The organism is Avibacterium endocarditidis (assembly GCF_965138825.1).
Taxonomy (GTDB): domain Bacteria; phylum Pseudomonadota; class Gammaproteobacteria; order Enterobacterales; family Pasteurellaceae; genus Avibacterium; species Avibacterium endocarditidis.
Genome location: NZ_CBCSDH010000002.1, coordinates 57,672 through 115,342, shown reverse-complemented (window position 1 = coordinate 115,342; position 57,671 = coordinate 57,672). Strand labels below are relative to the sequence as shown.

Sequence of the window (57,671 nt, the reverse complement as noted above, 5' to 3'; positions counted from 1 at the left end):
ACGTTCTTTCTCCTTCAGCATAAGAATTAAGGGCATAAGGTGGATAGACAAAATGAACGCCTTCTTGATCAAAATAAAACTCAGGTGAAATATAGAACAGATCGCGAGAGGTAAAAGGTTCTTCCCCTTTGGCGAGATCTTGAGTGTAAATTTTCCATAAGGCATCAAGTAGTGCGGCTTGGTTTTCTTGTGCAACTAATTTTTCAAGGGTAATCAGGCTCTTTTGCTGTACATCAACATTAAGATAATGGCTCATATTAAATCCGTGAGCACCACCGCCATAGTTATAGATACTCACTCTGAATCCAAGCCAGTTTTGGCGTTGTCCTAAATAGTAGGGCGAAATAGAAAAATCTTTTCCAATTGTACCCTCGGTTAAAATTTCCTCACGATATTCTTGATAAATTTGTTCAAGGGATTTTTTCAGTTGATCTTGAGTGATAGCGGTGAGCTTTGGTTCTTCATTCCCTTTTTCATATTGAATGTATCGCCCCCAATATTGGCGAAGCAATTCGTCAAGCCATTCAATATGGGTTTCAGGCATACTTACTGAAACCTTGACGGTTGCGGTGCTGTCAGTGTTTTTTAGGGTTAATGTTTCTTCTTTTTGGAAGAGCGGAGAAATTTCCACTTGCAATGCAGGGAATAAGGATTTCTGTGCATTCAGCTCATTTTGTAATTGGTTAATTTCTTGCTGTTGGCTCTGTTGCATTTTTTCAGCTTGTTGCAATTTTTGTTGTAATTCAGCCACTTGTTTATCATCACAAGCAGACAGTAAAAAAATCGCACTAAAACTTAAAGCTAAAACTGTTTTGTTCATTTTGATTTCCTCTTGGTTATTTGCTCGTCAGTATAAGTGAATTATGATTTCAGCGCGACAAAATGTTTATATTTTGTTTGCACAAATATTTCGCTATAATTGACCGCACTTTGATGCAAAACAAAAGATTATGAAGTTACAAGCCAATAATAAAACCCTTTCCCTAGCTCAACCCCAAATTATGGGGATTTTAAATTTCACGCCAGATTCTTTTTCTGATAGCGGTTTGTTTTTTGACCGTGATAAAGCCTTATTTCAAGTGGAAAAAATGCTTAACGAAGGGGCTGCCATTATCGATATTGGCGGTGAATCCACACGCCCAATGGCAGAAGAAGTTAGCCTTGAACAAGAATTAGATCGCGTTGTGCCAATGGTGGAAGCCGTGAGAAAACGCTTCGATTGTTGGATTTCCGTGGATACTTCTAAGGCGCAAGTAATGGCGGAAAGTGCCAAAGTTGGAATGGATTTCATTAATGATATTCGTGCTTTAACTGAACCCAATGCGCTACAAACCGCCGTGCAGTTAGCCTTGCCCACCTGCATAATGCATATGCAAGGGCAGCCGCGCACAATGCAACAAAATCCCCACTATGAAAATGTGGTGCAAGAGGTGCTAAATTTTCTCGAAAATCGCACCGCACTTTGTTTAGCAGCGGGAATGAAAAAGGAAAACATTATTTGGGATCTGGGCTTTGGCTTTGGCAAAACCGTGCAACATAATTATCAATTATTGCAACAACTAGCAAAATTTACCCAAGATTATCCTGTATTGGCAGGTATTTCGCGTAAATCAATGATTGGCGCGGTGTTAGATAAACCTGTTGATGAACGTATTGTGGGCAGTGTTGCCGCCGCATTAATTGCCGTGAACAATGGTGCGAAAATTGTGCGCGTACACGATGTTGCACCCACCGCAGACGCATTAAAAATTTGGCAAACCACGCAAATGGCATAATAACGTCAATCAACGTAATGATTTTTAACCATAAAACATAAAAAGGAATACAAATGGCAGAACGCAAATATTTCGGCACTGATGGTGTGCGTGGAAAAGTAGGAACTTCACCAATTACCCCTGATTTCGTCCTTAAACTTGGTTGGGCAGCAGGAAAAGTGCTAGCAACACAGGGTTATGGCACCGTATTAATTGGTAAAGATACCCGCATTTCGGGCTATATGTTGGAATCTGCCCTTGAAGCAGGTTTAGCCGCAGCAGGGCTTTCAGCCGCCTTTACTGGGCCAATGCCAACCCCTGCTATTGCCTATTTAACCCGCACTTTCCGTGCAGAAGCAGGCATTGTGATTTCCGCTTCCCATAACCCTTATTATGATAATGGGATCAAATTTTTCTCCACGCAAGGTACAAAATTGCCTGATGATGTGGAAGAAGCCATTGAGGCAATGTTAGAACAACCAATGGATTGTGTGGAATCCGCACAACTTGGGCGAGCTAGCCGTATTAACGATGCGGCAGGGCGTTACATTGAATTTTGTAAAAGCACCTTCCCAGCTCATTTAAGCCTAGAAAATTACAAAATTGTGGTGGACTGTGCGAACGGCGCAACCTACCATATTGCCCCGAATGTAATGCGTGAATTAGGCGCAGAAGTGATCGAAATTGGCACGCAGCCAAATGGAATGAATATCAATGAAAAATGCGGCGCGACCGACATTAAAGCCTTACAAGACAAAGTGTTAGAAACCAAAGCTGATATTGGTTTAGCTTATGACGGCGATGGCGACCGCTTAATCTTAGTGGATCACCTTGGTAATAAAGTGGACGGCGACCAAGCTTTATTTATCATCGCCCGTGAAGCCTTGCGTGCCGGCAAACTAAAAGGCGGCGTGGTTGGCACATTAATGAGTAATATGCGTCTTGAACTTGCCTTAAAAGAATTAGCGATCCCATTTGTGCGTGCCAATGTGGGCGATCGTTATGTGTTAGAGCAAATGCAAGAAAAAGGCTGGCAGCTTGGTGGTGAAAACTCAGGGCATATCATTATTGCCGATAAAAATACCACAGGGGACGGCATTATCGCTTCCCTTGCAGTGTTAGCGGCAATGGTAGAACATCGCTTATCCCTTAATGAATTAGCTAGTGCGGTGCAATTATTCCCACAAGTGTTAATTAATGTTCGTTTCGCAGGTGGCAGCAATCCATTAGAAAGCGAACAAGTGAAAGCCGTAGCCGCAGAAGTGGAAAAACGCTTAGCGGGCAAAGGGCGTATTTTGTTAAGAAAATCAGGCACCGAACCGTTAATTCGTGTAATGGTAGAATGCGAAGATGGCGCGCTTGCACAACAATGTGCAGAAGAAATCGCTGAAGCGGTGCGTGCAAACTAAATAAATTGAAAAGTGCGGTGTAAAAGAAGCGAGTTTTTCGCTTCTTTTCTTCTCATTAATTCGTTGCTTTTCATTAAAAATAGAGTAGTGATATGAAAATTTTTGTAATGCGACATGGCGAAGCGCAAACCATCGCCCCTTCAGACAGTGCAAGACCGCTCACCGAAAATGGTAAACAGCAATCCTATCAACAAGGGCAGTGGCTGCGTTCTATTAATGCCGATCTTGATAAAGTGCTGGTTAGCCCTTATCTGCGCGCACAACAAACCTTTGAGCAAGTCAATTTAGCGTTCCAAAATCAACTGCAAGCGAAGTTAGAAACTTGGGACGGCATCACGCCTTATGGCGATGCAGGTTTGGTGCGAGATTATTTGACGGTTTTGGCACAAGATGGGGTAGAAAGCTTGCTGATTATTTCCCATTTACCTTTAGTGGGCGATATTGTGCGCGAATTGTGCGGTCGAAATCCTGCGAATTTTTACCCTGCCACCCTTGTGGAAATAGAAATAAATTGCGCAGAAAAAATGGGCAAAGTAGAAAGAGTCAATTATCCTAAATAGCGGTATTATGTAGCAGTTGCATAAAGACCAATTAACTAAATTTGACTAAAATCCTTGTGGTTATTTTACATCATAAGGATTTTTTTATGGCAAGAATGAGTGGGGAAACCCTTATTCGGCAGAAAATCGCAGAACTTACGCAACAAATTTCGCACTTTGAGCAATGTATTGAAAAGGCGAAAGAGCATCAAGTAACTCTACAACAAGCATTAGTGGCATTACAGAGTGACCCGTTTTCTATCAAGCAGGAAAGAAGGCGGAAAGCTAAATCTATTGGTGATGGGAGTGCGATTTCAATATACGCTCATCACCCTAGCGATTATATTGCAAAAGTGTTTAAACATTACCCAAATCAATGGATGTCAGCGAAAGAGATAATGTTTAAAGCATTTGAAATTGAAGGGAAAAGAGAGCATAAATCTCAGTATCATTCAATTGTAACCGCCTTTTCACACGCATTAAGACGATTACAAGAGAAAGGCATTGTTGAGAGACAGGTTTTGCAAGAGAAATCTTCGGTTAAGGTAATTCAGTGGCGGTTAAAAGAGATTGCAACGTAGAAATAACAGTGATAACCATTATTTCTCGGTTTTTAATCGCCATAAAGCCACATTGTGAGCCTTGTCTGGCTGTCGTTCTACAATGCCTTTTTTGAGTAATCTATCCATTGCTGCATGAACATTCTTAATATAGGTGCGGTTCACTGGAGTATTGGGTTGATTATCTGCAATGAGAATTTCTTTTGTAATTTCTTCAACTCGCCAATAACGATGTGGCTCTGTTTTGAGTAAACGGATAATTAAGGTAGCTGAATTTGTGGTAAAACGGCGGCGGCGAGTACGATATTGGAATTGTGAGGTATCGTATTCGGTAACATCTTGATGTTCTTCCATTATCTGAATCGCTTTGCGTAAAATATAGATTTTATCATCAAGCAGAGAGAGATGTTCTCGTACTTGTTTACGCTCAAATTCAAGTTCTTTGAGTTTTTTATCAAGTGTATATGCCATTACATCACCAATCTTTCTACTTGTCTGTGATGACCTTGCCAATAGCCTTTCCAAGCGTTTTCTGATGATGTAGAAAGGCATTTATTGGTGATATCGTTGAAAATCGTTAAATTATCCAGTTTGCGAGTATCTTCCCGATACGCTATTTCGTTTGCGTAGTTATCAAGGTAGATATTACTCATTTTATGAACTTGTCCGTAATACATACGTTTAAAGCGACTAAAGTAACTTTCCGCAAGGTTATTGGTAATCCCTTCATCGCTACGATATTCTTTTTGATGGTTCACTCGTTGTAAGTCGTAATCCACGATTAATTCATCATAAGCATTGTTTTCATCGGTATGAATACGGCTATTTGGTTCAATATATGCAGCAGCCAATTTCTGTGTTTTCTGACAAAATAGGAAACGTGATGGTTCTCTTTGCACCAACTAACAGCGGATTGGAAGATGTTTCCTGTTCTGAATAACGCTCACGTATTACCAATACTGCACGTTTATTTGGATTGGCATTTTCTTTTAAGCGTCTATCTACTCGGTCTACTTTCTTATTCTTTGGACGTGGAGCGGAATGCACGTAAGTACCGTCAATATGGATTTCGCCTGAAAGTGGAAAAAGCTCACGCTGTACAATCAGGCTTTCACGGATTTTATGTGATAAGGTAAAAGCGGTTTTGTACTGCACGTTTAAATCACGAGAGAGATGACAGGCTGAAATCCCTTTTACTGCATTCACAAATAAAGCGATAGCGAATAAGTAAGTTTGAATGGGCAATTTATGGTTCGCAAAAATTGTACCTGATGTAATGCTAAACGTGTGTTTGCAATGCTTGCAACGCCATTGTTTGCGTGTAGAGATAAAGTAGGCTTTATGTTGCACACCGCATTTAGGGCAAACTTGTTCGTTTTCACTTCTCCAGCGTAGTTCATGCAATAAAGAAAATGCTTCCGCATCAGATAGGCGAGCTATCTTAAGTGGACTTAATTTTCTTGCAAAGCTAGATAACAAAAAACTTTGTGCCATATAAATGGTTTTACCTAAAAAGATGTTTCTGATAATATGTATTAAAATTACCCAAATGAATAATTTTACAAATCAAAATTTATCACAATGAGAAATAAAAGTCAATATGGAGTTACTCATTTGAACATTTCAGAACGATTAAATCAGCTTATTGAGCTTAATCAGCTTACAATCAAAGATTTTGCAGAACGCTGTGATATTCCTTATCGCTCAATGTACAACTATGTACGTAGTGAGCGAGAACCTAATTTAGAAGCCCTTTCTAAAATGAGCCAAACTTTTAATATCGATCTAAATTGGTTGATTTTGGGAGAAGGAGAAATACTGAAAGGTATATCAAAAGAATCATTTTCAGCCGAAGAAAATCAACTAATCACTCACTATCGCTTAATGCCTAATCTTGTACAAAAAACAATGAAAACAGCGTTTAAGGCGATTTCAACTGAAAAATTTTAGAGAATTTTTATTATGAGCCAAAATAAACTTCTATCTACTTTAAAAACTGCTCTGCATTCTTGCAACGGTATTTGGGCTAATGATGACAAAACAGAATTAGCATTTAATTTACTACTAGATAAATTGGAAAAGCACGATGTAGAGATAATGGCAGCACTGTTAAGTAACTCAGATTTAAAACGCCATTTTTTTACCGAGATCGCTGGGGCGTTAGTATTTAAGAAAGCTGATTTTCAATTTTTCTTGTCACAAAACAAAATCAGCCACTCATACACCCGATACAAGAACCGCATAGGTTTAACAGACGGCAGTCGTTTCTTAAAAGACAGTACTGATATAGTGTTGGATTTTCCGTTTAAAGATTGTGTGTTAAACGGTGGACAGAGTTCGGAAGAAGGGACGGAGATTTATTTTGAACGCAATAAGGACGCTCAGCTCAGCTCAGCTCAGCTCAGCTCAGCTCAGCTCAGCTCAGCTCAGCTCAATTATACCAAAAACAAAGTCGGAAACGTCAAGAAATTTTCTTTAATCAAGTGTTAGCATTCGATGAAATCGATCGTTTACTTGATCCTAAAGCCCTTTCTCATTTCTCTCGCTATACTCAAAACGGCAAACAGCCTGTCGGTACACTTAAACGCCATTCAGATGGCACACTTGCTGAAAATCTAATTATTAAAGGCAACAACCTTATCGCCCTACATTCCCTTGCTACGCAATTTAAAGGCAAAGTGAAGTTAATTTATATTGATCCGCCATATAATACGGGCAATGATGGCTTTAAATATAACGACAAATTTAACCGCTCTACTTGGCTGACGTTTATGAAAAATCGCCTTGAAATTGCCCAAAAATTATTAGCCGACGATGGAGCAATTTACGTTAATTTGGATTATAACGAAGTGCATTATTGCAAAGTGTTAATGGATCAAATTTTTGGCGAACATAATTTCCAACGAGAAATTATTTGGCGTATTGGTTGGGTATCTGGCTATAAAACCGCCATTAATAACTATGTAAGAAATCACGACACCATTTTATTTTATTCTAAAAATAGCGATGAATTAAAATTTAATAAAACCTATATTCAAAATAGTGAATTTAAAAATCTAATTAACAAAGATAAAGTTAAACCAATTTTTGCTGAATATGGTGTGAATAATGATATTGCAGAAAAAATCATTACAGATATCAATTATAAAAACCGCCCAGAACGATATGCTATTGAAGATGTTTGGAATGCCAATGAATATGATGATTTAAATAGTATTGCCATTGTCAGTTTCTCGGGTGAAAGTGTTTCAAAAATGCTTGGCACGTCCGAATTGAAAGGACAAAAATCTGAAAAATTATTGCAACGTATTATTGAAGCTCACACCAATGAAGGCGATATTGTTCTCGACTTTCATTTAGGTACGGGAACCACAGCTGCTGTTGCCCATAAAATGAACCGCCAATATATCGGCATTGAGCAAATGGATTATATTGAAGAGTTTGCGGTGGCTCGCTTAAATAAAGTGATTAGCGGTGAACAAAGTGGCATTTCCAAAACCGTAAACTGGCAAGGCGGTGGCGAGTTTGTTTATTTTGAACTGGCAGCGTTTAACGAGAAAGCCAAAGATTTAATCTTAGCTTGTGAAGATTTTGACTGCTTAAAAACTTTGTTTAACGAGCTTTGCAGTCGCTATTTTTTAAAATATACATTAAACATCAAAGAATTTGCCGATATTATGCAAGAAGTGGAGTTTCAAGCCTTATCGCTTGATGAACAAAAACAGATGATGTTAGAAATGTTGGATTTAAACCAACTTTATGTAAATGTTAGCGATATGGAAGATAGTCAATTTGATGACGTGTTATCTAACGAAGACAAGAATTTAACCATGCAGTTTTACGGAGAGCAATAATGGAAAAGACCTTATTTGATGCGATTGAAAACGAACGTAAAGCAGTTAAAAAATACAAACCTGAATTATTGGAAATACCTGAATTTGTGTCTAATAACTTAAAATTTAATTTTTTTGACTGGCAAAAAGCCGCTCTTGAAAACTTTTTGATTTTTGACCGCACTTCAGAGCTAGACGATTTCCCTGATTTAAAAAATAAGCCAACGCATTTGTTGTTTCATATGGCAACAGGTGCAGGTAAAACGATGATGATGGCAGCCTTAATGCTATATTACTATGAAAAAGGCTATCGTCATTTTCTATTTTTTGTGAATCAAAATAATATTGTAGATAAAACAGAAAACAATTTTGTGGACTCATCGCACCACAAATTTTTGTTTACACCAAAGATTTTGCAGGGCGACAAAGTCATTCCAATAAAAAAAGTGGAAACGTTTAGCGAATTTTCAGACGGTATTGAAATTAAATTTACCACCATTCAAAAATTGTATAACGACATTCATATAGAGCGTGAGAACCAAACCACGTTGGCAGATTTGCATAAGCTTAATATCGTAATGTTAGGTGATGAAGCACACCACTTAAATGCTCAAACCAAAAAAGGCAAACAAAATACGCTAGATTGGGAAGTGGAATTAAGTGGTAAAGCAAGTTCAGAAGAAATTGAACGTAAAGGTTGGGAACATATGGTATTGGAGTTGCTACTCAATAAAAACGGTAATACAAGCAAAAATGTGTTACTAGAATTTACTGCAACTTTACCTGAAAATGATGACGTAGCGAAAAAATATGCCGACAAAATCATCGCTAAATTTGCGTTAAAAGAATTTCTACAAGCTGGTTATACCAAACAGATTAACCTTGTTTCATCAAAATTGGCGAAAAAAGAAAGAGTATTGCACGCCTTATTATTTGCTTGGTATCGCCATCAAATTGCGATTCAATACGGTATTACTAATTTCAAACCTGTTATGCTATTTCGTAGTAAAACCATTGATGATTCTTGGGCGGATTATCAAACATTTTTGCAATGGACGGAAAGTGCAAATGGTCAAGATTTTGATTTTTTAACGACATTAACGCAAAATTTAAGTGATGGCGGTACAGAAAACGAACAAGGTAAAACTCGTACAGAGCAAGTCTTGCAGTTTATGCGTGAGCATAATTTGACGATGTCGCATTTAGCGAATTGGGTAAAGGAAAATTATCAACCGCATAATGTAATTATTACTAACTCACAAACCAACAAAAGCAAAAGTGAAAAAACCGATACGGATACAGAAAAACTCTTAAATAATTTAGAAGCGGCAGATAATCCGATTCGAGCAATTTTTACTGTTGAACGCTTAACCGAAGGTTGGGATGTACTAAATTTGTTTGACATTGTTCGATTATATGAAGGGCAAAATGGCGGTGGTTCAAATAAAAAGGTAGGTAAAACAGCAGCCGCAACAGTATCAGAAAAGCAACTAATCGGACGTGGTGTTCGGTATTTTCCTTTTGCTTTTGAAGACAAATTGCCAAATAAACGCAAGTTTGACGGCGTAGAACACGAACTAAAAGTCTTGGAAGAACTGTTTTATTATACCTTTGATGAGCAATCTCGCTATATTTCCGAACTGAAAACCGAACTGCGAAAAGATGGCTATATCCCTGAAAACACGGATAAAATTAAGGTGCGTTTTGCAATTAAGCCTGAACTGGCACAGAATGAAAGTTTTAAAAATCTATTAATTTGGTCGAATAAAAAAGTGCCGAATCCAAATGCCAAAGCCAATAATGCAGATAGTTTAAGGGCATTAAATCAACCGTTAAGCATTACGGTTCACAGTAATGGATTGTTACAAGAAACACAGTTTAATACTGATGAACTGAATCAATTAGGTATAGAAAACAATCACTCAAAAACCTTAACTATTGGCGAGATTGAACAACATATTTTTGATAAAGCTATTCATATTAAAGGTAAAAATAGCAATTCTTTGTTCCATTTTGACCGCTTGCAAGAAAAACTAGGCATTAAAAGTCGCCGAGAGTTGCAAACGGATTTGATGCAAGATTGGAAAGTGGAATTTTTAGGATTGGACAGCAATCTTACCATTTCGTCTGATGAAAAATTAAAGGCTTGTTTGATAGTGCTAGAAACCGCAGAACAGCATTTAAAACAAAGTGATACGCCATTTATAGGCACAAAAGAATTTACAGCAAAGACCTTGTGGGAAATTTTTGGACAACCTAAAGAAAAATGGGTCAGTAAAGATACAGTTAAAACTGAAGTAGCAAAACCTGAATGGTATGCTGTGGATAATTTTGCAGGCACGGATTTGGAAGCGAGCCTAGTTCAATTTGTGAAAGAAAGAATGGGAAATTGGGAGAGTAAATGCGATTTCCATCTATTACGAAATGAAGAAGTATTAAAATTAAGCAATTTTGATAATGGTGAGGGTTTTATGCCTGATTTTATTTTATTACTCAAAGATAAGACAAGAGCAACGCTAAAAAATATCAATGCTTGTTTGCATTATCAAATTTTCATTGAACCAAAAGGTGCACATTTAACAGAAAAAGACCAATGGAAAGAGAATTTTCTGCAAACTATCACGGCAGAGTATGGTAAGGATAAAATTATCCAAAAAGATACCCCTTACTATAGGCTAATTGGCTTACCATTTTACACAGAGAAGTCTTCTGATTTTATAGATAAATTTAATGGGATTTATGTGGAATAAATTATATTAATGCCATTAATCATTGATGAACATCTACAATTTGCCAATGAACCATTTATTTATATTTAGCCTAGTTTCTTTCAAAGAAGCATAGCGAACCATATAGGCGTAGAACCCTTTTATTAAGGCTCTATTTTGGGTTTGCTACTCATTTATTAAAGTCCACGTATTTCTTGTGGCAGTACGGTATTCAAGGCAAAACGCTTTGAGCCGACCTGAAAATTCAGGTGGGCGATTTTTTATGTCTAGCGTTTAGCTTTGAGTACCTTGTACACACAAGGAATACTTATGGCTCATTACTTACTTTCAAGCAAATCTAAAACATTATCCCTTACCGCAAGAGTAAATATCGCCTATCTACTTGTAATGGAAGATTTGTTGTGAATTAAAAAGCCTTTAGCTTTATTGAGCCAAAGGCTTTCTTTTTGAGATTAACTGTTTGATTTTTTGGCTTTGTGCAACTGCTACATAATACCGCTAAATAGCGTATTGAAGAAGAAAAAAGTGCGGTAGAAAAGACTGTACTTTTTTTGATCTTATTAGATCAAAACCGTATAAGATATAGCAAAATTTTTATTGAAAGAAATAAGAAAAAGCCAGTATTATTTGGAAACTTAGGAATTAAAAACAAAAGTAGGACAAAAATAATGTGGAGCTATATTGCGATTAATTTAGTCATATTTATTGCTTTATTAGTCGGTGTGAAATGGTACTTTAACCGAAATCATACGCTATCGCATAGCGTGTTTTTGGCGTTAATTTTAGGGGTATTATTTGGTGGCGCATTGCATTTTCTTTATGACAGCAATACCCCTGTGATAAAAGAAACCTTAAACTGGATTGGCATTGTCGGTAGTGGTTATGTGAGATTGCTGCAAATGATTGTAATGCCGCTGGTTTTTGTATCGATTCTCTCTGCAGTGGCACGCTTGCAAGGGGCAAGTTCGTTGGGCAAGATCAGTGTTAGCGTGCTTTCTGTTCTGCTCATTACAACAGCAATCGCAGCGGTGATAGGGATTACAATGGCAAATTTATTTGATCTTTCTGCCGAGGGGCTAGTGGCAGGCGATCGTGAGCTTGCCGCGCAAGATCGCGTGCTTGGTCGAGCAGAAAAAGTGGCTGGCTTGAATGTGCCGACAATGTTGCTTTCTTTTATTCCGAAAAATCCGTTTGCTGAACTCACTGGCGCAAACCCAACCTCTATTATCAGTGTGGTGATTTTTGCCGCGTTTTTAGGCGTGGCGATTTTGCGTATTCGTCAAGATAATGAAGAACTTGCCGATCGCTTATCGCAAGGGGGGGAAAGTTTGAATAAATTAGTGATGAGCCTTGTTCGCGTGGTGATTCGTCTTACCCCTTATGGCGTATTGGCGTTGATGACAAAAGTGGTTGCCACTTCAAATCTTGCGGACATTCTTAATTTGCTCGGCTTTATCGTGGCATCTTATTTAGCCATTTTCTTAATGTTTGTGGTACACGGTATTTTACTTTCTTTGGTGAAAGTGAATCCAATTCGTTATTATCAACAAGCCTTTCCGACCTTGCTGTTTGCATTCACCTCACGTTCAAGTGCAGCGACAATTCCAATGAATATTGAAACCCAAGTATCAAAATTGAACGTGCCTTCAGCCATTGCCAATTTTGCTGCGTCTTTCGGGGCGACAATCGGACAAAACGGCTGCGCAGGGATTTATCCTGCAATGCTCGCCGTAATGGTCGCGCCAACAGTGGGGATCGATCCAATGTCATTAGAGTTTTTGCTGACTCTCGTTTTAGTGGTAACTCTTTCTTCCTTTGGTATTGCCGGTGTTGGCGGCGGCGCAACCTTTGCTGCGATCATCGTACTTTCCACAATGGGCTTACCGCTAGCATTAGTCGGCTTACTTATTTCCATTGAACCGCTGATTGATATGGGACGCACCGCCCTAAACGTAAACGGTGCAATGACCGCCGGTGTGGTTTCAAGCAGAATTTTGCGCAAATCTTAATTCTACAAAAATATAAGTGCGGTGGTTTTTTTCTAATATATAAAAAGGGCTAACCTAAGTTAGCCCTTCCTTTTTATGCCTCTGTTTCTTCCTTATGCTCCGGCTTTAACCCCACATATCCTCTTGCTTGCAAGGTGGCTTCTTTGGATTTGCGTACCATTGTTTCAATGGTGGTGCCTTGGACGAGAATGGAGAACATTACCACGGCGTAGGTCATTACCAAAAGCAGATCACGTACGTTCATACCGATTTTGGGGATATACAGGCTACCTACGGGAATGGAAAGCGCCATTGCGAGTGAAAGCCCGCCACGCAAGCCACCCCAAGTGAGAATGCGTAAGGTGTATGGGTTATAGGTGGTCTTCATACTTAAGAATTTAAACGGTGTCCACACGCTGATGTAACGGCAGATTAGGCAAAGTGGAATGGCGAGTAGGCTTAAAATAATCCCTTGATAGGTGAAGTTTACCAGCAACATTGCCGCGCCGATGAGTAGGAATAACAAAGAGTTTAGGAAATGGTCGATCATCTCCCAAAAATGATCTAAATAATGCTGGCTTTGTTTGGAGAAGCCCGTGTGTCTTGTCCAGTTGCCGATGATAATGCCCGAAACCACCATTGCTAATGCGCCTGAAACTTCGAGTAGATTCGCTACCATAAAGCCTGCAGTTGGAATGGTGAGCGTGAGCAAAATTTCTAAACTTCCGTCATCGGTAGCGGAAATCAGGAAATGTGCCACTAAGCCGAGTATCAAACCAAACAGCAAACCGCCGCCTGCTTCCATTAGGAAAAGTTCGCTCACATCAGCCACGGTAGGCTGTTTGCCGCCGAATGCCACGGCAAAGATGGTGGTGAAAATCACTAATCCCACACCGTCATTAAATAAGGATTCCCCTTCCACTTTCATTGAAAGTTTTTTCGGTGCTTTGAGATTTTTGATGATGGCTAACACGGCGATTGGGTCGGTAGGGGAAATCAAGGCACCAAACAGCATACAATAAATAAAATCCACTTCCCAGCCAAGGGCTAAAGTTAAGAAATAAAAGGTTGTGCCGATAAGGAAAGTAGAAGCGAAGGTAGAAAATAAGGCGAGAATGGTGATTTCACATTTTTGGCTTTTCATTACTGGCAGTTTTATCCCCAATGCGCCGGCAAAAAGGAGGAAACCTAAAATCCCGTTGAGTAAGAAACTTTTAAAATCAATCTGTTCCATTACGCCCTTGGCGAGCAAGTCAACGTGTAATAAATTGAAATGCCCCATTACCAATAACACCAGTGAAGCAACCATTGAGGTGGCGGTAATGGCGATGGTGTATTGAATTTTGTCGTTAATTTTTTGCGTAACAAAGCCGATCAGAATGGAAATGGCTGAGAGAAAGCAAATATAGGTATAAACGTTCATTGAAATGCCTTAATCAAAATAATAAAGAATTTTGCTAAGAAACGTGGCTGATTTTGCTCCATTTGGTAAGTTAGAAGGGAGTGGAGAATAAGCCAAATTAATTGGCGTAGTATAAGTAAACTGCTATTATTTAGAAAGCACAAAATTTCAAAATACATCAAAATGAGTAAACTAAAATCCTTTTTTATCGCCTTGCTAGGATTTATTCTACTGAGCGTTGGCTATTTGTGGTATAGCCTAGAAATTTACCCTGAGCTGAAAATTCAATTTCGCACAGAAAATGCGTTACATTATGAGCATAAAGCCTTGGATAATACCGTAGCTTGTTTTTATGCAGAGCAGTCTGTAAAGCCCATTGAGCAGCAGGATTTTCGCCTGTTGGTGTGGAATATGCACAAAGGGCAAGATCAAGGTTGGCAACAGCAATTAACGAGCTTGTTGCAAGGGCAAGATTTTCTTTTGTTGCAAGAAGTGTCAAGTCAGCAAAAGTTGGTGGAGCAACATTCTTCCCATAATTTTTCCAAATTTTCCACCGCACTTTATACCAGCAGTTTTACCTATTTGGGCAACCAATCAGGCGTCGAACTGATGAGCCGTTTTGCACCACAATATTATTGCGCAGGATCTTCCATTGAGCCTTGGATTCGTATTCCTAAAGTGGGCAATGCAATGGCGTTTCCCTTGAGCAACGGGCAATCGCTATTGACAATTAATTTGCATTTGGTGAATTTTGAGCTGAATCCAAGCCATTATCAACAGCAGTTAGAAGCGATGTTTAAGCTGATTGAACAGCATCAGGGGCCAATTATTCTGGCGGGCGATTTCAATGCGTGGAATAAAGAGCGGATAAATTTAATCAAAAAACTCACCGCACTTTATGGTTTGGCAACCCTATCATTTCAGCCTGATGATAGGCTACGTTTTTTGGATAATCCGCTTGATTGGGTATTTGTGCGCGGTTTTAGCGTGAAATCTGCGCGTACGGTGCAGACCACCAGTTCTGATCATAATCCGTTACTGGTGGAATTAACTTTGGCTACACCGCAGCGGTAATTACGATCTCCACTTTCCACTCAGGCACGGCAAGTTTGGCCTCTACGGTCGCGCGGCTTGGCGGATTGTGGCGATCAACCAACTCGTCCCAAGCGCGGTTCATCTCTGCATAATCTTGCATATCGGCCAAGAAAATTTGTGCATTTAAGATTTTGCGTTTATCTGATCCCGCTTCAGACAGTAAGTTATCAATTAAACCAAGCACTTCCTTGGTTTGCTCATACGCATTGCCTTGTGTATTTTCTGGCACTTGTCCCGCCAAATAAGCCACACCATTATAAACGCACATTTCGGCAAGGCGTTCATTGGCGTGAAAACGTTGGATTGTTGTCATCGTTTTTCCTTTTATGAAATAAAATAATTCGCAAGGATTATAGCGATTATGCGCAAAAATAGCTAAAATTCTTGGCAATTTTTCACCGCACTTATTTGTTATTATGAAACTGCTTATTTCCAATCAACACGGTGCTATCGTAATGGCACTGATGCCGTTTTTATACGGAATGTTACTTTCCACACCGATCACGCTGCATTTATTTCTGTTATTGGCGTGGTTCGCCCTTTATTTGATGACCTATCCCTTTTTAAATTTATTCAAAGGCAGAAATCTTGAGCTTTATCGCAAATGGACGCTAATTTACGCCACTGCCAGCTTACTTTTTGCCTTGCCGGCCTTATGGCATAACTGGCATATTTTATATTTCCTGCTAGCAATGTTGCCGTTTGTCGCAGTGAATATTTACTATGTAAAACAAAAAGATGAGCGCAATTTGCTAAACGATTTTGCCGGCATTATCATTTTCGCCATCGCAGGAATGGCAGCGTATTATTTTGCCAATTCACAATTCGATCACAAAATCTACTGGGTTGCGCTCTACCCAAGCTTATTTTTTGTTGGCGTAACGTTATACGTTAAATCCGTAATGCGTGAACGCAAAAATCCACGCTATCTGTACGCGTCCATCGCATTCCATTTACTCTGCATTCTCGGTTTTGCCTTATGCCAGCAATATTTATTAGCTTTGGCTTTCGTCCCCCCATTTATCCGCGCAATCTTGCTTCCCAAATACAAACTTTCCGTTAAACAAGTCGGAATGGCAGAAATGGCAGTATCCTTGCTGTTTTTTGTGATGTTAGTGTGGGGGAGTTGGGCCTCTTAAGAAAGAGAAGAAATTAAAGAGCGGTGCTTTTTTATCAATTTTTTATTAATGGCATAGCAGGAATATTCCCGCTATGCCTTTATTTTTGACTGATTAACTCAATGCAGCACCACTGAGATCAATGAAGAATCCTGCGATAGTAGCGCTCATTAGGTTGGCGAGTGTGCCGGCGATGACGGCTTTTAAGCCTAGACGAGCGATGTCGGAGCGGCGGGTTGGTGCCATACTGCCAATTCCGCCAATGAGTACGGCAATCGCGCTGAAGTTAGCGAAGCCACATAAAGCAAAAGTGATAATGGCTTTGGTTTTATCGCTAAGTTGTACAGCCGCATCAGGTTGTAAATATTGGGCGAACTCTAAATAGCCCACAAATTCATTTACGGCTAATTTCATTCCGATCATTTGTCCTGCAATTTCAGCATCTTGCCAAGGAACGCCGATGATGAAAGCGATAGGTTGGAATAAATAGCCGAGTAGGCTTTGTAAGGTGAGATCGCCATAGCCAAACCAGCCACCGATTCCGCCGATTAAGCCATTTAATAAGGCGATAGAGGCGATAAAGGCGATCAACATACCGCCCACATTGATGGCAAGCGTTACCCCTGACGCCGCACCATTGGCGAGCGCTTCAACGATATTATTTGGTTTTTCAGTTTTGACATTTTCTTCTAAGGTGTCGCTGAATTTTTCTGTTTGTGGATACATCAATTTGGCGAACAATAAGCCTGCGGGCGCTGCCATAAATGACGCAGCGATTAAGTAGGTGAGTGGCACACCCATACCGGCATAGCCTGCTAATACAGAACCTGCGATGGAAGCCGTTCCACCTACCATTACGGTAAATAATTCAGATTCGGTCATTCGGCTAATAAAAGGCTTAACCACAAGTGGCGCTTCGGTTTGTCCAACAAAAATATTGGCAGCCGCCGACATTGATTCTGCCTTTGATGTACCTAGTGCTTTTTGCAAGCCTCCGCCGATAATTTTAATTACCCATTGCATTACGCCGATGTAATACAGCACGGAAATTAAGGCTGAGAAAAAGACGATAATTGGTAGGACTTTGAAAGCAAAAATAAAGCCTACATTGCTTGGATCGGCAAGGTTACCAAAAAGAAAGGCGATCCCTTCGTTACCATAATTTATCACTTTGCTTACGCCTTCAGCGGTGCTAAGCAGGGCATTTCTTCCCGCTGGCACATACAAAATCAGCGCAGCAAAGCCGATTTGAATGGCTAAGGCACCAAAAATAGTTCGGAAATTAATGGCTTTGCGGTTGTTGGAAAACAGCAAGCCAATGCCAAGCAGGACGAAAACCCCGACAATACTGATAATGAGATCCATAGTTACGCTCCTTGATGAATGAATTTAGGTAATTGTGGTAATTTTTTGTATTCCGCATTGTTTAGCAAATGCTGCCAGTGCCTGAGTTTCTTCCACTGTGGGAATAAAAGGGGTTAAACCAGTTTCATCTCTTGCCCCTTTGCTATGCACTCGAATAATTTTGAATAACACCTTGGGATAATCTCGTAGCAGTTGTGCCGCTTTTTCCACTAAGTGGTAGGCGTCAAAAAAATCTTTGATAAAAACCAACCGCACTTCTTCAATTTTATTGTGCGGTAATAATTTGGCGAGATTCTGCCAATTTCGGGTGAGGTTTTCTGTTTTGATATGCTGCGTTGTGGGGATAATTTGAGTTGGCACTTTGCCTTGCTGATTGCGGCGTTCAAAACAGAGTGTTTGTAAGCCTAAGCCATCACCTTTGAGATCAAAGAGAAATTTATCGGTTACGGCAATTAAGGATTGCGTGCTGTCATAATCAAAAAATCCGCTGCTATCAAGATAACAGGTTAGACCCTGCTGGCGAAGTGCGGTGAAAAGTGGGACTAATTTTTTATGATGAATGGTGGGTTCACCGCCGGAAACGGTAATGCCGCGAATAAACGGCACGGCGTTCATTACCTGATCATACAAATATTGCAAGCTGACTAATTTTGCTTCGCTGTTTTTTCTTGGAATAGTTTCTGGGTTATGGCAATAAAGGCAATTTAGCTTACAACCTTGCAGAAAAATGCTGGTGCGGTTGCCTTGTCCCTCTACATTGGAAAAGGGGATTATCCGATGTAGAGGAACATAGATCTCGGAGAGGGAAGCTGAGCTTTTCATTATAAATGAGCGGTTACATCTTCTTTATCGCGTAATTGGCGATCAAAAACCTTGGCGCAATCGTCTGTGCCAGAGCCATACCAAGTGGTATCGCGTAATACCGCTTCGCCTTTGCGATAACGCTCAACCTCGCTTTTCTTCACTAAATAGCCGGTTACGCGAATGAGATCGGTATTTTTTAGATAAGTTGTAATGTAGCGATAGCCTTGTGCGAAAGCGCCATCAATAATATCCACCACCGCATCTAAATGATCAGTATAGGTTTGATCGAAAGCAAAGAGATCCCCTGTACCAGAAGGGAAGTATTTATGGAATGGGGCCGATTGTTTTAGATGCGCTAATAATGTTGGTTCTTCACCCACGCGAATACGGTGTGCTGGCGTATTCATCTTATCTTCTTCGTGGTTGCTCGCCCCCACTTGCGCGTGTAGTAAATAACGATTATTGGTACGCTCCACATAAAGCCCTTTATGCGCGTTATTGACTTCTTCCAATTTATCCATAATGAGTGTGGCGATCTCATCACCACGTTGGCTTTGCCCGAAGGTTTCGTTAATGCCTTCTTGTTGTAAAAGATGATTGACCGCATCGGCTAATCCTACAATGGCGATCATACTGGTGAAGTTTTCACGCTTGATAAATTCTTCTTGCGCTAAGAAACTGCTTTCAAAGAAATTGCTTTCTTCGATCAAAAATTTATGCCGTTTATCCATTGTGGAAAGGGCAAGTTTTGCCACTTTAGGTAATAATTCATTCACCATTTCATCAACACTTGAGCAAGCACGTCCGATAGTACCTAATCTTAAGCGAGTCAGGGTATAAGCACCACCACATTCAGGCAGCGCATTGTAACAACTGGCGATACCATATTGTTCTCCCAGATCTTCAATATAATAAGGATCATTGGCAAAAGACGGTTTTGACACCAATAAACAGGCTTTAGCAGCAAGTTCTGCAAATTCACGCGAGGTTTTTTGTTTATCGTAGCGAATAGTCATATTTGGTGTGGTATTTTCTAGCTCAATGACCGCCTGTAAAATTAAACGCCCAGCTTTAGTATCATAAGGGCCAATATTGGCGTGGCAGAAAGAATCAGCAATAGTTTTATCAATATGGTTTAAGAAACGTTTAATTTTGATGTAATCTTGCTTCTCGTCAGTAATGAAAGGATCGAGTAATTCATCTAAGCGTCCAATATAAACGGGATAAGTCGTAATGGACGGAACATGGGAATAGAGAATGAGCAAGCCATCTAGCACTTCATCAAGATCTTTTGGTGGCGGTAAGTCAAGGAACTTACAGCCTTTTTGAATATAAACATTATAGTCAGGCAAAATATAACGCGGACGATAAATGGCATAGCCTTCACATAAATCACAAATCATATGATTTTGCAGATATTCCCATTCTTCTTCTGTGTAGCCTAATAAATCAATGGGATTAAATAGCCGCTCAGCAATATTGCCTAAGCTCATTAATTTTTGATGATAGGTTAGATTTTTTGCTTTAACCACATCGAGAATATCTTGTAGTGAGGCTTGCATGCTCTTCTCCTTAATACTAAAAAGATCGGTAAGACAAAAAATCTTACCGAAATTAAATCAATATTACTGTGATTTAGATCATATTTTGAGAAAATTGAGAACTAAACCGCAATTTTTGAGAAAATTGAGAACTAAACCGCAATATACTCCAACTTCACTTCCCCTAAATAGCCTAATAATTCTTCGGCCATTTGTTTGTAGGAGAGTTTTACTGGGTGTTCTACCATCACTACGCGGGTGATGTTTTCTACTTCGTTACCGCTTAGTAGAAGATAATTGATGGCCACTTGTAGGGCGGGGAGGCTTGGGTTGAAGGCGGCGTTTTCCGCGTAGCTGCCTTGGAAAACTTGTTTATCTTGTAATTCTACCGCAACCCCACAGAAACTTTGGGTGTAAGGTGCGTGGGATTGGTTTGCGGCTTCAAGTGCGGTGTGAATTAATGGATCTTTTGTGGTTAATTGTAAACCATTGGTTTTTTCGTCAAATAAACGATAAGGAATGGCTAAATCTGCAGGGCCAAAAGCATCAGGCAAATAGCTATGTAGTAGATTGTTTTGGCTATGCGGCAGATGAATATGCAAGCTGTCTGCACTATTTAATTCGTTCATAAATTGACGACAATGGCCGCACGGGGTGTAATTCACCGTGATGTCGGTGAGCTTTTTCTCTTTGCGCATCCAAGCATGAGAAATGGCACTTTGTTCTGCGTGAATAGTTTGTTGAATATTGGTGGCGCAGAATTCTTGATTTCCGCCAAAGTAGAAATTGCCACTTTCGCCAATTGCCACCGCACCCACGTTAAATTGTGAGATGGTTGGATTGGCATAGGTTGCGCTCACGGGTAACAACAATAAAGAAAGGGTTTTAGGATCTAATTGATGTTTTTGGCATAAATGCTGTACGGCAAAGTGCGGTAGAAATCCTTGAAAATGTTGTTCGGCAAAAATATGCCAAAGATCTTGTGCCAAATTTTGATTTTCTAATTGGGCTAAGGCGTGTTGTAAACGGTGAGAAATATGTTGTTCAATACGGCTCATTTTATCCTCTCTACTCTCTATAATACGGAGATCATTTTTTTCATCATAAAGCAGAAAAAATAAAAAAGCTTGCGTTAAAGTTAAAATTTGTGAGCAATATCAAAAATTTAGCGAGAGAAAAGAGAAAAAATAGGCGAACCTGATGATTCGCCTATAAGCATATTTAGGTTTTATTGATTTGGCTCAATCACTTCAATTTCTGCGCCACTATGCAAGCCCCTTGGCAGCTGGCTGCCTTTGCGTCCACGTTCAGCACGGAAGCGTTGTAAATCTTCCGCTTTAAGTGTGATTTTACGTTTGCCTGAATGGAATACCAAGTTTGCTTGTTCGGAAATTAACAATAAGCGTACTAATAATTCGCTGCGATCTTTTGCGTTAGCCGCAGGGATAGAAACGATTTTGTTGCCTTTTCCTTTGGATAATTCAGGCAGATCTTGCACTGGGAAAATCAACACTCTGCCTGCGGAAGTGAGTGCCACAAGCAAGTTTTTATTTTCTTGTAAACTTAATGGTGGCAAGACTTGAGCGTTTTCTGGCAAGGAAATCAAGGCCTTACCTGCTTTGTTACGCGCCACTAAATCGCTAAATTGGCAAATAAATCCATAGCCTGCGTCTGATGCCATTAATAATTTTTGCTCATCATTTTCCATTAACACTTGGGAAACCGTAGCCCCTGCTGGCAAGGAAAGTTTGCCCGTGAGTGGTTCGCCTTGTGAGCGTGCAGAAGGCAAGGATAGTGGTTCTACCGCATAGCTGCGTCCTGTGCTATCAAGGAATACCACAGGCTGATTGCTTTTTCCGCAGGCGTGCGCCAGATAACCATCGCCTGCTTTGTAGCTTAGCCCTTGCGGATCAATGTCGTGGCCTTTGGCACAACGCACCCAGCCCATTTGCGATAAAATCACGGTAACAGGTTCAGCGGGGATCATTTCGTTTTCAGCCATTGCTTTAGCTTCCGCACGCTCTACGATTGGTGAAAGGCGAGGGCTAGCAAAGGTTTTCGCATCTTGCTGAATTTCTTTTTTGATGAGCGTATTTAAACGGCGCTCTGATCCCAAAATTTGCTCTAAATTCAACCGCTCTTGCTCTAATTTATCTTGTTCCGCTTGCAGTTCGTGCTCTTCCAATTTGGCTAATTGGCGTAAGCGTAAGTTTAAAATGGCCTCGGCTTGCTCATCACTTAAATTAAAGCGCGTCATTAATTCCTGCTTTGGCTTGTCTTCGTTACGAATAATGGCGATCACTTCATCAATATTTAAAAAAGCAATCATCAAACCTTGCAAAATATGCAGTCGGTTCAGCACTTTATCTAAGCGATGTTGTAAACGTCTGGTTACAGTGGTACGGCGGAAAGTCAGCCATTCGGTGAGAATTTGCAGCAGATTTTTCACCGCAGGCTTGTTGTCCAAGCCAATCATATTCATATTCACACGATAGCTTTTTTCTAAATCCGTGGTAGCAAATAAATGCGCCATTAGGGCATCGGTATCCACGCGGTTGGAACGTGGCACTAGCACGATACGGATTGGGTTATTGTGATCCGCTTCGTCACGAATATCTTCTACCATCGGCAGTTTTTTCGCATTCATTTGTTCCGCGATTTGGCTGATGATTTTTGATGGCGAGGCTTGGTGGGGCAGTGCGCTAATGATGATTTCGCCATCTTCTTTTTTCCATACCGCACGCATTTTGATTGAGCCGCGTCCTTGCTCGTAAATTTTACGAATATCTTCTTTGCTCGAAATAATTTCTGCTTCCGTTGGATAATCAGGCCCTTGCAGCACGCTCATTACATCATCTAAATTGGCTTTTGGGTTATCCAACAGCATTACCGCCGCATCGGCTACTTCATTGAGATTGTGTGGGGGAATATCCGTTGCCATTCCCACGGCAATCCCCGTTGTGCCATTAAGTAAAATATGCGGTAGGCGTGCGGGGAGGTATTCGGGTTCTTCTAATGTGCCGTCAAAGTTAGGCTGAAATTCCACCGTGCCTTGCCCCAGTTCGCTGAGCAAAATTTCTGAAATTTTGGCTAAACGCGATTCGGTATAACGCATTGCCGCAAAGGATTTCGGATCATCAGGCGCCCCCCAGTTTCCTTGTCCATCAATAAGCGGATAACGATAAGAGAAAGGCTGCGCCATTAGCACCATAGCTTCGTAACAAGCGGTATCACCGTGCGGGTGGAATTTACCTAATACGTCCCCCACGGTACGCGCCGATTTTTTATATTTCGCCGTGGCATTGAGCCCTAATTCTGACATTGCATAGACGATACGGCGCTGCACGGGCTTTAATCCATCACCAATAAAGGGCAATGCGCGATCCATAATCACATACATTGAATAATTCAAATAGGCACTTTCGGTGAAGTTTTGCAGTGGCATTTGCTCAATGCCTTCGTAATTAATTTCTGCCATAAATTTGTTTTTCTCTTATATTCGTTAAAATTAAAGTGCGGTGGTTTTTTGCGCGATTTTTAATGTTGAAACCCTGTGGACACGTCCGCATCAGGATTGCGCTTGGTGTAAGGCTCATCTTTTAATTTTCCACTGAAAATTTGTGGATTTTCTTCCCCACTTACCATTAACACGCCTTTCGCGCCTTTTTCGGTACGGAAAATAGAATGATCCACAAAAGGATAAGGGCCGGGTACAGGAATGGTGGTTTCAGCCATCATCGCGCCGCCAGCAGGAATTAAGGTGGTTTGTACATTGTGATTTTGCAATGAACCACCTTCCACATACACCGTATCAAAAGGCTTGCCGATCAAATGGAAAGAGGACACCTTATTGGGCCCAGCGTTGCCGACATAAAAGCGTAACTTCTCGCCCACTTTGGCTTTTAACGCATTATCGCCGAGCATTGAGCCATAATGGCCGTTAAAGACCACATAGTCAGGCAGTTCATAGCTCGCTTTTTGCATACTAAAAACTTGCAAGCCTGCTTCGCCAAATTCCCCTTGGGTATAAAATTCGTTCTGTACAATATAAAATTCTTTATCCACTGGCGGTAAGCCTTCTTTTGGCTCAACCAACATTAAACCGAACATTCCCTTGCCGATGTGAGTCGGCGCACCAGGCATTGCGGCGCAGTGATAAAGATAAAGCCCAGGTGATAGCACTTTGAACTGATAAATACTGGTATGCCCCGGTGCGGTGTTGCTTGCCAGTGCCGTGCCTTCAGGGGCTGCGGAAGAGTGGAAATCAATGCTATGTGGCAGTTTGGAATTGATTGGGTTGGATAAATGCACTTCCACCGTATCCCCCTCGCGTACACGAATAAATGGCGCCGGGGTTGAACCGTTGTACGTCCAATATTTGAATTGCACTTTTGGCATAATTTCCATAATTTTTTCCAGCGCTTCCAGTTTTACCACCACACGAGCAGGATAATCGCGCGTAATAGGCGCTGGCACATTTGGCGCGGTGGTGAGTTCTGCTTCAATCACGGGAAGATCAGAAATTTTCACATTTTGCACCGCACTTTTGTTTTCAGACAAATTGGTATTTTCAGTTACATTAGTATTTTCCGCCGTATTCGTATTTTCAACCGCATTGGACTTGGTTGAATGTTGCTCTGTGGCGATAACATTGCCGCTTAAAAGTGCGGTGAAAATTAAGGCTAAAAAGGTCTTTTTCATTGGTGTTTCCTTGCTTATTTGGTGGTGAGCTTATACGCTCAAATCCACTTGGTCTCCTTTGGCTTGTAACCACATTTTGCGATCTTCAGAACGTTTTTTCGCCAATAGCATATCCATTAATTCAAAGGTTTCTGTTTCACTTTGTTCATTTTCTTGATCAAAGGTGAGCTGCACCAAACGGCGTGTATTGGGATCCATTGTGGTTTCACGCAACTGGCTTGGGTTCATTTCGCCTAGCCCTTTGAAGCGCTGCACATTGATTTTGCCTTTTTTATTTTTTAGGCGATCTAAAATGCCTTCTTTTTCCCCTTCATCAAGGGCGTAATAGACTTCATTGCCAATGTCGATACGATAAAGCGGTGGCATTGCCACATAAACGTGTCCTTCCGCTACCAATTTCGGGAAGTGGCGTAAGAATAGGGCACAGAGTAGGGTGGCAATATGTAAGCCATCAGAATCCGCATCAGCAAGAATACAAACTTTGCCGTAACGCAACTGGGAAAGATCGCTATTGTCAGGATCGATGCCCAATGCCACAGCAATGTCGTGGACTTCTTGCGAGCCAAGCACCTGATCGGCGGAGACTTCCCAAGTATTTAGAATTTTTCCGCGCAATGGCAAAATGGCTTGATATTCACGGTCGCGCGCTTGTTTGGCCGATCCCCCTGCGGAATCCCCTTCGACTAAGAATAATTCGGTCAATGCTAAATCTTGTGAGCTACAATCAGCGAGTTTCCCCGGCAGGGCAGGGCCACTCACTTGTTTTTTACGCACGATTTTTTTCGCTGCACGCAAACGGCGTTCAGCCGAGCTAATCGCCATTTTCGCCAGTTCTTCGGCTTCTTGTACGTTTTGGTTGAGCCATAAGCTAAAGGCATCTTTCACTACACCGCTAACGAACACCGCACTTTGACGAGAAGATAAACGCTCTTTGGTTTGCCCGGCAAATTGTGGATCTTGCATTTTGATCGAAAGCACATAAGCACAGCGATCCCAAATGTCATCAGCGGTGAGCTTAACCCCGCGTGGCAACAAATTGCGGAATTCGCAAAATTCCCGCATTGCATCGAGCAAGCCTTGGCGTAAGCCATTAACGTGTGTTCCCCCTTGGATAGTGGGAATTAAATTCACATAGCTTTCGCCGAGCAAATCGCCCCCTTCAGGCAACCAAATTAATGCCCAGCTGGCGGTTTCTTTTTCGGTTTCAAAATTGCCCACAAAAGGGGAGGCTGGCAAGGTGGTGTAGCCTTCCACGCTTTCTGTTAAGTAATCAGATAAGCCGTCTTGATAGAGCCAAACATCTTCTGTGCCGTTGATTTTATCAATAAAACGAATTTCTAAGCCTGAACACAGCACCGCTTTGGCGCGCAACAAATGGCGTAAACGGGTGATGGAAAAATTAGGGCTGTCGAAATATTTCGGGTTCGGTTTGAAATGCACGGTTGTGCCAGTAGTACGGCGACCGCAAGTGCCGATAACTTCCAATTCTTGCACTTTCGCCCCATTTTCAAAGGCGATTTTATACACTTGTCCGTTACGCTTAATTTGAATATCCACGCGTTCAGAGAGCGCATTCACCACAGAAATCCCCACGCCGTGCAAACCGCCAGCGAAGGTATAGTTTTTATTGGAGAATTTTCCCCCTGCGTGCAATTTGGTGAGGATCACTTCCACCCCTGAAATACCCTCGGTGGGGTGAATATCCACCGGCATTCCACGTCCGTTATCAATCACTTCAAGGGATTGATCTTTATGCAAAATCACTTCGATTTTTGTGGCGTGGCCGGCTAGCGCTTCGTCCACGCTGTTATCGATCACTTCTTGCCCGAGATGATTGGGGCGGGTGGTGTCGGTGTACATTCCAGGGCGAAGTTGAACGGGTTCAAGATCTTTTAAAACGGTAATTTCATTGGCGGAATAATTTGTTGTCATTGGTCTTCCCGTGATTAAAATTCAAAAAATTGGCAAAATTCTAACAAAAAAACCAACGCTTGCCTAAAAGTGCGGTTGGTTTTTTTGCGATTTTTTATTCGTTACCTAAAATGCCTAAATTCCAGTTTATGGCTTCTTTAGGGCGTTTTTCTTGCAACAAGAAACGCTGGTTGGCCTTCGCTTGCGGTTGCACCACAGAGCCAGACGGCGTTGAGAAGGCAATTCCGCCTTTTAACAGCTGCTGCATTGATCCCGTGTTAATGGATAAGCCCGTGAAGCCCAGCTCCATTCCATAACCTGATGAGATCCAGAATTCTGAATTTTGTCGCACTAAGGCTTTATGTTTATTGGCAATTACAATATGCACCAAAACACGATCGCCGATTGGGTTAAGCTCAAGGCTACGAATCGTTCCCACTTCCACGCCACGATACATTACAGGCGAGCCTGTGGTGATATTCATTGCGTCTTTGGTTTCTAAAATGAGCGGGAAACCATCGCCGTATTTATTGGTTGTTGGCACGGATTGAGCCAAACGGAATTGACTGCGTGCTTTGCCACTGCCAGCTTCCACATCAATATAAGGTTGTAAAAGGCTATCTAAATTCTCAATACCGCCCGCAGAGATTTGTGGGGAAATGAGGCGGAACTTACTATTTTCTTTCGCAATGATAGCCATATATTTCGGGTTAATTAACGCCGTGGCGAGAATTTTGTGATCGGCAGAAAGCTCAATGCTATCCACTTCACCAATATTTAAGCCCATATAACGCAACGGCATTCCTTTACTTAAATTGGTGGCATCTGCGGCGCTGAGCTTAATTACTTGCCCTGCGGATTTGGCACGCATTTCATTTGGGTAAAGAATTTTGTTACCTGAGCCACTGTTATCAAAACTAATTGCGCCTTTTAAGGAGCGAGCAATAGGTGCAGCTTGAATGCTAATGCCTTTCGGTGTGATGTCCACCTGTGCCGCACTTTCCACCCAGAACAGACTTTTGCTGGTGAGCAAATCACGATGTTTCGGATAGATAAATACGTCCACGTCAAAATGATCTTTTTTCGGGCGGATAGCCAGAATTTTACCCACTTCATATTGGCGATAAAGCACCAGAGAACCTTTATCAATGCTGGGTAGTTGTGAAGTGGTTAAGGTGATGGTTGGGGTGAGATTATTACTCACAATCCCCGCTTCAGCATTACTTAGATCGCTGTATAACGGGAAACTTTCAGGTAATGTACCCGCTTGATGACCCGCCACAATGCGAATGCCACCTTGTAGCCATTTTTCAGGTGTAGCCGCTTGCATCTTGATGCCATCAACGCCCACGCTCACTTCAAAATTTGATGCAGCAATAAAGAGCGTATCGGGGTGAATTAAATGACGATATTGCCCAGCAATCGCTACTTTAAAATGCACCGATTCTTGTTCGATGCGTTGATTTACAATTTCACCAATAGGGAAATTATTGTAGTAAATTTGCTGCCCTTCGCTGATGTTATAGGTTTCAGGTGCGGTTAAGGTTAAAACCAAGGTATCGGGCTGTTTGAGCAACAGTTCATTTTCTTTAATCACAGTAAATTGCGTTTGTTTTTCGCCTGTACCGCTGATCACATCAAAATATTCGCCACGCAATAATTTTTGCGTGTCGCTCAGCTCACTTAAATTAAATTTTGTGTTGCGTAGCACGATTTCAGTGTTGGTTTTAAACAGATTTTCAGCGCTTGGATCAATGAGTAATTTGCCTTGCAAAATTTCTTCATTATTTTCCACCGCACTTAATTCTGACAGTAAACCGATTTGTGTATCTTGTGAATACACCACCGTTTTACCTGCGCGTAATCCCGCAATATTCGGCACGGTAACATTGATTTCAATACCGCGTTTGGCGGCTTGTAAATTGGCATATAAACGATAGCGTTCGTTGTTTTCTGCTTTTGGACTATTTTGTGGCGAATCAAATGCTACAGCCCCCTGCACCACGGCATTTAGGCTATCCATTTGCACGTTAATACCAGAAAGCCCAACATTGGCGTTAATGCCACTAATGTTCCAGAAATGGCTGTCTTTTTTCACGAATTGGGTATAAGGCTTGTCGATCACCACATCAATTTCAATTTTCTTCTGATCTTTGGTGAAGCGGTAATCATAAATTTTCCCGACAGGCATTTTTTTGAAATAGACAGACGCACCGATTGAGATTGAGCCTAAATCATCGGCAAGTAAATGAATGAGCAAATCGCCTTCGTTAACTTGGGCGATCGGGCCTTCACTTTCTGCCACAAATTCATCTTCATATTCACCGTCCCCAGGTTGTAGGGTGATGTAGTTACCCGAAACCAGCGCATCAATGCCTGAAATCCCGGCTAGTGAAGCACTTGGACGAACGAGCCAAAACTTGGTGTTTTCACGCAATACGGTTTTGGCTTCAGGATAAATACTGGCTTCCACTTCCACTTTTTTCAGGTCGTCAGTGAAATTTACTTTTTTCACCACCCCAATTTGCAAGCCTTGGTAACGAATCTGCGTTTTCCCTGCCACTAAACCATCACCATTATCAAAGGTGATTTTGATGCTAATGCCTTGTTCTTGCACAATTTGAAAGAACAAAATCGCACCAATACATAAGGCGACAAAGGGTAACAACCAAAATGGTGAAATCCGTTTGTTTTTATGAATAGCGGCTTTTACCGCGTTGTAATTATCCTGAATGGATGGCGTTTTGTTGTTGTCTGTCATAAATTTTCCAAAGTAAACGACTGTCGAATTGCGAAGCTGAAATCATAGTTAAGAACACTGCAGCCCCAAAATAAAAGGCAGCAGGGCCTACGGAAAAATTGATGATTTGTCCGCGTGCAACCAAGGACATCATCAATGCGAGTACGAACAAATCTAACATCGACCAACGACCGACAAAATGCACAATATGGAATAGACGCATTTGCCATTTTATGGATTGGCGAAGGTTGAAATGTACACAAATTAATAAATAAAACAAAATAAAAATTTTGCTGATGGGGATAAAAATACTGGCGGTAAATACCACAAATGCCACGAAATAACTGCCCATTTCAACAAAGGTGATCACGCCAGACATCAGGGTATCGGCACTTGGCGCACCATTGACATAAACTACTGACATCGGTAGTAAATTAGCAGGGAACAGCATAATAATGCCGGCAATCAAGGTTGCCCAAGTGCGTTGCAATTTAATGTTTACTGGCACGTCTAATAGCGTTAAACAGCGTGGACAACGGGCTCGATGTTTGCTGTCTTGATAAGGCTCGGTAAACGTGTAATGGCACTCCAAGCAGACACAAGGCGGTTCATCAGGCATTTCAGTCAAAAGTCTATCTTGTGGATAAAAATCATTCCACAGCGCATTCAGATTGAGCTTAATGAATAGAAGCGTGGTTAAAAGTGCGGTGAAAACAAAGGCAATTAAATAAATATCAAGGCTAAGAGTGGCGTATTCTCGTACCTTAAACATCGTTACGCCCAGGGCGACCAAATACACATCAAACATTACCCAAGGTTTAATATACCCTAGCGCGAGCAAGATATTACGCGGTTTAATGCCAAGCAGTTGCGAAAGACGGAGCAAAATCACCAAAATTGCAAAGGAAATGGGCATAAATACGGCACAGAGAAAAATGAGAAATGCCGTATAAGGATAGCCTTCCGTTGCCATTTTCCACACCCCTTGCCAAACCGAAGCGTCCACCCGCGTACCCAGTAAGTCAATGCTTAATAAAGGATAATTCAAGGCAAAAGGCATTAAAATTAAAATAGATAGGGCAATCATCGCGCAGCGATGTAAACTCCAACGGCTGCCCGAACACAGCACCTCATCACAGCGAGGACATTCCGCATATTGGTTCGCCTCCAACGTTGGCACAGACACCGTGGCATCGCAATGGGTGCAACGGGCAATATGCTGTTTGGCGTAATGTGTCGTTTTTAACGGTGTTGTCATCGCTTAGGTTCTACTAATTTTTCTCTAAAAGAGACTCAAAAACGCTATTTTATATGGATTTGTACGCTTTTCAAAGTGCGGTGGTTTTTTACGGAAAATTTATCACAAAAAGCACCGCACTTTGTCTGATTGACAAAATTTGTGGTGGACATTAACCTGACAACATTGCTGTTACGATAAAACGCCTAAATACACTTTCACTTAGCGGAGCGATTTATCTCTTTTTAGTTGGTGGGCGTTTGTTTAGAGAAAAAGCAAAGGGAGAAAAATAATGGAAATGACATTTGGACTTGTTGTTTTTGCCTTAATTGGTTTGGTTGTCGCCTTAACTGCAACTTATTTAACAAAACACTAATTTAACAAAACACAAAGTTTTATTTTTAAAGCCTGCGATGCAGGCTTTTTCATTATAAGTTATTCTATCGAATGCTGATTTATACAGATTTTCACATATCTCAACAGTAACTCCCGTATAAACCCGATCAAAAAATTGCCATTTCTTGCCAATTTAAGCTAAAATGTGCAACGTTTTTCTATTTAAAATTAATGGTATGTGAGATTACACAATGACAGAAGTTCAGAAATTAACCAATAATAAAGAAATTATCGCTTATTTAGCGGAAAAGTTTCCGCGCTGTTTTTTCCTTGAAGGTGAGGCAAAACCGTTAAAAGTCGGGATTTTCCAAGATTTAGCAGAAGCCCTTGCAGATGATGAAAAAGTAAGTAAAACCCAATTGCGTCAGGCGTTGCGTTTATACACGGCAGGCTGGCGTTATTTATACGCTTGTAAAGAAGGGGCTGAGCGCGTTGATTTACAAGGCAACCCAGCAGGCGTATTGGAGAAAGAACACGCAGAGCACGCAGCACAGAAATTAGCCGAAAGCAAAGCGAAAGTGGCAGAAAAACGTGCAGCAGAGCGTGCGGCAAATCCGAAAGCGAATAAAAAACCTGCGCGTCCAAATACGAAGAAATTTGTAGCGAAAAAACCACAAAATAAACCTAATCTTGTTGCGGTAGATGTTACAACCTTAGCACAAGGTGATGTGGTGAAAGTAAAAGCTGGGAATAGCACAAAGCGTGCGGTAGTTTTGGAAGTGGTAAAAGACAATGTGCGTGTTGAGTTAGAAAATGGCTTAACAATGTCCGTTACCGCAGAGCGTTTATTTGCATAATTCTCATTATTTCGTTAAGTAAGAAGTCATCATCGTGATATTTACTTTGATTAGGACATTTGAATGAAGTTTAATAAAAGAAAAGGCTACTTAGCCAGTTTGGTGCTAAGTGCCTTATTTGTTAATGCGGATCTTGCCGTTGCTGTTGCACCTAAATTGAAGGCAACAGATATTGTCATTCCTGAGCCAACTGAAACGAACCAGTTGGTAACAAAGCGTGTTGCAACGCGTTTAACCCAATCTCATTATCGTAAATTTCAGTTAGATGATGATTTTTCGCAAAAGATTTTTGATCGCTACTTAAAAAATTTAGATTTTAACCGCAATACCTTTTTAGCTTCAGATGTCGCTGAAATGCGAGCTAAATATGGTGATAAGCTTGATGATCAGCTTAACCAAGGTAAGTTAGATATGGCGTTTGCGATCTACGATCTAATGATGAAACGCCGTTATGAACGCTATAAATATGCTTTATCGCTTTTAGACAAAGAGCCAAGTTTAACCACAGATGCACAAATTGAAATTGAACGCAAAGATGCTGCTTGGCCAAAAACGGAAGAAGAAGCCAATGAGCTTTGGGCGCAGCGTGTTAAAAATGACATCATCAATTTGAAGCTCAAAGGTAAGAATTGGCGTGAAATTAAGAAAACCTTAACGAAACGCTATGATTTGGCAATCCGCCGTTTAACGCAAACTAAAGCTGATGATATTGTACAAGTGTATTTGAATGCTTTTGCGCGTGAAATCGATCCACACACAAGTTATCTTGCGCCAAGAAGTGCAAAAAGTTTTAATGAAAGTATGAACCTTTCATTAGAAGGCATTGGGGCAACCTTGCAATCGGAAGATGGGGAAACCATTATCCGCTCACTAGTGGCTGGTGCGCCGGCTGATCGCAGTAAAAAAATTAAGCCGGGTGATAAAATTGTTGGTGTCGGTCAGGCAAAAGGTGAAATTGAAGATGTTGTTGGTTGGCGTTTAGATGACGTGATCGACAAGATCAAAGGGAAAAAAGGCACGAAAGTTCGTTTAGAAATTGAGCCAGAAAAAGGCGGAAAATCCCGCATTGTTACCCTTATTCGAGATAAAATTCGCTTGGAAGATCAGGCGGCGAAATTAACCGTGGAAAAGGTTGATGGCAAGCAAATTGCCGTGATTAAAATTCCAAGTTTTTATCTTGGTTTAGCGGAAGATGTGAAAAAACTGCTTGCAGAAATGAAGCAGAAAAATGCACAAGCCTTGATTATTGATTTGCGTGAGAATGGCGGTGGTTCGTTAAAAGAAGTGGTTGAATTAACTGGCTTATTTATTACCGATGGGCCAGTGGTTCAGGTGAGAGATGCTTATCAACGCATTCGTATTCACGAAGATCCGGATAACACTCAAGATTATGCAGGGCCACTCTTAGTGATGCTCAATCGCTTTAGTGCTTCTGCGTCTGAAATTTTTGCAGCAGCAATGCAAGATTATAACCGAGCGATTATTATTGGACAGAATACCTTTGGTAAAGGAACTGTTCAACAAAGCCGTCCATTGAATTTTGTGTTTGATTCAGAAGAAACCCCAATGGGGCTAATTCAATATACCATTCAAAAATTCTATCGTATTAATGGCGGAAGCACCCAGTTGAAAGGGGTTGCGCCAGATATTACGTTCCCATCATTGATTGACTTGAAAGAATATGGGGAAGAAAACGAAGATAATGCGTTGCCTTGGGATAAATTGCCACCAGCTCCTTATTCTGAGGCTGGGAAATCAAGAGAAGCAATTAATGCACTGGAAGCTCCGCATATTGCTCGAATGGCGAAAGATCCTGAATTTATTGCGCTTAATGAAGATCTTAAAGTGTTAGATGAGCGCCGTGAGCGTAAATATTTATCATTGAATTTTGCAAAACGCAAAGCAGAGAATGATAAAGATGACGCAAAACGCTTGAAAGATTTGAATGCGCGCTTTAAACGAGAAGGTAAAAAACCATTGAAGAAACTTGATGATTTACCGAAAGATTATGAAGCCCCTGATTTCTACTTAAAAGAGGCAGAAAAAATGGCGGTGGATCTCATTAATTTTGATGAAAAACATCATCTTTCGGGTGCAGAAGTAACACCGAAAAAATAACTAAATTTCTGACCGCACTTTAATAAGTGCGGTGCTTTTTATTGTGATTTTTATATTTAAGGACTCTAGAATGTTAAAAACGACTTCATTTAAGTTAGCTACACGCGCGGCTTTATTGACGTCTTGTGCTTATGTGGGAACAGCTATTGCGGCAAACACCGCACCAGTGTTGAATGCAGGGCAATCCTCAACGCCGGCAATGGTAAAACTGACGAATGAACAGCTTTTACTCGAACGAAAAGCGATTGCTGAGAAAATCGCAACAGAACGTAAAGTGGAGGAAGATCGCCTCAATGCAGAACAGCAACAGCGTTCAGAACAGCGCTTAACAGATATTATTGGCACGCAGCCGTTGATGTTTAAATCGGCGGTAGCCAAAATTTATACGCAAAATGATTATGTGTTGCTGTGGGAAGATAAAAAAGCCGAGAAACAATTTTTACGCGAATATGCAGCATTGGTGGCGAGTGGTATTTCTCGCCAGTCAGCACAAAATTTAGATCGTATCTATAATGCTGAGGGCAAAGATCGTTTGATTTATGATATTTTGCTTACTGACGCATTCCTTGATTATCTTTACTATTCACAAAATGCGCTGAAATCTGCGCAGAAATGGTTATATTCTCCAACTGCTTATAAAAGTGCAGAACCCTCAGAGCAAGAAATTCAGCGCTGGTTAAGTGCGGTGAAAAATAATCAAAATTTTGAATTTGTTGCACAACTTGCGGGTAAAAATAATTTATATCGCCAAACTTTATATCAGCTAGAAGCCTTAATTTCTTCAGGAAAAATGGATCGTAACCAGATCTATAAATTGGCGATCAACACGCAACGTTTAAGAATTTTGCCTGAGTTTATAAACGGGCTTTTTGTGAATATTCCAAGTTATCAGCTTAATTATTATCGTAATGGCAAACTGGTAATGAATTCACGCGTTATCGTGGGAAAACAAGCGCGCAAAACCCCTGTGATGTATAGCAAATTAAGTAATGTTGTGGTTAATCCACCTTGGACGCCAACGCCACGTTTAATCAATGAAGATTTAGTACCAAAAATTAAACGTGATCCAAGTTATGTGGCACGCAATGGTTATACCATTACAGACGGTTCAGGGCGCACCATTGATCCACATTCCATTAACTGGGCGGCGATTGGCAGCAAATTCCCTTATCGTATCCGTCAAGCGCCGGGGGATAGTGCTTTAGGTAATTATAAATTTAATATGCCAAGTGCTGATGCCATTTACTTGCACGATACACCAAACCACAGTTTGTTTAACAAGAAAGACCGCGCATTGAGTTCTGGTTGTATTCGTGTGGAGCAATCCGATCAGTTAGCAAGCATTTTGCTCAAAGAAGTCGGTTGGTCTGATGAACGCAAGCGTAAAGTGTTAGGCAGCAAAAAAACCACTTCTGCGAATGTGGGGTCGGATAATCCGGTTTATCTTTATTATGTAACCGCTTGGATGGACGGTGGAAAATTACACACCTTGCCAGATATTTATGGCTATGATTCAGCACCGAATTTAAGCTATGTAAACTGGAATGCGGTGAAAAAATATTTGATGTAATGCCTAACACATTGAAAAGTGATTACTATTTTTAAATTTTTTTACTTTTTTATGAACTAATTAGAACGTGCGTAGTCGAAAGTAAAGAATTGTAAATTTAGAGTAAAGAATTATTACTATGAGCGAGATTAATCAGCAGCGCCGTAAATGGCTTTCCCTTGGTGGAATTGTATTGGGGGTATCCTTATTACCTAATACAGTATTAGCAATGGTTTCAACGCCGAAACCACGCATTCTAAGCTTTAGAAATATCAATACTGGCGATCGTTTTGCAGGAGAATTTAACCCTACAAAAGGATTTTCTGCGGCAAGTTTGAGAAAGTTGGATTATTTATTGCGTGATAAACGTAATAACCAAATTCATCGAATGGATCCTAGATTATTTGCCAAGTTTTATCAAATTCAGCGTACTTTAGGCTTACGCAATACTGAAATCCAAATTATTTGTGGTTATCGCTCACCAACAAGTAATGCGGCAATGCGTAGAAAAAGCCGTGGCGTAGCGAGTAATAGCTACCATATTCGTGGGCAAGCGATTGATTTCCGGATTGATGGCGTGCCATTGGCGAGTGTAAAACGTGCGGCGGAAAGCCTAAATAATGGCGGTGTAGGGTATTACCCAAGAAGTAATTTCGTGCATATTGATACTGGCCCTGTTCGTACTTGGCGTGGAAGCTGATTATCCGCATTTCAAATATATAAAACCGCAAGCAAATTTGCGGTTTTATTCTTTTAATTTCAAAGAAATATCAATAAAGGACAAAAAATGAATATTGAGATTATTCCTGTTACGGCGTTCCAACAAAATTGTTCAATCATTTGGGACGATGAAAAAAATGCCGCTATTATTGACCCAGGTGGTGAGGCAGAAAAGCTAATTAAACGCATTGAAGAATTAGGCTTAAATTTAAAATTAATTTTGCTCACTCACGGACATTTAGATCATATCAGTGCAGCAGAAAAGCTGAAAAATCACTTTAAGATAGAAATTTGGGGTTCGCACGAAGCGGATCGCTATTGGTTTGAAGGCTTACCGCAACAGGCAGAACGCTTTGAAATGCTATTTGAAACCAATGCCTTTTTGCCTGATCGCTGGTTAAATGAAGAAGGGGAAGTCATTAAGGTGGGCGATTTTAATTTTGAAGTGTTACATTTACTGGGACATACACCGGGGCATATCGGCTTTATTGAACATAACAAAAGCATTGCATTTACTGGTGATGTACTCTTTCAAAACAGCATTGGACGCACAGATTTCCCCGGCGGCGATCATCAAACCTTGCTGAACTCAATTAAAGAAAAACTTTATCCGTTACCTGACGAAATGATCGTCATTGCGGGTCACGGAAATTACACGACCATTGGCAAGGAAAAGAAAAGCAATCCGTTTTTGCAGGGAATGTAGCTTTATTAAAGCAAAAAAATTTAGGCATTAAAGAATGCCTAAATTTTTGTATCAATATCAGAAACTCTTATCGAACAACAGATTAATATTTTTACTTTGGTAGGAATACATAGAAGGAATATTACTTACTTGTTTCTTCCAACTTAATTGTAATTTAGGGGTAATTCCCCATAAATGCCAATCTCGCTTCCATAGCATTAATTGGGCTTGGTAAATTTTATCAGAGCGTATTTTCCCTAAGGGCAATATGCCACCTAATTTGGCTTCCGCTTTGTATTGGCGTTTCGCAAAAGAAAAAGATAAGCGCGAAGAGATACCTTTTCCCCATTCTTGCCCCCAGCCTAAGCGCAGCGTTTTTATGTCTGAACTATATTGACGAACCCGCGTCTTTTCACGATTAAAATCAATACCCGTATAAAAATATTGGCGAGCATTGCGCAGCCATAATGCCGTAATAGAAGCAAGCTGATTAAAACCATTTGAGCCGGGTTGTGAAAAATAACGTTGCTTACTATATTCAAGTGCCGTAGAAATATGCCAATTTGGAGAAAGCCAACGAGAAAGTTCAGCGCGCAATCCCTGTTCCCATTGATAGCGGTGCTTCCCTACCCAGCGGCGACCATAAAAAGGCAAAATTTTCCAATTTTGCACCGCACTTTTATTCATATAGCCTAAATAAGTGCGGTTTAAAATATCGTTATAATCTTTATTATCCCAATAATATTTTCCCCATAATGTATTTTCAATATAAACATAATGATTGGAAAATAAATTATATTCTTTAGAAAGATTAAAGCGATAAGCGATGCCGTGCGCAGATTGCGGTAACATTTCTTTTGATTTTATAAAACCTGTATTTTCTATTTCTTGAGTGTGAGATGTATTATTAACATTAGGATCGCGCAAATAATTGAAACTCAAGTTACTTTGCCAGTCAGAATGTTGTTCAATTGCATTCAAATACTGGTCAAGTAAATGTACAATATTCGCTGGTAAGTTTGGTTCAGCTTTGGCTTTCTCAAATTGTTCTTTGGCAGCAGTTAATTGCTGATCGGCAAATAGGGTTGTTGCAAGTTCAATTCTTACAGGGTTTAAATCAGGATTTATGGCAAGAATTTGACGAAAATAAGAAATAGCCGTTGCATAATGCTGTTGTAATTTTTCTGAAACGCCTTGGGCGAATAAAACTAAAATATCATCTTTTTGTTCAAATTGCTGATAAATAGGTAGCAAGGTTTCGATTGAAGCATTATTTTGTTGCAATATCGCTAAATTTAATAAATATTCTGCCAGGTTTTTATCTTGTTTAATTTGTTCAATTGGCACTTTAATTTTTTCAGATTTTGTTGGCTGAATAAATGGCATTGATTTTACTGGCTTTTCAGGTTGCGCAACATATTGATGTTGTTCTGGCTGAAAAGTATTTTCGGCTAAAATTGAAAAAGGTAATAAGCTAATTAAAAATAGTTTTTTCATGGTGAGAAACTCGAAAGTAAAGGAAAAGCCACTGCAAGCAGTGGCTTGATTGAGATTAACGTTCGCCAGTGAATACGGCGTTTATCGTTGGATATGCTGAGTGATTGTGATCTACGATTTTAACTTTTCCAGCTACTTGTGCCGCATTTTTGCCCATAAATTTTCCTTCATAGTTGCCCGTATATTTAACATCTTGTAATTCATAAGTATTACTAGAATAATTCGGTGCATTATCAGTGAAATGTGCATTACCAGTGAACTCTAAAATACCATTATTTGTAGTGATCTTGGTATTTTCTAAATAAATATTTCTATCTTGTGTATAAGTCCAGGAAGGATTACTAGCTTCATCATTTATGATGCTAATTTTCCCATTTACTTGTTGATTAATAAAATCAGCAGTGAGAGTGAAAGTGCCTTCACTAGGTTGATTATTATACCTAGGAGCAATTAATGTCTTTCCAGTATAAGTTGCTACACCAGGTATTCTTTGCAAATGATCTAGGGCTGTCATCCGCGTTGGATTACCGCCATAAGCAATTTGGTGTAATTCTCCATTTTTATAAGTAATAGAATAACCCGAATCTTCTAAATTATAGTTATAATTTTTATAAACATTGAGTTCTGGTTGATAGTTAGTTGTATAATCTTGAGTCATTTCTACATAACTCGTAATATTTTCACTGCGAGTACCATCTGCCGTGATATTGCCATAAACCTTATTATCTTGTGGTTGCGTGCCATAATAATATGAGCTATCTGTTGCAATTACACGTTTATCCACAAATCTTCCATTTTCTTCCTCACGAGTTTTTCGTGCTTGTTCTTTTTGCTCAAGTTCAGAATTAGTGAGAGAAAAACCTTTAGTGAGTTGGTTATATTGCGCTTCTAAATGTCGGTTTTCATTTTTGAGATGAGAAATTTCTTGTTCTTTTTCGTTGACTTTTTGTTCTGCTTCATTGCGTTCTTGTTCTAATTGATTACGGTGTTCATAAACATTTTGTAACTCGTTATTGGCTGACTCAAGGAGCATATTGGCATAGTCGGCATCAGCCTGAGCATTTTTCAATTGATTTTGAACTTCTGTCAGTTTTAGAGATAATTCTTGCAATCTATTTTGATCAATAACAGATCGCTCTTTCAGTTTATTTAGCGATTTTTCAGTCGCTTGTAACTCTTTCTCTAATTTTTCTTTCTGACTATTGGCAAGGGAAAGTTGCTTTTCGGCTTGTTGCAGCTTTTCTTTGGCTAAGGTTTCTTGTTGAGAAAGTTGGTTAATATTCTCATTTGTTTGACTAAATTTCTCTTTTTCCGCTTCTAGTTGTTTTTGTTTTTCTGAAATTTCATTAATTTGTTCCTGATATTTCTTTATCGTTTGCTGTAAATTTTCAATAGTTTTTTCTTGAGTTGTAGGGGATTGGTTTTGTGCGGTATCTTCTGATGAACTTGAACCACCACTAGATGACCCACAAGCCACCACACCTAATGAAATTAATAATGCCAATGCCGTTGTTTTAAATTTAGGTTGCATAAAAAATTCCTCTATAAAAGATTGTTAAGTTAAATAAGGGAGTTTATTTTTAGGAAAAACAGGATTTTTTTCTAAAAAACAGCAAAACTTTCTTAGTTTAAAAAAAAAAAAACAAGAGGTTAGCGATCTTTTAGCGAAAAATTTGATCTTTATTAAGATTTAAGTAAAAAAGAAGAAGGGAAAAATTTGGCAAAAAACAACCGCACTTTTATAGAAAGAAAAAAGCGGAAATAACTCCGCTTTCTTGATTGAGTTGAGTTTATTTCAAAACCAAAATTGGTTTTTTGCCATAGCGTGCCACTTTTACTGTGTTGCTGCTTAAGCCTTTGGCGTTTGGTTTGCTGCTGGCGAGCATAATAATGAGATCCACTTCTTTTTCATCGGCAATGCGGTTGATTTCTTCATAAATTGTGCCGTGGGCGACAATATGTTGTACTTTTGAGCCTTCTGGGAAGTGGGCTTTGGTGAAATCGTGTAGGGTTTTGTTGGCTTCTTCAATGACAGATTTGTCAAAGTTTTTTGGTAAGAATGCGGAGATAAAGCTGTCGTCAATGGGTTCGATAATGGTAGCGACACGGTAAATCGCGTTAGGATTGTGGTTGGTGAGCTGAAGGGCGGTGTCCACTACATATTTTGCGCTTTTCAGATTGCTGAGATCAATGGCAATAAGCAGTTTGTTGTACATAATAAGATCCTTTTATCTTGTTGTGCTTTCAACATTTGGAAAATTTCATAAATTTTGACCGCACTTGAATGCGTTAAGTGCGGTCAATTTTTTTATTGTTTTTTTGCTCTACGGCGTTGATTAAATCCAACAAGGAGAATAATCAATAAGCCTGGAATGAACATCCATTCTTTGGCAGTAGCCACTTTTGGTAAAGAAATATCGAGTAGGGTTTGATCCCAATTTAAGCCTGCTTTGGCGGCAGGGGAATCAATTTCAACCATATCAATAATGACTTTTGGTGTCGCTTTGCCATCAATTTCAATGCTTTCGCCTGTATTGAGCAAGGTTAAGCCGAGTTTATTTAGGCGCTCTTCACCGGTTTTTCCTTCTGGCACGCTGAGTTCAGAATAGAACTCAATTTGTTTTCCATAAGGATTGGTGCCGGCCACTTTGACGGTAATTTTTTCATCAACTGGCACTTTTTCCAACTCTTGTGCCAAATGCACTGGCTCAATGTGATAAGAGGTTGGCGAAATATATTCCATAAAGAAACCAGGGCGGAAAATAATAAATGCCGCAAAAATAAGGGCAACAGTTTCCCACACTTTGTTCTTCGTGATGAAATAATTCATTGTGGCGGAAGTAAAGGCGAGTATGGCAATGGTGGATACCACCGCGACCAGTATGCCTTTTGCCCAGCCCACATCAATTAATAACAGATCCGTATTAAAGATGAACAAGAATGGCAAGATCGCTGTTCTTAGGCTGTAAAAGAATGCCACTAAACCTGTTTTGATTGGGCTACCACCTGATACTGCCGCAGCAGCGAAAGAAGCCAGACCCACAGGTGGGGTTACGTCAGCCATAATCCCGAAATAGAACACGAATAAATGCACGGCAATCAGCGGTACGATTAAGCCATTTTGTTTACCCACTTCTACAATCACTAATGCCATTAAAGATGACACCACGATATAGTTAGCCGTGGTTGGCAAGCCCATTCCTAGAATTAAGCTGAATATTGCCACAAGGATAAGCATAAGCAAGATGTTACCCATTGAGAGCATTTCGATAATGCCAGAGAGCTGTACGCCAAAACCAGTGAGTGAAACAACACCGACAATAATTCCTGCGGTTGCAGTGGCGATACCAATCCCGATCATATTACGTGCGCCTGTTTCTAAACCATCAACAAGGGCATCAACGCCTTGTTTAAACAGATCTTTCGTGATCGGTTTGTTACGGAAGAAGTTTAGTAACGGATGCTGAGTGACTAAAATGATCATCAAGGTAACTGTTCCCCAGAAAGCAGATAGCCCTGGTGAAAGCATTTCGACCATTAAACACCAAATTAGCACCACAACAGGAATTAAATAATGCAAGCCTGCATTTACCGTTGGTTTGGCGGACGGCAGTTTTACCACTGGGGAATTAGGATCATCAATTTCTAAATCAGGGAATTGTGCCACACGGCGAATTAAGGCGAGATAAATCAGCGCCAATAACACCGCAACGATTAAGAAACTATGATCCGGTGCAACGGTTTTCAACCAGCCTAAACCAAACTCCACGCCAATTACTAAGCCGATCACGACTAAAATAGTGCTGACCAATTTTAGCAAGGTAACTAAAAACGGATTTGGTGGATCGGTTCTTGGCAAGCCGTGCAAGTTCATTTTTAATGCTTCTAAATGCACGATATAAACCAATGCAATATAAGAAATCAGTGCAGGCAGTGCCGCATAGGTGATGAGCTGGCTATATGGCATATTGACATATTCGATCATCAAGAAAGCCGCTGCGCCCATTACCGGTGGCATAATTTGTCCATTTACCGATGAAGCCACTTCTACCGCGCCTGCTTTTTCTGCTGAAAAGCCCACGCGTTTCATCATTGGAATGGTGAAAGTTCCGGTGGTTACTACGTTAGCAATAGATGAGCCTGAAATTAGCCCCGTTAAGCCTGATGACACCACAGCCGCTTTCGCTGGCCCACCACGCAGATGTCCAAGATAAGCAAAAGCAGTTTTAATGAAATAGTTACCCGCGCCCGCTTTATCAAGCAATGCACCAAATAATACAAAAAGGAACACATATTTGGTGGAAACCCCTAATGCCACACCAAACACGCCCTCAGTGGTTACCCATTGTTGGTTCACCATTTGTGAAAGTGAACCTGAACGGTGGCTGATGATCCAATCTGTTGGCAGGAATTGCCCGAAGTAGTTATAAGCCAAAAATACACTGGCGATAATCACCAAAGGCAAGCCAAGGCTACGGCGACAGGCTTCTAACAGCAATAACACGCCTAGACAGCCAGCAATAATATCTTGCGTATTGGGTGCGCCGAAACGTGTGACTAAACCTTCATAAAAGAAAATGTAATAGGCACCTAAAAATGCTCCAAGGGTGGCAAAAAACCAATCTAACAACGGGATACGATGTTTTGGTGAGGTTGCAAAAGCAGGGAACGATAAATAGGCCAAGAACAATGCAAAGGCAAGGTGGATCGAACGCGCTTTAGTGTCATCGATCACCACATTAATATCTAGCCCCCAATTACGAACGGCTTCTTGTAGCCAAAATGGCACAGGAGAGGTGTAATAAAGTTGAAAAACCGACCATAAAATCGCGGTAATTACGATCAGTTTTCTGCTTGCACCAGTAGGATTTCGTCCGCCTGAATCATTGGAGGCGACCATATCTTGCAGATCATCGTAATCCATTTTTTTTGTGGATTCGGACATAAAATCTCCCGAAAAATTTGAAATAATGAAAACGGAAAAAGGCAGGGCTAAGCCTGCCTAAATAATAAAGATGAGATTATTGTAACCAACCACGTTCTTTATAGTAACGCACTGCACCTTCGTGTAATGGCGCAGAAAGTGCGTTTTTAATCATCTCTTCTTCTTTAAGATTGGCGAACGCAGGGTGTAAACGTTTAAAGCGAGCAAAGTTATCAAATACCGCTTTAACTACCGTATAAACTTTGTCATCAGGCACATCTGAAGATGTTACTAAAGTCGCATATACCCCGAAAGTATCTACTGGATTATCTGTACCACGATATAACCCACCCGGAATAGTTGCTTTCGCATAGTAAGGATTTGCCGCCACTAAACGATCAATCGCTTCACCTGTTACAGGAACAAGATGAGCATTACAAGAAGCCGCTGCTTCTTTCAACGCACCATTTGGGTGACCAACGTTATAGGTAATCGCATCAAGATTGTTATCACACATTACCGATGCCATTTCAGCAGGTTTTAATTCAGACGCCACTTTAAATTCTTTGTCTGTCCAACCTTTCGCGGCCAAAATTACATTCATTGTTGCGCGCGTACCAGAACCCGGATCGCCCACATTCACACGTTTACCTTTCAAATCATCAAAAGAATTAATATTTGAATCATCACGCGCCATTAAAGTGAACGGTTCTGGGTGAATTGAGAACACTGCACGCAATTTATCATTTTTCTTACCCGCAAAGGAGCTTGTACCGTGGTAAGCGTGATATTGCCAGTCTGATTGCGCAATGCCCATTTCCATTTGATCTGCCGCAATTGCATTTAAGTTTGCCACAGAAGCACCAGTTGAAGGTGCGTTACATTTAATATGAGTTTTTGCGGTATCACGATTCACTAATTGACAGATTGATTGCCCAACCACATAGTAAACCCCAGTTTGACCACCTGTACCGATGGTAACAAACAGATCTTCCGCTTGCACAGAAAAAGAGGTGGCTGCTACACCCGCGATAAGAGAGAGTTTTAATAATTTTTTCATTTTTACTCCTTTACTTTTCAGTTTATAGAAAGGCTTAACCGCTTTAGAACAAAGCTTATGCCTAAGAGATGTTGTGTTGCCCTAAAACTTTCACAAAAGTTTTTACAAAAATTTTACAGACGAACAAGATATACCCTAGATTGCTTCTTGTTGCAATCATTTTTTACACTAGTGCGGTATTGTTTTGACGAATTTTTATCCATAAAAATAAAATTTAAGGAACTTTTCCACGAAAAAGGAAACTAATAGGGGAATTCACGGGAAACCATTCCCAATTACCCCCGCAAGGGAATATTCATTAACCTAAGGAGTTAAAATGAAAGCATTAAAATCTGTATTAGCATTAAGTTTAGCAATGGCAGTATCATCAACCGCTTTTTCAGCGGAAAAAACGGTTGCAACTGACGCAGTAAAAGATACTGCTCAAACAATGAAACAAGACATGGTAAAACAAGGTAAAAATCTTGTGACAGAAAAAGCCAGCAAAGCAAAAGACAAAGTGCTTGATACAAAAAGTGCGGTAGAAAATAAAGCAAAATCTGCCAAAAAATCAGTAGAAGATAAAGCTACCTCAATGAAAGAGAGCGCAACAAAAGCCAAAGATAAAATGGCAGACAGCAAAAATACTGTTGAAAGCAAAGCAAAATCTGCCAAAAAAGCCGTGGAAGATAAAACCACTTCAATGAAAGATAGCGTAACAAAAGCCAAAGACAAAATCTCAGACAGCAAAAAAACTGCTGAAACCAAAGCTAAAAACAGCGCCAAATCAGCTGCTGAAAATGCAAAAAACAAAGCATCAGAAAAAGCAAAATCTTTGAAAGATCAAGCTAAATCTTATGTTGGTGAAAAAATCAACATCAATAAAGCAGACGCAAAAACCTTACAAAACCTTTCTGGTATCGGTGAAGCAAAAGCGAATGCGATTGTTGAATATCGTAATAAAGTAGGCAAAATCAAATCTGTTGAAGAATTATCTAACATCTCAGGTATCGGCGAAGCCACCATCGAAAAAATCGCCCCTTACTTAAGTTTCTAAAAACTTGCAAAAAAAGACCGCACTTTAAGTGCGGTCTTTTTTTATAGATTTTATTCCTTACCCTCTAATGGCGTAAATGGGCGTTCTGTGTGGCCTGTGTATAGCTGACGTGGGCGGACGATTTTCATATTGCCCGGTTTGAACATTTCTTTCCAGTGGGCGATCCAGCCGACGGTTCTTGCTAGGGCGAAGATGACAGTGAACATTGACGTTGGAATGCCAATGGCTTTGAGAATAATGCCTGAATAGAAATCGACATTCGGATAAAGTTTGTGATCAATAAAGTATTGATCGCTTAATGCGATACGTTCTAGTTCCATTGCCACGTCGAATAATGGGTTATCAATATTCAACTCTTTTAGTACTTCGTGGCAAGTTTGACGCATTACTTTTGCACGCGGGTCGTAGTTTTTGTAAACACGGTGTCCAAAGCCCATTAAGCGGAATGGATCGTTTTTATCTTTGGCGCGCGCAATGTATTCTGGAATGCGGTCAATGGTGCCGATTTCTTCAAGCATATTAATGCAAGCTTCATTTGCACCGCCGTGTGCAGGCCCCCAAAGTGAGGCGATACCTGCGGCAATACAAGCGAATGGGTTTGCACCAGAGGAGGCGGCTGTACGCACCGTTGAGGTTGAAGCATTTTGTTCGTGATCGGCGTGTAGAATAAAAATGCGATCCATTGCGCGCTCTAGCACCGGGTTTACTTCATAGGGTTCGCAAGGGGTGGCGAACATCATATGTAAGAAATTACCCGAATAAGAAAGTTTATTCAGCGGGAACATAAAAGGTTGCCCAATAGAATATTTGTAGCACATCGCCGCAAGGGTTGGCATTTTAGCCAGTAAGCGAATGGCAGTGATTTCACGATGTTCAATATCGTTAATATCTAAAGAATCGTGATAGAACGCTGCTAATGCGCCACTTACCCCACACATAATCGCCATTGGGTGTGAATCTCGGCGGAATCCGTGGAAGAAGCGGGAAATTTGTTCGTGAACAAGGGTGTGCTTGCGTACTAATTGGCGGAAAGTTTTGTATTCTTCGGCACTTGGGCGCTCGCCAAATAATAATAAGTGTGCCACTTCTAAATAATCGGCATTTTTTGCCAAATCAGCAATAGGATAACCACGGTGGAGAAGAATGCCGTTGTCGCCGTCAATATAGGTGATTTCGGAAACACAAGAGGCGGTGGACATAAAACCGGGGTCAAAGGTAAAAAGTTTATTTTTGACTAGGGATTGAACATCAATGACATCATAGCCGAGTGAACCTTTACGCATTGGGAGTTCAAGTTCACGTCCATCATTTAGCGTTAGTTTTGCGTTGAGTTCTGTCATAGGTCTTCCTCTTTAGTTGGAGTTGATAATGTTGTGTTTGTTGAATTATTGTACTTTCTAATGAATTTTCACTATAACCTGTTATGGAGTACCTGTCTTTAATATTTACAAAAAAATTTTGTTAAGGAAATGTTATTTTTTCAAAAATGAGAGGCAGATCAAAAAATCAGAAAAATGTTAATGTTTTGTTAATTGAATTAGTTGCTAATTGTGGGAATTTGATTTTAAATTATTCGACTAACACTGAAAGAAAAATCAGTGCGTGTTTCTGATTGAATCCTATGTATAATAAACCTAATGAATTTTTATGTTGTAAATTCTACCCAACCAAGCTAGGTGGTATTAATGAAACAAACGAGCCCAATTAGTGAATGGTTAGCTTCAAGCGCTTTAAATGGAGCAAATCAATCTTACATTGAAGAATTATATGAAAGTTATCTTCAAGATCCCCATTCTGTCGATGAAAGCTGGCAACAAATTTTCGATAAATTGCCAAAACACACCGCTGTAGAGCAAGCACATTCTCCAGTTCGTCAATATTTTAAACGTTTAGCACGAGATATTGGCGTGGACGGCACAACCGTGATTGATCCGAAAGTGAGCGGACGGCTGGTAAAAGTATTGCAATGGGTGAATGCACACCGTAACCGGGGGCATTTACACGCGGATCTTGATCCGTTAGGTATTTGGCAACGGATGTATGCACCGACATTAGATTATAAATTCTATGGTTTTACTGATGAGGATCTTGATGAAGAATTTGATATTGGCGGTTATGTGTATGACAAAGATCGTATTAGCTTACGTGAGCTTTCTTCCTCATTAAAATCAACCTATTGCGGCACTATTGGCCTTGAGTTTATGCACGTTAATGACCTTGAGGCGCGTACTTGGTTACAGAAAAAGTTAGAAAATGGGTTAAATAAACCTTTATTTGGCAAACAAGAACAGCTTAAATTTCTTGAAGAACTTACCGCAGCAGACGGTTTAGAACGCTATCTCGGTGCAAAATTCCCGGGGGCAAAACGTTTTTCTCTTGAAGGCAGTGATGCGTTTATCCTGTTAATGAAAGAAATTATCCGTCAAGGGGCAAAAAACGGCATTAAAGAAATTGTAATGGGAATGGCACACCGTGGACGATTAAACCTATTAATCAATGTATTAGGGAAAAAACCAGCGGAATTATTTGATGAATTTGCTGGAAAACACCACGGGAATGGAACAGGTGATGTGAAATATCACCAAGGTTTTTCTTCTGATTTTATGACCGATGATGGCTTAGTGCATTTAGCACTCGCGTTTAACCCTTCTCACTTAGAAATTGTAAACCCCGTGGTGCTAGGTTCAGTGCGTGCGAGACAAACCCGCATTAACGATGTAGAACGCTCGCAAGTGTTGCCGATTACTGTACACGGTGATTCCGCAGTCGCAGGGCAGGGCGTGGTGCAAGAAACCCTAAATATGTCGGCGACTCGTGGTTATTCTGTGGGGGGCACAATTCGTATTGTGATCAACAACCAAATCGGTTTCACCACCTCGAATCCGCACGATACCCGCTCTACGGAATATTGTACCGACATTGCGAAAATGATTGAAGCGCCAGTTATTCACGTTAATGGCGATGATCCTGAAGCCGTGGCTTATGCGGCACAAATGGCAGTGGAATTTAGAACTAAATTCAAGCGTGATATTTTTATTGATCTGGTTTCCTATCGCCGTCACGGACACAATGAAGCGGACGAACCTTCTGTTACTCAGCCGTTAATGTATGATCGCATTAAACGCCACCCAACCCCACGCAAAGTGTATGCCGATCGCTTAATTGCAGACAATGTGATTGATGAGGCTTACAGCCTAGAATTAATGAATAAGTATCGCGATGCTTTAGACAACGGTGATTGCGTTGTGCCAGAATGGCGTGAGCGTGATGTGGAAGCCTCGGATTGGATGAAATTCCTCAGCCAAGAATGGTCAGATTACGAGGGCAGTTTTGATGAAGAACGCTTTACTGCGCTTGCCTTAAAAGTGTGTGAATATCCAGAAAATCACCCACTTCATTCGCGCGTGAAAAAAATCTATGATGATCGCCGTTTAATGGCAAAAGGCGAAAAACCATTCGATTGGGGAATGGCAGAAACAATGGCTTACGCCACCTTGTTGGACGAAGGCTATAACGTTCGCTTATCTGGTGAAGATGCAGGGCGTGGCACATTCTTCCACCGTCATTCTGTTTTACATAGCCAAAAAGATGCCACAATTTACACCCCACTTACCCATTTGCACAATCAGCAAGGGCATTTTGAAGTGTGGGATTCCGTGCTTTCAGAAGAAGCGGTGTTGGCTTATGAATATGGCTATGCCACAGCGACACCAAAAACGCTCACCATCTGGGAAGCGCAATTCGGTGATTTCGCCAATGTTGCGCAAGTGGTGATCGACCAATTTATCAGCTCAGGTGAACAAAAATGGGGCAGAATGTGTGGTTTGGTAATGCTATTACCGCACGGTTATGAAGGGCAAGGGCCTGAACATTCATCAGCCCGTTTAGAGCGTTATTTACAGCTTTGTGCGCAACAAAATATGCAAGTTTGCGTGCCTTCAACGCCAGCGCAGATTTACCATTTATTACGCCGTCAAATGTTGCGCAAGGTACGCCGCCCATTGATTGTGATTACACCAAAATCCTTACTGCGCCACCCACTTGCGGTGTCCAGCAAAGAAGAGTTGGTGAACGGCACTTATCAAAACGTGATTGGCGAAATTGACAAGCTCGATCCAAAACAAGTGAAACGTGTGGTAATGTGTTCGGGCAAAGTATATTACGATTTATTGGAACAACGCCGTAAAAATAACCAAACCGATGTAGCGATTGTGCGCGTGGAACAGCTTTATCCTTATCCGCACGAAGAAATGAAAGCGGCGCTTGCCCCTTATCATCAGGTTACTGATTATGTATGGTGTCAAGAAGAACCGCAAAACCAAGGCGCGTGGTATTGTAGCCAACATAACTTTGTGAGTTCATTGCCAGAACACGGCAAACTGCGCTATGTGGGCAGACCGGCTTCAGCATCGCCAGCGGTGGGCTATATGTCTTTACATAATGAACAGCAACGCGCCTTAGTGAATGAGGCTTTAGAATAATTTGTAAGCAAAAAGTGCGGTCAAAAATCACCGCACTTTTGTACAACCGAATGCAAATAAAACGCAAACAAAAGAAGGAACAGAAAAATGAGCGATTTTGAGATTTTAACTCCCGTGCTACCTGAATCTGTGGCAGATGCAACGGTTGCCACTTGGCATAAAAAAGTGGGCGATGAAGTAAAACGTGATGAAGTTTTAGTCGAAATTGAAACCGACAAAGTCGTGCTTGAAGTGCCGGCGGTTGCTGATGGTGTGCTAGAAAGCATCATTGAAGCCGAGGGAGCAACAGTGATTAGCAACCAAGTGTTAGGTAAAGTTTCTGCCTTAGCGACGGCAGGCAATGCCACTAAAGAAAGTGTGCAAAAAATAGAAAGCACGCCAGCAGATCGCCATTTAGCCAACTTAACATCAGAACCGACTAATGCCGATGTGGTTAGCCCAGCGGCACGCCGTTTATTGGCAGAAAACGATCTTAAAGCTGAAGAAGTGCAAGGCACAGGCGTGGGCGGACGCATCACCCGTGAAGACATTGAACGCACCGTAGCACAAAAAGCTGCGCAATCTCAGCCTCAGCCACAAGCGCCTGAAACTCCAGCATTAAATATATCAGGGCGTGATGAAAAACGTGTGCCAATGACTCGTTTGCGTAAGCGTGTGGCAGAGCGTTTATTAGAAGCGAAAAACAGCACCGCAATGCTCACTACCTTCAACGAAGTGGATATGCAGCCAATTATGCAACTGCGTAAAAAATATGCAGAGAAATTTGAGAAATCTCACGACACTCGCTTAGGTTTTATGTCTTTCTACGTGAAAGCCGTGGTAGAGGCGCTAAAACGCTATCCAGAAGTGAATGCGTCTATTGACGGTGATGACATTGTGTATCACAACTATTTTGACATCAGCATTGCCGTTTCCACCCCACGCGGTTTGGTCACCCCAGTGTTACGCAACTGCGATAAGCTGAGTATGGCGGAAATTGAAAAGCAAATCAAAGTGTTAGCGGAAAAAGGTCGTGATGGTAAATTAACGGTGGAAGATCTCACGGGCGGAAACTTCACGATTACCAACGGCGGTGTGTTTGGATCACTGATGTCCACGCCAATCATCAACCCACCACAAAGCGCGATTTTAGGTATGCACGCCATTAAAGATCGTCCAGTGGCAGTGAACGGTGAAGTGGTGATTCGCCCAATGATGTATCTTGCCCTTTCTTACGATCACCGCTTAATTGACGGACGTGAAAGTGTGGGCTTCTTAGTCACCATTAAAGAAATGTTGGAAGATCCAACGCGTTTATTATTAGAAGTGTAGTCTTAACATAGGGCGATAAGGGATCTTATCGCCTTATTTTTATTCATTGATATGCGGATATGATGAAGCATATAGCGATAAAAGGGAGAAAGATAAATCTATGAATTTACACGAATATCAAGCAAAACAACTTTTCGCCCAATACGGCTTGCCCGTCGGTGAGGGCTATGCGTGCGAAACCTTAGAACAAGGATTGGAAGCCATCAAAAAATTAGGTGGCTCAAAGTGGGTACTAAAATGTCAAGTGCACGCAGGAGGGCGTGGCAAAGCGGGTGGTGTACAAGTAGTGAGCTCCGAACAAGAAGTGCGGGCGTTTTTTGACAAATTTTTAGGTAAGCGTCTGGTTACTTTCCAAACCGATGCCAAAGGGCAGCCGATTAATCAAATTTATGTAACGGGCTGTGTGGCAGTGAAAAAAGAGTTGTATCTCAGTGCGATTGTCGATCGTAGCTCGCAACAAATTGTCTTTATGGTTTCCACAGAAGGTGGCGTGAATATTGAAGAAGTGGCGGAAAAAACACCGCACTTATTACACCGTACTAGCATTGATTTACTAGTTGGCGGAATGCCGTACCAAGGCAGAGAATTAGCCTTTAAACTCGGTTTAGAGGGCAAACAAATCAAGCAATTTACTGAGTTATTTTGCCAGCTCAGTCGCCTATTTATTGAAAAAGATCTGGCATTATTAGAAGTGAATCCACTGGTGATTTTGGACAATGGCGATCTTGATTGTCTTGATGCCAAAGTGGTGGTGGACAGCAATGCCTTATATCGCCACCCAGATTTGCTCGCAATGCGTGATCTGAGCCAAGAAGATCCTCGTGAAGCCCAAGCAGAAAAATGGAATCTCAACTATGTCGCCTTAGATGGCAACATTGGCTGTATGGTTAATGGTGCAGGGCTAGCAATGGGAACAATGGATATTGTGAAATTATACGGCGGACAACCAGCCAACTTCCTTGATGTGGGCGGCGGCGCAACCAAAGAACGTGTGGCAGAAGCCTTTAAAATCATCTTAACCGATCCTTCGGTGAAAGCTATTTTAGTTAATATTTTTGGTGGCATTGTACGTTGTGATCTCATCGCCGAAGGCATTATCGCAGCCAGCAAAGAAGTGGGCGTAAATGTGCCTGTGGTGGTGCGTTTAGAGGGGACAAATGCGGAATTAGGCCGCGCAATGTTGGCAGAAAGCGATACCAACATTATTTCAGCACAAAGTTTACAACAAGCGGCAAGCGAAGTCGTGAAAGCAGCAAAGGGAGAATAAAATGTCAATTTTAGTGAACAAAGACACCAAAGTGATTTGCCAAGGTTTCACTGGCGGACAAGGCACATTTCATTCCGAACAAGCCCTTGCTTATGGCACAAAATTAGTGGGCGGTGTTTCCCCAGGGAAAGGTGGCACAACACATTTAGGCTTGCCTGTGTTTAACACCGTGCGCGAAGCCGTTGAACAAACCGGTGCTACAGCCACCGTGATTTACGTTCCCGCACCATTTTGTAAAGATGCCATTTTTGAAGCGATTAACGCAGGATTATCCTTAATCGTCTGTATCACCGAGGGTATTCCGACTTTGGATATGCTACAAGTGAAACAAAAGCTGAATGAAACGGGCGTGGTGATGATCGGGCCAAATTGCCCAGGCATAATCACCCCTGAAGAATGTAAAATCGGCATAATGCCGGGCAATATTCATAAAAAAGGACGTATCGGCATTGTTTCTCGCTCAGGCACATTAACCTATGAAGCGGTTAAACAAACTACCGATGAAGGCTTTGGACAATCCACCTGCGTTGGCATTGGCGGCGATCCAATCCCCGGTTCAAGTTTTATTGATATTCTCAAACGCTTCCAACAAGATCCCGAAACGGAAGCCATCGTGATGATTGGCGAAATCGGCGGCAGCGCTGAAGAAGAAGCGGCAGAGTTTATCCGTCATAACATAACCAAACCTGTGGTGGCATACATTGCAGGCATCACCGCACCAAAAGGCAAACGAATGGGACACGCAGGCGCGATTATCAGCGGTGGAAAAGGCACTGCCGATGAAAAAATCCAAGCCCTCCAACAAGCAGGCGTAACCACTGTAAAAAGCCTTGCGGAAATTGGGACGGCGCTGAGAGCAATCTTGAAGTAATAAGCCATTTCTAAAGTGCGGTCAGTTTTTTGTGATTTTTTATAACAATGAAAACGTAGAGATGAATAGTATTCATTTTTATAATGAATAATTCAGATTTGCGAACCCAATGGTGCTATGTCAAAATAGCACCATTTTTTATATAGAAAGGAAAGACAATGCAAAAAAATATTATCACCACAGCAATTTTGCTCTCATTTTCTACCGCACTTTATGCCATAGAAAATGCAGCACAAAGCGAACAGCTCGCACCAATTTATGTTTATTCCGCTTATGCCGAGCCTGTAAGCGAAGAGCAAACGGCGTCATCAGTAACGGTTTTAACCGAAAAAGATTTCGCTGAACGCAACGCCAACTATGTTTCTGATGTATTAAAAACCGTGCCAAGCGTGGCATTGGGTGCATCAGGCGGACGCGGTACATTAACCAGCCTTTATCTGCGTGGCGCAGATCCAAATCACACTGCGGTGATTATTGACGGCGTGAAAGTTAATCCTGTGTCAGGTTATGGCTATGATTTCGGTGGATTAAGCCTAAGCAATATTGATCGCATTGAAGTGTTGCGTGGTGAACAATCGGCATTATGGGGGAGCGATGCTATGGGTGGCGTGGTTTATATCACCACGAAAAGCGGGCTTTATAAGGATAAACCCTTTAATGTGGACTTTGATTTAGGCACGGGTTCAAAAGGCACTTATGACGGTTCACTGACTCTTTCAGGTCAGCAAAACGGGTTTTATTATAGCTTGCACGGTGATAGCCACCGCACAAAAGGCATTTCGGCTTATAGTTCAGATCGCTTCCATTATACTGCGGAAGATGGCAGCCGCGTGAGTACGGGCGGCGCAAAAGAGCGAGATAAATTCCATCGTGATGCACTATCATTGCGTGTGGGCTATGATGACGGCGAAAAAGGTATTGATTTTTTGGCTAGCCATTTTAGCCAAACAGCACATTTTGATAATAGTTATACCGCAGAAACAGCCTTTGATGATTATACCCGCACTCGTGAAACAACTTTTAAATTAAACGGTTATGTTGGAGCGGAAAAAGAGTTGTTTAAACATAAAGCAAGCGTTAGCCACCAAAAAACCGACAGCGATACACTTGGTTCGTGGGCAAGTGGTTATGATGCTAAAAAGTTGAATGCAAACTATCAGTTAGACATTAATTTTGATCGAGAAGGTGAGTTGCAACAAGCGTTGAGTTTGCTTACAGAGTATCAACGTTCTACCTATGATTTTGGTTCTTCGGCTAACCGTAAAAAGCATTTAACCGAGAAAAGCGTAGCGGCGGAATATCGTCTGTTCAGTGAAAATGAGCATAGCTTAAGCCTAAGTGGACGTTATACCGATAGCAATCATTATGATAATAGCTTCACTGGACGTATTGTGGGAACTTATCGCTTATTGCCGAATGTGAAAGCACACGCAAGTTTTGGTACAGCCATTCAAAATCCAACAATCACTGAGTTTTATGGTTACAACGGCACATTTTTACCTAATCCAAACCTTAAGCCTGAAAAAAGCAAAGGTGGGGATATTGGTTTGCTTTTTGAAACCACAGATAAACGCCATAGCTTAGATGTAACTTATTTTGCGCGCAATGTGAAAAACTTTATTAGCGCCGCTTATTTGCCTAATGGGGTTTCGCAAGCGGTAAATATGAGCGGTTCAACTAAAATCAAAGGGGTTGAAATTGCGTATAACGGCAAAATCACAGACGATCTAACCGCTTACGCCAACTATACTTATACCCAAACCAAAGATAGCAAAGGACAAACCTTACTTCGCCGTCCGAAACATATGGCAAATTTAGGTTTAGCGTATCAAATTACTGAAGCGTTGGGTGCGAATGTGAATGTAAACTATGTGGGTAAACGCATTGATACTATTTATCCTGCAAGAGTAAAAATGCCTTCTTACACCTTGGTTAGTCTTGGCGCGAATTATCAAGTTACGCCAAACTTAAATGTGTATGCGAACTTGAATAATCTGTTTGATAAAAAATATGAAAGCGTTGCAGGCTATGGCCAATATGGTCGCACCTTATATGTGGGCTTAAAAGGCAGCTTTTAACCCCTAAGCAGATAGGCTTTTGTGAAAGTGCGGTGTAAAATTAACAAAATTTTCACCGCACTTTGTTTTTTGGGACATCATTTTTTAATGCAAAAAATTCGCGTATTTTTCACCGCGCTTTTCTTTTCCGTTCCGCTTTGGGCGCAAGAGCAATTTGTGTCGCTCACCCTATGCAGTGATCGCTTGTTAGCAGAATTAGCTCGCCCTGAACAAATTGCTGCACAATCTATTTATTCCAAAAATCCTTTGATGATGTTGGATAAAATTAATCAAAATAAACCCGCACTTAACGCGCGATTAACGGATTTATTGCCTTATTTGGATAAAACTATTTTGCTCAACGAGCAGTTTTATCCCCTGTTGGTGGCGGATCTGAAAAAGCTCGGGGTAAAAATTTTGTCTATTAATGACAGCCCACAAACGGCGGAACAGCTTTTTGCCTTGATACTGGAATTAGGCAAGCGTTTTGGCAACGAAACCCACGCCCAGCAGTTGGTGAAAAAGCTAAAAAATAGTGATTTTCAGCTCAATCAAAGGAATACGCAAACCTTAATTCTTTCCGATACAGGCGTAGTTGAACCGATTTTTCCACAATACCAAGCCTTGCTAAAATTGCTCGGCTTAACGCCGCTTGAAAGCACTATTACGGCACAAAATTTTTCCCTAGAGAAACTTTTGCGTGCGCAGCCAAATTGGCTGATTTCCATTAGTGATAAACAAGGTTATAACGAACAGGCGGAAGTGCTGACGCACCCTTTGATTGCCAATATGTTCCCTGCGCAACGAATGGCGACAATGCCACTGAAATATGGTTATTGCTTTGATCAGGGCGTTTGGCAAGGCGCGGCGATGATTTATCGCCAACTGAATAAGAGAGAGCAAGCAGAATGAAACGATTAAACCTTTCCCTTTTTGCTTTATTACTTTTGTTGATTGCTTTTGCGATTTTTCATCAGCTGGGGGATTTTGCTTATTTACGCAATGCACAGGGGATCGCCACCGATATGCGATCTTTAGTGTTATGGGATATTCGCTTGCCACGCCTTGGTTTAGCCATTTTAACGGGAGCAAGCCTTGCGCTGGCAGGCAATGCAATGCAGGGGTTGTTTCAAAATCCCTTGGCTAGCCCGGGGTTATTAGGGGCGGCTAATGGCGCAACCACGGCGAGCGTGTTTTTGCTCTATTATTTTTCCGTGCCATTGTCCCTGTTGCTGTTCGGCGGGATCGCAGGGGCATTAGCCAGCTTTTTATTAGTCTATGCCATTGCAAAAAATAAAGGGGCGACAATGATGATTTTATCAGGGATTGCGGTGAATATGTTGCTCGGTTCGGCCATCGCCTTATTGCTTTCCAACGCACAAAGCCCTTGGGCATTGGCGGAATTATACCGCTGGTTGCAGGGATCATTAATGTGGGCCAAAATCGAACCGCTCTTGCTTTCTCTGCCTATCGTGGCGGTGGGCGCAATCTGTTTATATTGCCAACGCCGTTACCTCGATTTACTCACTTTCGGGGAAGAAACCGCCAGTACAATGGGCATTGACCCAAAACGAAGCTTTTTTATCACCACCCTTGGCGTGGCGTTGCTGGTGGGCGCCACCATTCCGCAAACTGGCACAATCGGATTTATCGGCTTAATTGCCCCGCACTTTGCGCGCATCTGGCTGAAAAAACGCCCCTCACAACTTTATTTCACTAGCGGATTAATTGGTGCGTTACTTTTGTTACTTGCCGATCTTGCTATTCAATATGTGCCGCTTTTCTCGCATATTTATATTGGCACGCTCACCGCCATTATCGGCGCACCTTGCTTGATTTGGATTTTGCTCACCCAACAACGGAGATTAGCCCGTGATTAACTTGCACAATGTTAGCCTTGCTTATGGCATCAAAAATATCAGCGCCCAAATTCCCCAAGGTAAATTAGTGGGCATAATGGGCGGCAATGGTGCAGGGAAGTCCACTTTGCTCAAAGCCATTGCGGGCATTTTACCACTCGAAACAGGCTCAATTTTATTGAACGACAAACCGCTCACCGAAATGAGCTTGTCTGAAAAAAGCCAAACGTTGGCGTATTTTGCGCAAAGCACCAATATTTATTGGGATTTATCTGTTTATGACGTGATTGCACTCGGCTTGCCCGAAACACGGCTTA

Annotated in this window: 42 protein-coding genes and 2 pseudogenes (2 of these 44 cut by a window edge); 24 read left to right on the top strand and 20 right to left on the bottom strand. The window is 41.1% G+C overall.

Features of this window, described 5'->3' with window-relative positions; all coding sequences use genetic code 11:
- Nucleotides 1-820, bottom strand: the 5' portion of a protein-coding gene (locus ACNAV8_RS01620; RefSeq protein ID WP_103854989.1) for a DUF3298 and DUF4163 domain-containing protein. The gene continues 71 nt to the left of window position 1, outside the view; only the first 820 of its 891 coding nucleotides appear in the window; it begins with the start codon at nt 818-820; its stop codon lies off the left edge, out of view.
- Between the two features lie 130 nt (nt 821-950).
- On the opposite strand from ACNAV8_RS01620, the gene folP reads away from it, so the two are divergent.
- The 4 genes from folP to ACNAV8_RS01600 all read left to right on the top strand — a co-directional run bounded on the left by folP (nt 951) and on the right by ACNAV8_RS01600 (nt 4,283).
- Entirely contained in the window at nt 951-1,775 is an 825-nt protein-coding gene (folP, locus tag ACNAV8_RS01615; RefSeq protein WP_103854990.1) for a dihydropteroate synthase, read from the top strand.
- 53 nt (nt 1,776-1,828) lie between these two features.
- Entirely contained in the window at nt 1,829-3,163 is a 1,335-nt protein-coding gene (gene glmM, locus ACNAV8_RS01610) for a phosphoglucosamine mutase (RefSeq protein WP_103854991.1), read from the top strand.
- A 92-nt stretch (nt 3,164-3,255) separates the two neighbouring features.
- Complete coding sequence (gene sixA / locus ACNAV8_RS01605; RefSeq protein WP_103854992.1) at nt 3,256-3,723, top strand: phosphohistidine phosphatase SixA; 468 nt, start codon at nt 3,256-3,258, stop codon at nt 3,721-3,723.
- Nucleotides 3,724-3,809: 86 nt separating this feature from the next.
- A complete protein-coding gene (locus tag ACNAV8_RS01600) occupies nt 3,810-4,283 on the top strand; it encodes a hypothetical protein (RefSeq protein WP_245872524.1) in 474 nt (157 codons plus the stop codon).
- Between the two features lie 18 nt (nt 4,284-4,301).
- Here ACNAV8_RS01600 and ACNAV8_RS01595 read toward each other — a convergent pair whose 3' ends face one another.
- Both ACNAV8_RS01595 and ACNAV8_RS01590 read right to left on the bottom strand, forming a co-directional pair.
- Nucleotides 4,302-4,733, bottom strand: a complete 432-nt coding sequence (locus ACNAV8_RS01595) for a hypothetical protein (protein ID WP_103854993.1) — start codon at nt 4,731-4,733, stop codon at nt 4,302-4,304.
- Nucleotides 4,733-5,756: pseudogene (locus ACNAV8_RS01590) on the bottom strand (IS1595 family transposase). The gene ACNAV8_RS01595 and the pseudogene ACNAV8_RS01590 overlap by 1 nt, the downstream one beginning before the upstream one ends.
- 120 nt (nt 5,757-5,876) lie before the next feature.
- Here ACNAV8_RS01590 and ACNAV8_RS01585 point away from each other — a divergent pair.
- The 4 genes and pseudogenes from ACNAV8_RS01585 to ACNAV8_RS01570 all read left to right on the top strand — a co-directional run bounded on the left by ACNAV8_RS01585 (nt 5,877) and on the right by ACNAV8_RS01570 (nt 12,833).
- Entirely contained in the window at nt 5,877-6,212 is a 336-nt protein-coding gene (locus ACNAV8_RS01585; RefSeq protein ID WP_103854994.1) for a helix-turn-helix domain-containing protein, read from the top strand.
- A 12-nt stretch (nt 6,213-6,224) separates the two neighbouring features.
- Nucleotides 6,225-8,116: pseudogene (locus tag ACNAV8_RS01580) on the top strand (DNA methyltransferase).
- The gene (locus ACNAV8_RS01575; RefSeq protein ID WP_415777090.1) at nt 8,116-10,845 is read left to right on the top strand and encodes a DEAD/DEAH box helicase family protein; all 2,730 of its coding nucleotides are present in this window, start codon (nt 8,116-8,118) and stop codon (nt 10,843-10,845) included. Before ACNAV8_RS01580 ends, ACNAV8_RS01575 begins: the two are co-directional and overlap by 1 nt.
- 647 nt (nt 10,846-11,492) lie before the next feature.
- Nucleotides 11,493-12,833, top strand: coding sequence for an L-cystine transporter (locus ACNAV8_RS01570; protein WP_415777089.1), 1,341 nt, complete (start codon nt 11,493-11,495; stop codon nt 12,831-12,833).
- 73 nt (nt 12,834-12,906) lie between these two features.
- Here ACNAV8_RS01570 and ACNAV8_RS01565 read toward each other — a convergent pair whose 3' ends face one another.
- Nucleotides 12,907-14,235: a cation:proton antiporter gene (locus tag ACNAV8_RS01565; protein WP_103854996.1), complete on the bottom strand. Its 1,329-nt coding sequence runs from the start codon at nt 14,233-14,235 to the stop codon at nt 12,907-12,909.
- Nucleotides 14,236-14,397: 162 nt separating this feature from the next.
- Here ACNAV8_RS01565 and ACNAV8_RS01560 point away from each other — a divergent pair, with 162 nt between their 5' ends.
- Nucleotides 14,398-15,288, top strand: coding sequence for an endonuclease/exonuclease/phosphatase family protein (locus tag ACNAV8_RS01560; RefSeq protein WP_415777088.1), 891 nt, complete (start codon nt 14,398-14,400; stop codon nt 15,286-15,288).
- Here ACNAV8_RS01560 and ACNAV8_RS01555 read toward each other — a convergent pair.
- Entirely contained in the window at nt 15,272-15,622 is a 351-nt protein-coding gene (locus ACNAV8_RS01555) for a RidA family protein (protein WP_103854997.1), read from the bottom strand. The two genes, ACNAV8_RS01560 and ACNAV8_RS01555, sit on opposite strands and share 17 nt — an antisense overlap.
- A gap of 103 nt (nt 15,623-15,725) precedes the next feature.
- Here ACNAV8_RS01555 and ACNAV8_RS01550 point away from each other — a divergent pair, with 103 nt between their 5' ends.
- Nucleotides 15,726-16,448, top strand: a complete 723-nt coding sequence (locus ACNAV8_RS01550) for a YwiC-like family protein (protein ID WP_103854998.1) — start codon at nt 15,726-15,728, stop codon at nt 16,446-16,448.
- A 93-nt stretch (nt 16,449-16,541) separates the two neighbouring features.
- Here ACNAV8_RS01550 and ACNAV8_RS01545 read toward each other — a convergent pair whose 3' ends face one another.
- From ACNAV8_RS01545 to ACNAV8_RS01505, 9 genes are all read right to left on the bottom strand, one after another.
- A complete protein-coding gene (locus ACNAV8_RS01545) occupies nt 16,542-17,792 on the bottom strand; it encodes a NupC/NupG family nucleoside CNT transporter (RefSeq protein WP_103853004.1) in 1,251 nt (416 codons plus the stop codon).
- 24 nt (nt 17,793-17,816) lie between these two features.
- Entirely contained in the window at nt 17,817-18,614 is a 798-nt protein-coding gene (locus tag ACNAV8_RS01540) for a 4Fe-4S cluster-binding domain-containing protein (protein WP_103854999.1), read from the bottom strand.
- Nucleotides 18,614-20,158, bottom strand: a complete 1,545-nt coding sequence (locus tag ACNAV8_RS01535) for a YjjI family glycine radical enzyme (protein ID WP_415777087.1) — start codon at nt 20,156-20,158, stop codon at nt 18,614-18,616. The genes ACNAV8_RS01540 and ACNAV8_RS01535 overlap by 1 nt, the downstream gene beginning before the upstream one ends.
- 131 nt (nt 20,159-20,289) lie before the next feature.
- On the bottom strand, nt 20,290-21,195 hold the full coding sequence (gene cdd, locus ACNAV8_RS01530; protein WP_103853001.1) for a cytidine deaminase: 906 nt from the start codon (nt 21,193-21,195) through the stop codon (nt 20,290-20,292).
- 170 nt (nt 21,196-21,365) lie between these two features.
- Nucleotides 21,366-23,615: a DNA topoisomerase IV subunit A gene (gene parC, locus ACNAV8_RS01525; protein ID WP_415777086.1), complete on the bottom strand. Its 2,250-nt coding sequence runs from the start codon at nt 23,613-23,615 to the stop codon at nt 21,366-21,368.
- A 59-nt stretch (nt 23,616-23,674) separates the two neighbouring features.
- Entirely contained in the window at nt 23,675-24,838 is a 1,164-nt protein-coding gene (gene nirK, locus ACNAV8_RS01520) for a copper-containing nitrite reductase (protein WP_103855001.1), read from the bottom strand.
- 30 nt (nt 24,839-24,868) lie between these two features.
- Nucleotides 24,869-26,770 carry a DNA topoisomerase IV subunit B gene (parE, locus tag ACNAV8_RS01515; RefSeq protein WP_103855073.1) on the bottom strand — a complete coding sequence of 634 codons (1,902 nt, stop codon included), beginning with the start codon at nt 26,768-26,770 and terminating at the stop codon, nt 24,869-24,871.
- 94 nt (nt 26,771-26,864) lie between these two features.
- Complete coding sequence (locus ACNAV8_RS01510; protein WP_415777085.1) at nt 26,865-29,510, bottom strand: PqiB family protein; 2,646 nt, start codon at nt 29,508-29,510, stop codon at nt 26,865-26,867.
- Nucleotides 29,473-30,747 (bottom strand): PqiA/YebS family transporter subunit, encoded by a 1,275-nt coding sequence (locus ACNAV8_RS01505; protein WP_415777084.1) that lies wholly within the window; start codon nt 30,745-30,747, stop codon nt 29,473-29,475. Before ACNAV8_RS01505 ends, ACNAV8_RS01510 begins: the two co-directional genes overlap by 38 nt.
- Before the next feature lie 566 nt (nt 30,748-31,313).
- Here ACNAV8_RS01505 and proQ point away from each other — a divergent pair.
- From proQ to ACNAV8_RS01480, 5 genes are all read left to right on the top strand, one after another.
- Nucleotides 31,314-31,919 carry an RNA chaperone ProQ gene (proQ, locus tag ACNAV8_RS01500; protein ID WP_415777083.1) on the top strand — a complete coding sequence of 202 codons (606 nt, stop codon included), beginning with the start codon at nt 31,314-31,316 and terminating at the stop codon, nt 31,917-31,919.
- Between the two features lie 63 nt (nt 31,920-31,982).
- Nucleotides 31,983-34,037 (top strand): carboxy terminal-processing peptidase, encoded by a 2,055-nt coding sequence (gene prc / locus ACNAV8_RS01495; RefSeq protein WP_415777082.1) that lies wholly within the window; start codon nt 31,983-31,985, stop codon nt 34,035-34,037.
- Between the two features lie 70 nt (nt 34,038-34,107).
- Nucleotides 34,108-35,607: a L,D-transpeptidase family protein gene (locus ACNAV8_RS01490; protein ID WP_415777081.1), complete on the top strand. Its 1,500-nt coding sequence runs from the start codon at nt 34,108-34,110 to the stop codon at nt 35,605-35,607.
- A gap of 118 nt (nt 35,608-35,725) precedes the next feature.
- The gene (locus ACNAV8_RS01485) at nt 35,726-36,286 is read left to right on the top strand and encodes a YcbK family protein (RefSeq protein WP_103855103.1); all 561 of its coding nucleotides are present in this window, start codon (nt 35,726-35,728) and stop codon (nt 36,284-36,286) included.
- Nucleotides 36,287-36,373: 87 nt separating this feature from the next.
- The gene (locus tag ACNAV8_RS01480; RefSeq protein WP_103855104.1) at nt 36,374-37,012 is read left to right on the top strand and encodes an MBL fold metallo-hydrolase; all 639 of its coding nucleotides are present in this window, start codon (nt 36,374-36,376) and stop codon (nt 37,010-37,012) included.
- Nucleotides 37,013-37,069: 57 nt separating this feature from the next.
- Here ACNAV8_RS01480 and ACNAV8_RS01475 read toward each other — a convergent pair whose 3' ends face one another.
- The 5 genes from ACNAV8_RS01475 to ACNAV8_RS01455 all read right to left on the bottom strand — a co-directional run bounded on the left by ACNAV8_RS01475 (nt 37,070) and on the right by ACNAV8_RS01455 (nt 44,472).
- Nucleotides 37,070-38,488 (bottom strand): surface lipoprotein assembly modifier, encoded by a 1,419-nt coding sequence (locus ACNAV8_RS01475; RefSeq protein WP_415777080.1) that lies wholly within the window; start codon nt 38,486-38,488, stop codon nt 37,070-37,072.
- 55 nt (nt 38,489-38,543) lie between these two features.
- Nucleotides 38,544-40,019, bottom strand: coding sequence for a factor H binding protein domain-containing protein (locus ACNAV8_RS01470; protein ID WP_415777079.1), 1,476 nt, complete (start codon nt 40,017-40,019; stop codon nt 38,544-38,546).
- Between the two features lie 259 nt (nt 40,020-40,278).
- Nucleotides 40,279-40,704 (bottom strand): universal stress protein, encoded by a 426-nt coding sequence (locus ACNAV8_RS01465; protein ID WP_126372735.1) that lies wholly within the window; start codon nt 40,702-40,704, stop codon nt 40,279-40,281.
- Nucleotides 40,705-40,796: 92 nt separating this feature from the next.
- Entirely contained in the window at nt 40,797-43,433 is a 2,637-nt protein-coding gene (locus ACNAV8_RS01460) for a TRAP transporter permease (RefSeq protein ID WP_415777078.1), read from the bottom strand.
- Nucleotides 43,434-43,509: 76 nt separating this feature from the next.
- Nucleotides 43,510-44,472 carry a TAXI family TRAP transporter solute-binding subunit gene (locus ACNAV8_RS01455; protein WP_103855111.1) on the bottom strand — a complete coding sequence of 321 codons (963 nt, stop codon included), beginning with the start codon at nt 44,470-44,472 and terminating at the stop codon, nt 43,510-43,512.
- Between the two features lie 316 nt (nt 44,473-44,788).
- Here ACNAV8_RS01455 and ACNAV8_RS01450 point away from each other — a divergent pair, with 316 nt between their 5' ends.
- On the top strand, nt 44,789-45,508 hold the full coding sequence (locus tag ACNAV8_RS01450) for a helix-hairpin-helix domain-containing protein (protein ID WP_415777077.1): 720 nt from the start codon (nt 44,789-44,791) through the stop codon (nt 45,506-45,508).
- A 50-nt stretch (nt 45,509-45,558) separates the two neighbouring features.
- On the opposite strand, the gene ACNAV8_RS01445 is transcribed toward ACNAV8_RS01450, so the two are convergent.
- Nucleotides 45,559-46,848 carry a citrate synthase gene (locus ACNAV8_RS01445; protein WP_415777076.1) on the bottom strand — a complete coding sequence of 430 codons (1,290 nt, stop codon included), beginning with the start codon at nt 46,846-46,848 and terminating at the stop codon, nt 45,559-45,561.
- A 345-nt stretch (nt 46,849-47,193) separates the two neighbouring features.
- Between ACNAV8_RS01445 and sucA the strand changes: the two genes are divergently transcribed.
- The 8 genes from sucA to ACNAV8_RS01405 form a co-directional block, all read left to right on the top strand.
- On the top strand, nt 47,194-49,989 hold the full coding sequence (gene sucA, locus ACNAV8_RS01440) for a 2-oxoglutarate dehydrogenase E1 component (protein ID WP_103854731.1): 2,796 nt from the start codon (nt 47,194-47,196) through the stop codon (nt 49,987-49,989).
- 87 nt (nt 49,990-50,076) lie between these two features.
- Nucleotides 50,077-51,300 carry a 2-oxoglutarate dehydrogenase complex dihydrolipoyllysine-residue succinyltransferase gene (gene odhB, locus ACNAV8_RS01435; protein ID WP_103854730.1) on the top strand — a complete coding sequence of 408 codons (1,224 nt, stop codon included), beginning with the start codon at nt 50,077-50,079 and terminating at the stop codon, nt 51,298-51,300.
- Nucleotides 51,301-51,400: 100 nt separating this feature from the next.
- Nucleotides 51,401-52,567 carry an ADP-forming succinate--CoA ligase subunit beta gene (gene sucC / locus ACNAV8_RS01430; protein ID WP_103854729.1) on the top strand — a complete coding sequence of 389 codons (1,167 nt, stop codon included), beginning with the start codon at nt 51,401-51,403 and terminating at the stop codon, nt 52,565-52,567.
- Nucleotide 52,568: 1 nt separating this feature from the next.
- Complete coding sequence (sucD, locus tag ACNAV8_RS01425; RefSeq protein ID WP_103854728.1) at nt 52,569-53,438, top strand: succinate--CoA ligase subunit alpha; 870 nt, start codon at nt 52,569-52,571, stop codon at nt 53,436-53,438.
- 158 nt (nt 53,439-53,596) lie between these two features.
- Entirely contained in the window at nt 53,597-55,516 is a 1,920-nt protein-coding gene (locus ACNAV8_RS01420; RefSeq protein ID WP_103854727.1) for a TonB-dependent receptor plug domain-containing protein, read from the top strand.
- An 87-nt stretch (nt 55,517-55,603) separates the two neighbouring features.
- Nucleotides 55,604-56,407, top strand: coding sequence for a TroA family protein (locus ACNAV8_RS01415; protein WP_103854733.1), 804 nt, complete (start codon nt 55,604-55,606; stop codon nt 56,405-56,407).
- Entirely contained in the window at nt 56,404-57,375 is a 972-nt protein-coding gene (locus tag ACNAV8_RS01410; protein ID WP_415777075.1) for a FecCD family ABC transporter permease, read from the top strand. Before ACNAV8_RS01415 ends, ACNAV8_RS01410 begins: the two co-directional genes overlap by 4 nt.
- Nucleotides 57,368-57,671, top strand: partial view of an ABC transporter ATP-binding protein gene (locus ACNAV8_RS01405; RefSeq protein WP_415777074.1) — the 5' end (the start) only. The gene runs 494 nt beyond the window's last position; the window shows 304 of its 798 coding nt (coding positions 1-304); it begins with the start codon at nt 57,368-57,370; its stop codon lies beyond the right edge, outside the window. Before ACNAV8_RS01410 ends, ACNAV8_RS01405 begins: the two co-directional genes overlap by 8 nt.

Excerpts from the sequence above, each read along its gene's own strand:
- folP (WP_103854990.1), top strand. The coding sequence starts at position 951 with ATGAAGTTACAAGCCAATAATAAAACCCTTTCCCTAGCTCAACCCCAA.
- glmM (WP_103854991.1), top strand. The coding sequence starts at position 1,829 with ATGGCAGAACGCAAATATTTCGGCACTGATGGTGTGCGTGGAAAAGTA.
- sixA (WP_103854992.1), top strand. The coding sequence starts at position 3,256 with ATGAAAATTTTTGTAATGCGACATGGCGAAGCGCAAACCATCGCCCCT.
- ACNAV8_RS01600 (WP_245872524.1), top strand. The coding sequence starts at position 3,810 with ATGGCAAGAATGAGTGGGGAAACCCTTATTCGGCAGAAAATCGCAGAA.
- ACNAV8_RS01595 (WP_103854993.1), bottom strand. The coding sequence starts at position 4,733 with ATGGCATATACACTTGATAAAAAACTCAAAGAACTTGAATTTGAGCGT.
- ACNAV8_RS01575 (WP_415777090.1), top strand. The coding sequence starts at position 8,116 with ATGGAAAAGACCTTATTTGATGCGATTGAAAACGAACGTAAAGCAGTT.
- ACNAV8_RS01570 (WP_415777089.1), top strand. The coding sequence starts at position 11,493 with ATGTGGAGCTATATTGCGATTAATTTAGTCATATTTATTGCTTTATTA.
- ACNAV8_RS01565 (WP_103854996.1), bottom strand. The coding sequence starts at position 14,235 with ATGAACGTTTATACCTATATTTGCTTTCTCTCAGCCATTTCCATTCTG.
- ACNAV8_RS01560 (WP_415777088.1), top strand. The coding sequence starts at position 14,398 with ATGAGTAAACTAAAATCCTTTTTTATCGCCTTGCTAGGATTTATTCTA.
- ACNAV8_RS01555 (WP_103854997.1), bottom strand. The coding sequence starts at position 15,622 with ATGACAACAATCCAACGTTTTCACGCCAATGAACGCCTTGCCGAAATG.
- ACNAV8_RS01550 (WP_103854998.1), top strand. The coding sequence starts at position 15,726 with ATGAAACTGCTTATTTCCAATCAACACGGTGCTATCGTAATGGCACTG.
- ACNAV8_RS01545 (WP_103853004.1), bottom strand. The coding sequence starts at position 17,792 with ATGGATCTCATTATCAGTATTGTCGGGGTTTTCGTCCTGCTTGGCATT.
- ACNAV8_RS01540 (WP_103854999.1), bottom strand. The coding sequence starts at position 18,614 with ATGAAAAGCTCAGCTTCCCTCTCCGAGATCTATGTTCCTCTACATCGG.
- ACNAV8_RS01535 (WP_415777087.1), bottom strand. The coding sequence starts at position 20,158 with ATGCAAGCCTCACTACAAGATATTCTCGATGTGGTTAAAGCAAAAAAT.
- cdd (WP_103853001.1), bottom strand. The coding sequence starts at position 21,195 with ATGAGCCGTATTGAACAACATATTTCTCACCGTTTACAACACGCCTTA.
- parC (WP_415777086.1), bottom strand. The coding sequence starts at position 23,615 with ATGGCAGAAATTAATTACGAAGGCATTGAGCAAATGCCACTGCAAAAC.
- nirK (WP_103855001.1), bottom strand. The coding sequence starts at position 24,838 with ATGAAAAAGACCTTTTTAGCCTTAATTTTCACCGCACTTTTAAGCGGC.
- parE (WP_103855073.1), bottom strand. The coding sequence starts at position 26,770 with ATGACAACAAATTATTCCGCCAATGAAATTACCGTTTTAAAAGATCTT.
- ACNAV8_RS01510 (WP_415777085.1), bottom strand. The coding sequence starts at position 29,510 with ATGACAGACAACAACAAAACGCCATCCATTCAGGATAATTACAACGCG.
- ACNAV8_RS01505 (WP_415777084.1), bottom strand. The coding sequence starts at position 30,747 with ATGACAACACCGTTAAAAACGACACATTACGCCAAACAGCATATTGCC.
- proQ (WP_415777083.1), top strand. The coding sequence starts at position 31,314 with ATGACAGAAGTTCAGAAATTAACCAATAATAAAGAAATTATCGCTTAT.
- prc (WP_415777082.1), top strand. The coding sequence starts at position 31,983 with ATGAAGTTTAATAAAAGAAAAGGCTACTTAGCCAGTTTGGTGCTAAGT.
- ACNAV8_RS01490 (WP_415777081.1), top strand. The coding sequence starts at position 34,108 with ATGTTAAAAACGACTTCATTTAAGTTAGCTACACGCGCGGCTTTATTG.
- ACNAV8_RS01485 (WP_103855103.1), top strand. The coding sequence starts at position 35,726 with ATGAGCGAGATTAATCAGCAGCGCCGTAAATGGCTTTCCCTTGGTGGA.
- ACNAV8_RS01480 (WP_103855104.1), top strand. The coding sequence starts at position 36,374 with ATGAATATTGAGATTATTCCTGTTACGGCGTTCCAACAAAATTGTTCA.
- ACNAV8_RS01475 (WP_415777080.1), bottom strand. The coding sequence starts at position 38,488 with ATGAAAAAACTATTTTTAATTAGCTTATTACCTTTTTCAATTTTAGCC.
- ACNAV8_RS01470 (WP_415777079.1), bottom strand. The coding sequence starts at position 40,019 with ATGCAACCTAAATTTAAAACAACGGCATTGGCATTATTAATTTCATTA.
- ACNAV8_RS01465 (WP_126372735.1), bottom strand. The coding sequence starts at position 40,704 with ATGTACAACAAACTGCTTATTGCCATTGATCTCAGCAATCTGAAAAGC.
- ACNAV8_RS01460 (WP_415777078.1), bottom strand. The coding sequence starts at position 43,433 with ATGTCCGAATCCACAAAAAAAATGGATTACGATGATCTGCAAGATATG.
- ACNAV8_RS01455 (WP_103855111.1), bottom strand. The coding sequence starts at position 44,472 with ATGAAAAAATTATTAAAACTCTCTCTTATCGCGGGTGTAGCAGCCACC.
- ACNAV8_RS01450 (WP_415777077.1), top strand. The coding sequence starts at position 44,789 with ATGAAAGCATTAAAATCTGTATTAGCATTAAGTTTAGCAATGGCAGTA.
- ACNAV8_RS01445 (WP_415777076.1), bottom strand. The coding sequence starts at position 46,848 with ATGACAGAACTCAACGCAAAACTAACGCTAAATGATGGACGTGAACTT.
- sucA (WP_103854731.1), top strand. The coding sequence starts at position 47,194 with ATGAAACAAACGAGCCCAATTAGTGAATGGTTAGCTTCAAGCGCTTTA.
- odhB (WP_103854730.1), top strand. The coding sequence starts at position 50,077 with ATGAGCGATTTTGAGATTTTAACTCCCGTGCTACCTGAATCTGTGGCA.
- sucC (WP_103854729.1), top strand. The coding sequence starts at position 51,401 with ATGAATTTACACGAATATCAAGCAAAACAACTTTTCGCCCAATACGGC.
- sucD (WP_103854728.1), top strand. The coding sequence starts at position 52,569 with ATGTCAATTTTAGTGAACAAAGACACCAAAGTGATTTGCCAAGGTTTC.
- ACNAV8_RS01420 (WP_103854727.1), top strand. The coding sequence starts at position 53,597 with ATGCAAAAAAATATTATCACCACAGCAATTTTGCTCTCATTTTCTACC.
- ACNAV8_RS01415 (WP_103854733.1), top strand. The coding sequence starts at position 55,604 with ATGCAAAAAATTCGCGTATTTTTCACCGCGCTTTTCTTTTCCGTTCCG.
- ACNAV8_RS01410 (WP_415777075.1), top strand. The coding sequence starts at position 56,404 with ATGAAACGATTAAACCTTTCCCTTTTTGCTTTATTACTTTTGTTGATT.